We start from the raw sequence: 57,671 nt of genomic DNA, 5'->3' as shown, positions 1-57,671 counted from the left end.
CCTCGACGCCATACGCACCGCGATCACGTGCAGCGCGAGCGGCAACCGCCCGCACAGCCCGACGAGTTCGTGCCACTCCGCCTCGCTGGCGGGATCGGCGGCGCCCGAGACCGTCCGCACCAGCGCGACCGCGTCGGCCGGTTGCAGGGTGTCCAGGTGCAGATGCCGGGCGCCCGGCAGGCCCGTCAGCACGGTGCGCGAGGTGACGAGGCACGCAGAGCCGGCGCGGCTCGGCAGCAGTGGCCGCACCTGCTCCGAGCTGTGCGCGTTGTCGAGGAGGACGAGCAACTGCCGCTGCCGCACGAGTCGTTGGTAGTGCTCAAGGGCGGCCGTCGAGTCGGGCGGCACCGAGTCGGGTGGCTCGCCGAGGGCGCGCAGGAGTTGGCGTACCGCGTCGTCGGTGCCGAGCGGCGGGCTCTGCGGGTCGGCTCCTCGCAGGTCGACGTGGACCATGCCGTCGGGGAAGCGGTCGGCCGACTCGTGCGCGGAGCGCAGCGCGAGCGTGGACTTCCCGACGCCCCCCGGGCCGTCGATGAGGCACACGGCGGGCGCGGCCACGGCGCCCGTGAGCCACTCGCGGAGCCTGGCGATCTCCAGCCCGCGCGCGACGAACGTCGCGGGCGCTGCGGGGAACTCGGTGGGCACGGCCGCGCTCTCCGCCGGTTCGTGGGGCTCGGGTTCCGGCGCCCGCACGGGCTGCTGCGCGTCCCTTGCCGCAGGGGCGACAGCCTCCGTGCGGGTTCGGCGCGGCGCTTCCAGCGCGGCGTCCCCACGGAGGATCGCCTGCTCCAACTCCCGCAGCTCCGGGCCTGGTTCGATGGCCAGCTCGTCGACGAGCGCGCGGCGGGCCTCCCGGAAGACGCCGAGCGCCTCGGCGCTCCTGCCGCTGCGGTGGAGCGCGAGCATCAACTGGCGAGTGAGCCGTTCGCGCAGCGGGTGCTCCCTGACTGCGGCGAGGAGCTCCTCGACGAGCACCTCGTGCTCGCCCAGCGCGAGGCGGAGGTCGAACCGCTCCTCCGCGGTCGTGAGGCGCAGCTCCTCCAGGCGCGGCTGGTGGACGGTGCGGAGCGGGCAGTCCCCGATGCCGGTGAGCGGCTTGCCGCGCCACAACGCCAGTGCCTCGTCGAGGAGTTCGGCCGCGGCGGCCGGGTCGGTGGAAGCTATCTCGCGCGAGTGCGAGTGGAGCGCCTGGAACTGGCCGAGGTCCGTCTCCTCGCGCGATGCGAGGAGTTGGTAGCCGCCCGCGCTGGTGTTGATGCGCTCCTCGCGGAGCGCCTTGCGGAGCCGCATCACGTAGTTGCGGATCGCCGTCCTGATGGAGGCCGGCGGTTCCTCGCCCCATAGCTGGTGTGCCAGGTCCTCCACTGTCACCACGTGGCCGGTGCGCAGCACCAGCGTCGCCAGCAGCGCCCTCAACATCGGTGCGCTCACCGGCAGTTGCTCGCCCCGCTGGTCCCGGACCTCCAGCGGGCCGAGAACACGGAACTCCATCAGAGACCCTTCCCTCGGCATTCCCGACGCGGGCCGCGAAACCTCGCAGCAGGCCCGCGGAAACGTTTGCCATGGAGATCTGAAAACGTGTGTGACCAGCCTACGCGATCAGCGTGACGGCTGGTACACGCGCGTACGCGCTCCCGTGCGCCCACCCGGGGCGCCGGGCAGTGCGCGAGCACGGTACCCGGCCTCCGGCCAGCCGCGGTCGGGCGACCCCCGTGGCCGCCGCGGGTGCGGCCGAGCGGGGCGGTGTGCCTCCGCCGCGCCCTCTGCCGCACCGTGCGGACGGCTCCAACCGTTGCCGGGCGCACAGTAGTTGCGCAAGGGAATTCCAGGCGTCTGCAAACGTCGGTGCCAAGCGCGGACGCGGTTGATACGGATCTGATACGCCCTCTTCCTACGGTGCTGGAGCACGTGCTGGTGATCCGGCGCGATCGCAAACCGGGGAGCCGATCGGTGCGGGCCTGGGCCCGAGGAGGCAGATATGAGCGACGAGTACGACGTCAATGTCGGGACGGAGGCGTTGAAGGCGATCGAAGGCATCGTCGACGACGCCTTCGAACGGATGCAGGAGTCGTCCACGATCATCGGCGCCCAGGGCGACAACGTGACGACGGCCTTCTCCAGCAGCGGCACCGCCGTCGCGCAGGGCACCTACGCGGACCTCGCCTCGGTCGGCAGGGCGCTCGCCGAGGAGCTGGAGGGACTGCGCTCGGACCTCAACCTCACGGGCGAGCAGGGCCACAACACCGACGAGCAGGTCCAGCAGGTCCAGACGTCGGCGGCCGGCGGGGGCGCGGGAGGCGGGCAGGCCGGCGACATCCAGCTCGGCATGCGCGCCTGAGCCGCGGACGAGGGACGAGAGAGCGGAGACCAAGATGCAGGACGGGCACTACAGGTTCAGCGACGCCGCCATGGGCGACATCCAGCAGGCCGGCGCACGGCAGTTGACCGAGTGCAACGAGATCTGGTCGGACGTGATCCGCCGCATCGAGGGGCTCTTCCCCGAGGGCGAGATCGACTCCGGCCTCCAGTCGGTCCTCAGCGATCGCAACGACAACTACGTACGCAAGGTCGAGCAGTTCGGGGAGAACCTCGGCCTCCAGAACACCGCGATGGAACGCTCCCGCAACATCGCGCTGGAGGGCGGCGAGGCGATGCGCCGGGCCGCCGGCCGCTGAGACGGGGAGAGGACGCATGTCGGACGGGGAAGGCGAGCACCTCAACGCCGAAGCGGCGAGGGGTACGCAGGAGGGCGCAGCGGGGGCCACGGGGATCTCGCTGCGGGAGGGCTTCCTCCAGATCGCCGCGGCCCGCGGCATGTTCGGCTCGGTTCCCAGCGGCGGGGACGCGGCCGACGCGCTGGAGAGCGCGGCCCGCGCGATGCTCGAGCAGGCCGAGCGCCACGGCGTCTCCGTGGAGAACATCGTCGACCGGGCAGGGGAGGTGGCCGACCTGGCGAACATGACGGACGAGGAGGTCGCCCTCCAGAACAAGCTGGCGGCGGACCAGCGCCCCGGCGGTGGCCAAGAGATGCTCCCGGAGTGAGCCGATGAGCGACAGCTTCTACCAGACGGTCTCGCAGATCCTCAGCGTCAACGACTACGAGATGAAGGCCGCCGCCGGCGCCTGGATGGCGCTCGCGGGCGTCGCCACGCGCACCGGTGACGACCTGGGTCGAGTCGCGGGCGAGACCTCGGCAGAACCCGGTGTCGGCCTCGCCGAACTCGCCGACAGCCTCGGGGCGACGGGAGGTTGGGGCGGCCAGGCGTCCTCGCTGGCGATGGCGATCAGCCGCCAGCTCCAGGACGCGGGCGGCGCGGCGGCCGAGGCGGCGGAGCGGGCCGAGAGCCTCCGCATCGAGTACGAGAAGAACCAGGACGCGAAGAACAGCAAGGACGAGGACGCGGCCACGGCGTCCGGCTCCCTCCAGGTGCAGGCGGACAAAGGCAGCACCATGCACGTCCAGCGGATGAACGAACTCGCCCGCGAGGCGATCCAGGAGCTTTCCGCGCTGGACCATGTGATCGGCGGCGTCACGGGCGGCGACGCCCCCACGGCGCCGGAGGTCTCGCCCGCGCCGGGCGGGGGATTCCGCGGTGCGGGCGCGCTCTCCGCCGGGGGTGGAGAGCTCGGCCTCGGCGCGGGTGGGCACGGACCCGTCGTCGTCGCACCCAACGGGGCGACGGTGGGCGCCGGTTCGTACCCGTACTCGTCGATCGTCGGGCCCGACGGAGGGGACTTCGCGGGATGGGTGCAGAGCCCGGGCACCGGATTCCTCGTCGACCCGGCGACGGGGCGGGAGTTCGACCCGTCGTCGGGTCGCTGGATCGACCCGGTGACGGGACGGCCGTTCGGCGAGGTCACCCAGTACGCCACCCGCCTCTCCGGTCTCGACGGGGGTGTGACCGGGGCGGGCGGCGGAGTCGTCGCGGGGGGTGCGGCACTGGGCGCGGCCGGTGTGGCGGGGTTGTACGGCGGCGTCGCGCCGCCCAGCGTCGCGGGCGGCGGGCGTGCGCAGGCGCAGATCTCGCGGCAGGCGGGGCAGAACCTCGCGCACAAGGCGGAGTTGGCGAACCGGCTCGGGGCGCGCGAGGCGCGTCAGGGCGGCCGCCCGTTCACCCCGCCGCCGGGGGCCTCCTCGCAGCGCTCCGCCGGGGGAGCCGCGCGCGCGGCGCGGCAGCCCTCGCGCACCGTCACCGACAAGCCGGCCGGCCGGCGGTCGAGTGCGGCCGACGCCGCCGCACGGCACCGGCTCGGCGGCGGGCAGCCGTCCGCCGGCGCGACGCGCGGGGCGCCCGGAGCGGCACGGGGCGCTCCGGGGCCCGCGCCCGGGGCCGCGGGCGGGCAGAAGGCGCGCGGCGTCGAGCGGAAGCGCCGCGAGGGCAAGGGCACCGAGATGCGCGAGGACGCCGAGGTGTGGCGCCCCCAACGCAGGGCCGTTCCGGGCACGTTGGGCGAGTGAGCGAGGGAGGAACGATGAGCGAGGACGCAGGGCTGGACTACCTGCCCGAGGGGTTCAGGGAGGGCGGCCGCACCAGCAACCGTTCGGCCGACGCGGCGGAGGGCGCCCGGGGCCACCTCAGGGGCGTGGAGGCCGGTGGGGCGCAGTTCGGCGGCGCGGACGCGTACGTGAGCGCCCTCAACGGCAACAGCGAGCGGCAGGCGCGCGGCGCCGGCAAGGCGGCCGAGGACCGCGACGACATGAGCGGCGCCGACCACCGCGTCGCCGATCTCGGCGAAGACGTCGACACGGACACGCACACGCAGCTTCGGACGGCGGGGGACTCCGGCTCGGACGTGGCTCGCTCCGTCACCGACGGCATGTGAGCGCCGGAGAAGGGGAGTTGGGGAGATGGCCAGCGAGGTCGGCTTCACCAAGAGCGACGTCCTGGAGGGGACCAACGTCGACCCGTGGCAGCGCCGCGACGACTTCTCGGACGAGGTGAACGAGGACGAGATGGCGGACGTCGCCGCGCAGTACGCCCGCGCGGCGGGGGAGGCGGAGTCGGCGGGCGACCTCGCGCGCGTCGCGGGTGAGCAGGGCGCCGAGTCGGGCAGCGTCGACGGCCAGGACCTCATCGACAAGGAGCAGCGCGGTGAGTTGACCTCGAACGACCTCGGTGGGAACGGCGAGGACATGGACGCCGTCGTCGGCAACGTCGTGCGGGGGATCGGCCTCGCACAGGACTGCATCGACGAGAACGAGGAGATCATCGACGGCGGCGGCGACTACGGCGGCGGCCTCGACCAGGAGATCGAGGACCTCAACACGGACGCCGAGCGGGACCTCAGCAACGTACGCAGTGCGCTGGAGCGTACGGAGAGCGGCTCGATACTGCTCGACAGCATCAAGGACGCGCCGAAGGTCACCTACGGCGACATCACGTACACGGCCGTGCAGGGCGAGTCGGGGTGGGATGCGCCGTGGGACCTGAAGTTCCGCATCCGCCAGAAGCATCTGGAGGCCGCGATCGAGGCGGCGGAGACCGCCGACGGCAACATCGACGACGCCATCGAGCAGTACCGCTCGCGGATGGCCGAACTCGCCTACGAGCTGGAGCAGTCGGGCTTCGACACCTCCGAGGACCCGGGCGGCCTGTGGTCGAGCCCCGAGATGGCGGAGTACAACGGCGAGCGCCTCAACGAGGAGCTCCAGAAGGACGAGCCCGACCCGCACGCGCTCGGGGTGTACAGCGTCGGACTGGAGTCCGCGCTCGACGACATCTACGACGAAGACGGCAATATCCGCGAGGACTTCGACAGCGAGGACTCCGCGGCGGCGCGTTACGTCAACCTCTACGTCGGCGAGCTGGACGCCGAGGCGCTCTCGGCGCTCGGGCACCTGGAGCCCGACGACGCCGACGGGCCTGTCGGCGCGGCTCAGCAGGCGGTCGCCAACGGCATCAACACCGTGATGAACCCCGCGGCCGGGGGCAGCGCGCAGGCGATGCCTGCCGGCGTCGTCGAGTACATGGACGGCTACGACGAGCGGATCTCCGACCTCGGTATCCACGAGGGCGGCGGGCTGCGCAGCGCGGTCAACCAGTTCGACGGCTTCGCGGCTCTCATGGGGAACGCGACGGTCGCCTCCGGGGACGAGTTCAGCACCGCGATGGCCGACACGGCCGTCGACGTGCAGCAGGCGATCGACGACCAGAATGCGCGCATCGATCGCGCCAACACTTCCGCCACGCGGTCGATGGGTTCAGGGATCATCCCGAACGTCTCGGCCGAAGGCGTCGGCGGCCTGCTCTCGGCGGCGTCGCACAACGAGGGGGCCACGGCGGAGTGGCTCGGGGAGAAGGAGAACACGGACAACTTGCTCGGCGCGCACTGGGCCGATGCCTCCGGCGCGGGCGACTTCGTCACTGCGGGGACCACGTTGCCCGAAGGCATCTCCTACGACGACAAGGAGGCCGAGCGGTACTACGACGCGTCCTTCAACGTCCTCACCGGCGCGGTCGAGAACGCCGGCGTCCTCGCCGGCTACAACGCCGTCGCCGGCAACGAACTCCAGGAAGCCGTCGCCGACACCGCTGTGCGCAACATGGACTTCCTTTCGCAGATCTCTCCGGTGTCGGAATCGCAGACATTGGAGAACCTTGATGATCTGTACGGCAGGGACTATCCGTACGGATTCGAGCTTGCACAGGAGGATCAGGCCGAGCTGTTCACCCTGATGCAGAACTTCGATGATGACGTCACCGAGCAATTCGAAGCGGGTGTCGGTGCCTGGCAATACAGCAAGGCGTACGAAGCGTTCGAGCACGGAGACGGCGACGACGCTTGGATCGGCTCAATGGTCACCGGGGTCTCGACAGCGCAGGGGCTCGTGCACGGCGACGTCGAGGCGGCCGACACGTCTCTCCAGATGGATCCCAACAACGTCAAGACATCGGTACTGAGCGGTGTCGCCTTCGCGTCCGGTCTCGGAGGCCCCGCGATGGGTGCCGCAGGTACCGTCTTGGCCGAAGGGGCCAGAAACGTCGTGGACGTAGGGTCGAAGCCGCCCAACCCGTACGAATTCGAGCACCGTCACTGGGGTACGCACAGCGTTGAGTACATGCTTGCGACCGCGGCGCAGGACGCCGGTTACAAAATCGACGAAGACGCCGGGATCCCTGACGTTTTCGGCACGGAGTCCGAAGAGGAAGAGGGTGGCTCCAGGGAAACCACTCTCAGACGCCAATTCGACAACTTGGAAGACAACTTCGACTTCGCGAACCCCTTCTCTATCAATGAAGGCTACGACAGCGGCAGGAAACCCTTCGGATGACCCCCACCACCCTCTTCCGCCGCCCTGCCCGAGCCCCCCAACCCACCGCTCCCACGGGCGACTTGACCCTCAAGCCACCCCCCGAACTCCCGCAACCCGACCCCAACAACAACGTCTGGCTCACCGCGCTCCCCGCCCTCAGCGGCCTCGGCTCCGTGATGTACATGCTGACGATGGGCCGCGGCCCGATCGGCTACGTCGTCGGGACGATGTTCCTCGTCTCCTCGCTCGCGATGGTCGTCGGCTCGCTGCTGCGGCAGCGCGGCAGCACCAGGGGGCAGGCGCAGCAGGAGCGCAGGGAGTACCTGCGGTACCTGGAGCGGACCCGCGCCGAGGTGCGCAAGACCGCGGACGCGCAGGCGGACGCGCTGCGTTGGGCGGCGCCCGAGCCCGGCGCGCTGTGGGCTGTCGCGGCGAGCCGGCGGCTGTGGGAGCGTCGTTCGGCCGACGGCGACTTCGGGGTGGTGCGGATCGGCACAGGGCCGCGCTACCTGGCGACGCCGCTGGTACCGGGCGAGTCGGCGCCCGTCGAGGATCTCGACCCGCTGAGCGCCGTCGCGTTGAAGCGATTCGTCGACGCACACTCCGTGGTCCCTTCGCTGCCCGTCCAGTTGGCCCTGCGGAGGTTCGCCTCCGTCGCCGTGGAAGGCGAGGAGGCAGGGGCGCGCGGGCTGCTGCGCTCCGTCCTGGCGCAGGCCGCCGTCCTCCACGCGCCCCGCGACCTGCGGGTGCTGGTCTGCACGAGCGATCCGGACGGTGCGGAGTGGGCGTGGGTGAAGTGGCTGCCGCACGCGCACCATCCGGAGGAGGTGGACCACGCGGGCCCGGTGCGCCTCGTCCACGGCAGTCTCGCCGGCCTGGAGGACCTGCTCGGCGCCGAGTTGAGCAGGCGTACCCGGTTCAACAGGGACGCCGAGCCCGATCCGGACGTGCCGCACCTCCTCGTCGTCCTCGACGGCGGGCTCGTCTTCGGGTCCGAGGCGCTGCTAGACCCGGGCGGCATGCAGGGCGTGACCGTGCTCGACCTCGATGGCCGCGCCTCGGGGCTCACTGCCGCGCACGGCATCCGACTCGCCGTGGAGGGCGGCGAATTGAGCGTCCTCTCCGGTGAGTCCAGCGACGACCTGGGCGCGGCGGACCAGCTCTCGCATCCCCAAACAGCGGCACTCGCCCAGCAGTTGGCGCCGTACCGCCTCGACTCCTCGACCGCGCAGACCGAGGACCTCAGCACGGCCGACACGACGCTCCCCGGCCTGCTGGGGATAGCCGACCCCGGACGCCTCGACCTCGACGTGCTGTGGCGCTCCCGTCCGATGCGCGACCGGCTCAAGGTGCCGGTCGGGCTCTCGGCCGAGGGCGGCACCCTGGAGCTGGACATCAAGGAGTCGGCGCAGAACGGCATGGGGCCGCACGGCCTGCTCGTCGGCGCCACCGGCTCGGGCAAGTCGGAGCTGCTGCGGACGCTGGTCCTCGCGATGGCCTCCACGCACCCGGCCGAGCAACTCAACTTCGTCCTCGTCGACTTCAAGGGCGGCGCGACCTTCGCCGGTATGTCCGAGCTGCCGCACGTTGCCGCCGTCATCACCAACCTGGAGGACGACCTCACGCTCGTCGACCGCATGCGGGAGGCGATATCCGGCGAGATGAACCGCCGGCAGGAGGTGCTGCGCGACGCGGGGAACCTCGTCTCGGTGCGCGACTACGAGCGGGCGAGGCAGCGCGGCGCCGACCTGCCGCCGCTGCCGAGCCTCTTCATCGTCGTCGACGAGTTCTCCGAACTCCTCGCCCAGAAGCCCGACTTCGCCGACCTCTTCGTCCAGATCGGACGGCTCGGCCGCTCCCTCGGTCTCCATCTCCTCCTCGCCTCGCAGCGGTTGGACGAGGGAAGGCTCCGCGGGCTGGAGGCCCACCTCTCCTACCGGATCGGCCTCCGCACCTTCTCCGAGCAGGAGAGCCGCGCCGCGCTCGGCGTCACGGACGCACACCACCTGCCCAGCTCGCCCGGGCACGGCTACCTCCGCACCGACACCACGACGCTGCGCAGGTTCCGCGCCGCATACGTCTCCGGCGCCTACCGCACGGGCGACGACGACCACGGCAGCGCACTCAGCGGCCCGGTCGACGTACGTCCCTTCCCCGCCGGGTACCTCCCCGTCCCGGAGGAACTGCGGCTCCCCGAACCCGAACCCGCCCTGGCCGAGGACGAGTTCGGCGAGGACGAGGAGATGGGCAACACGATCCTCGACGTCATGGTGGAGCAGATGGCAGGGCAGGGGCCGCAGGCCCACCAGGTGTGGCTGCCGCCGCTGGACGAGCCCGAGACGCTCGACGCGCTCTACCCGGACGCGGCTCCCCGCGAGGGCCGCGGCCTCACCGCTGCGACGTCGCGCCCGCCGCTGGAGGCGGTCATCGGCACCGTGGACCGCCCCTACCACCAGCGCCGCGACCCCTTCACCCTCGACCTCTCCGGCGCCGGCGGGCACATGGCGGTCGTCGGCGGCCCCCACAGCGGGAAGTCGACCGCGTTGCGCAGCCTCATCGGCTCGCTCGCGCTGCGCCACACACCGCGCGAAGTCCAGTTCTACTGCCTCGACTTCAGCGGCACCCTCTTCGGCCTCTCCGGACTCCCGCACGTCGGCCAGGTGGCCGGGCGGCTCGACGCCGAACTCGTCACGCGGACGGTCGCCGAGGTCCTGGAGGTGCTGGAGGACCGCGAGTTGCGCTTCCGCGAACTGCACGTCGACTCCATGGCCGACTACCGCAGGCTCCGCGCCGAAGGGCGGGTTCCCCAGGACGCGTTCGGGGACGTCTTCCTCGTCGTCGACGGATGGCAGGTGCTGCGGCAGAACTTCCCGCAGTTGGAGGAGACGCTGATGGGCGTCGCCGGGCGGATGCTCACCTACGGGGTCCACCTCGTCGTCTCGGGGAACCGCTGGATGGACATGCGCATGGGGCTGCGCGATCTCATCGGCACCAAGGTGGAGTTGAAGCTCGGCGACGCCCTCGACTCGGAGGTCGACCGCAAGGCCCAGCGGACGGTGCCCTCGGGCCGTCCGGGACGCGGCATCACCTCCGAGCGGCTCCACTTCCTCACCGCCGTGCCCCGGTTCGACGGCGAGCGCAGCGACGCCCGGCTCGGCGACGGCCTCGCTGACTTCGTCCGCCGCGTCGACGAGGCGTGGACGGGCGACCCGGCGCCCCGCGTCAGGCTGCTCCCCGCGGACTTCCCGCTCGACGCCGTACCGCCGCAGCCGTCGGCGGAAGAGGGGGAGCGGGGCGTCGTCGTCGCGCTGGAAGGCAACCGGCTCGAACCGGTGCGGTTCGTGCCGGGGCGCGACAACGGCATGGTGGTGCTCGGCGACAGCGAGACCGGCAAGACCTCCGTCCTGCGCGGCGTGGCGCGGCAGGTGGTCGAGTGCTGGCGGCCTCGCGAGGCGAAGCTCGTCGTCCTCGACTACCGGATGACGATGTTCCAGGAGTTCTCCGGCGAAAGCCTGCTGGGCTACGCGAGCAACCACGACACCGCGACGCAGGTGGTGGCCGGGCTCGCCGCCGGGTTCAAGGAGCGGCTGCCCGGATCGGACGTCACACCGGAGCAACTGCGCGACTGCTCCTGGTGGACGGGCCCCGAAATCTACGTCCTCGTCGACGACTACGACCTCGTCGCCACCTCGGCCGGCAACCCGCTGCGCCAGTTGGTGGAGTTCCTGCCGCAGGCCAGGGGGATCGGGCTGCACCTCTTCGTCACCCGGCAGGCCGGGGGCGCGGCGCGGGCGAGCGGGGACCCGGTGATCAACCGCATGCGCGAACTCAACTTCCCCGGCGTGCTGTTGAGCATGCCCAAGGAGGAGCCACCCGTCTGGGGCCAGCGCCCGGCGAAACGCCAGGCGGGGCGCGGACTGATGCTCCACCGCAAGCTCGGCAACACGCCTGTGCAGATGGTGCGGTCCGACCCGCCGCCGCTGGATCGCTGAGCCCCGATCGTCCGAGAGCCACCCGCCGAGAGCACACCACTGTGAGCGTGACGAGATGACGACCGCCCCCCAGACGCGCGCACCCTCCACGGAACCCGCGGGCACCGAGCCCCGCACGCCGGCGCGGGCCGGCGCGGACGGAGGAGACTTCTGCCGCATCGCCGTAGCCGGCCCGAGCAGCCGGGTGGACCTCGCGGTCCCGCTCGGCGTCCCGCTCGCGCGCCTTTTGCCGTCGCTGCTCCAGCACGCCGGGGAGGAGCCCGGGCCGGACGGCGGTGCACTGCACGGCGGTTGGGCGCTGCGCACCTCCGACGGCACCCGCCTGGATGCGGCGCGCACCCTCGGCGCCCAGCAGGTCAGGGAGGGACACCTGCTCTTCCTCACGCACGGGACCGAGGAGCAGGCGCCGCCCCTCTACGACGACGTGGTGGAGGTGATCGGCAGCGAGAGCGTGCGCACCCCGTGGCCGGCCACCGCCACCCGCCGCAGCGCCGGTGCGTTCGCAGCCGTCGCCGTGCTCGGCGCCGCGGGAGCCCTTGCGGTGGCGCCCGGCGTCCTCGCCGGCTACCTCGGACTCGTCACGGGGCTGCTCGGGCTCGGCCTCGCCGGACTGCTGTCGCGCGCCTTCGCCGATCTCGTCGCCGGCACCTTCGCGGCGGTCCTCTCCGCGGTTCCCGGAGCGGTCGGGGCGATGCGGCTACTCGGCGGGGCCGAGCCCCTGTGGCCCGGTGAACTGGACGCCGCACACGTACTGTTGGGGTGCGCAGTCGTCGCGGTCTTCGGCGCGGCTGGTCCCCTCCTCGTGGGCGGGGGAGACGGCACCTTCGCCGCGCTCGTGATGGCGTCGGCCTTCGCCGCGCTGGGGGCGTTCATCGCCGTGGTGTGGGACGCGGGCGCCGCACCGGCCGCGGCAGTGGCCGCGCCGCTCGCGCTCGCCGCGGTACCGCTGCTGCCTGCGCTCGCGTTGCGCCTCGCGCACATACCGGGGCCACAACTCGCCTCCGATGCGGGCGGATTGGAGGAGCTGCCCGAGCAGATCGGGCACCGGGAGCTGCGGTTGCGCGTCGACCGCGCGCGGCGGTTGCTGACGGGGATGTTGGCCGGCTGCCAACTCGTCGTCCTCGTAGGCACGTTGACGCTGCTGGCCGCCGGTGGACTGTGGGCCGGGGTACTCGCCGGGGCCCTGTGGGCGCTGGCACTGCTGCGGGCCCGTCTCTTCCGTGAGGCGCCGCAGGCGGCCGTTTCGCTCGCCGCCGGGCTCGCCGTGCTGCTCGGCGCGGCGGTGCTCCTCGTCGCCGACTTCGCGGGGGAGGCGCTGCCGCTGCTCGCGGTCTCGGTACCGGTCTGCCTGGCTGTCGCGCTCGTCGCGTGCGCCGTCGGCCTCTACAGCGGGCGCCGCACCCTCAACCCGAGGTTCGCGAGGCTCCTCGACGCCGCGGAGACGACCCTGCTCCTCTCCGTCGTCCCGCTCGTCCTCGCCGTCTGGGGCGTCTACACCGCGCTGCTGGAGCTGAAGGCGTGAACCCCCGAACTCGCCGCCGTACGCGCGCACTCAAGGGCGGGGCCCGACGCTGCGTGCCCGTCCTCGTCGGGGTGGCCCTGCTCGTCCCGCTTGCGGAGGGGAGCGGACGGGACGACGGCCATGGGGCCGGCGCGTCGCCGCGCGAGGCGGCTCGGGGCGCGGACGCCGCGCTCGCGGGCGCTCGGGCGGACGCGGGCCGCGGGGGCTCGTCGGAAGCGGGGCAGCGTCCGGGGCGCGGCGGGGGCGCGTCGGCGACAGTGCACGCGGGCGCGTCCCTTGTGGCGGCGGGCCCGAACGCGGCTCCGTCCGCCGCTGGTTACACCCGCACGCAAGGACGTTCCGTCCCCGCACCGACCGCCCCGACGCCGCCGTCCCCCCACGCGCCCGCGCACGCCGCGAGCCTGTACGCCGGTTCCCCACCCGTCCCGCACGCCGCACCGGCGTACGCGGGCTCTGTGCACGCCTCCGTGAAGAAACCCGCACGTGTCGACACCTCCTGCCGCCAAGCCCCCGAGAAAGGCGCGGCGAAGCCGCCCGCGACGAAGGGCGCCGGCCTGGTCGAGCGGCTCGGCCTCGCGCAGGCCTGGGATCTGGCGCAGGGCGAGGGCGTCACCGTCGGCGTCGTCGACTCCGGGGTCGACGACCGCCACCCCGGCCTCGACGGCGTGGTGGGCACCGCGGCCGAAGTGGTGACCGTCCGCACGAAGGAGGGCTTCCGCATCCAGCAGCCGCGCTCTCCCGACCTCGACTGCGAGGGCCACGGAACCGCCGTGGCAGGGCTGATCGCGGCACAGCGCACGGCCGACAGCCCGCTCCCAGGGGTGGCGCCCGGCGCACGGGTCCGCTCGGTCCGCGTCGCCGACGGCGTGGAGAACGCCTCGGGCGAGGCGCTCGCCGCCGCAATCGACCGGGCTGCCGCGGGCGGCGCGAAGATCCTCAACCTCTCCTTCGCACTACCCGTCGACCGTGCCCCCGTCCGCGCGGCGGTGCGCCGCGCCGTGCAGGGCGATGTCCTCGTCGTCGCGGCCGCGGGCAACGAGGGCAGTGCCGAGGACGCAGCCGGGAGCGGCTCCGCCCCCAAGACCTACCCGGCTGCGTACAAGGGCGTGTTGGCGGTCGGCGCCGTAGCCGCGGACGGGCAGCCCATGCAGAAGTCGAACCGCGGCGACTGGGTCGACCTCGCCGCCTATGGCGAGGAAGAGGCGGTACTGGCATCGGGCGGACGCGGTTTCCGCAGCGAGAAGGGCACGAGCTTCGCCGCACCCCAGGTCGCCGCCGCAGCGGCACTCGTGCGCTCGCGCCACCCGGGACTCGACGCGGGCGAAGTCGCCGACCGCCTCGTCGCCTCGGCCGCCCCCGTCGGCGGCGGGCGCGACCCGCGCACCGGCGCGGGCGTGGTCGACCCGTTCGGCGCGCTCACCCAACTCGCCGGCGGCGAGGACCGATCCGACGCCGAGGAGCACGCTTCCGACCAGGCCGTCCTCCCCGTCCAGCCCGTTCCCGAGCCCCACCCGCTGCTGGAGGGCGGGGCGCGCACGGCCGTCGTCTGGAGCGCCGTGCTGCTCCTCGCCGTGGTCGTCTCGCTCCTCGGCGCCCCTGCGGTGCGCCGCGCCGCCCGCCGCGGCTGGCGTGCGGGCACGACGGCGGCCGGCCGCGACGAGCAGCACCGCCACGCGCGGCGGGAGCAGCCCGCGGCCCACGCGCTCGAACGCCTCACCGGACCGCCCGCGCCGCCCCCGGGAAGCCGGAGCACCCCGGCGACGCCCCTTGCGCAGACCGTGAACCGACGTACCCACCGGACGAGTTGATGGCGACCACCCGAGAAAAGGCAGAGGCCCACTCCTACGACAACCGCCGCCAGGTCACCAGCCTCCTGCGCGGCAGCGACGAGGCGATCCGCGACCCGCGCCGCCGCCTGAACCGCTCCCTGGCGGGCGGGGTCGCGCTCGGTGTCCTGGTGATGGCCGGGTTCGGCGTCGCCGGGTGGCTCGGCGGGGGAAGCGGCCCCGAACTCCCCGCCGACGGCGCGGTGGTGGTCAGCGGCAGCGGCGACCGGTACGTCGTCTCCGACGGCGTGCTCCACCCCGCACTCAACCTCAGCTCCGCCCTCCTCGTCGGCGGCGGCAAGCGCACCGAGGTCCGCTCCGACGCGCTGGAGGGCGTACGCCGCGGCCTCCCCGTCGGCATACCGTCGGCGCCCGACGTACTCCCCGGCAACTCGCAGCTCTCCGAGGAGGATTGGACGGTCTGCACGGTCCCGGGCGGCGACCCGGCTGAGAACCCGCGCACCCACCTGTACCTCGCCGTCCCCGAGGCCGCGCCCCGCGCGGGCGGCGGCCCCGCCGCCTCGGCGACGGTGCTCGCGTCGGCGCCGAACGGCGCCCTGTGGCTCCTCACCGACGGGCGGCGCTACGCGCTGACCAAGCCGGTCCGCGACGTCCTCGGCCTCCAGCGGGCCGAGCATCTCCCTCTCCCCGACGCGGTGTTGGCGACCGTCCCCGAGGGCCCTGCCATCAAGGCACCCGAGGCGCTGCCGGGGGAGGGCGGCGCACCCGAGGTGGGCCTGCCGGGCAAGGCGCGCGTCGGCGACCTCGCCAACAGCGACCTCGGCGGCGTCAACCCGCAGTACTACCAGGTGCGTTCGGACGGGCTCACCGCTGTCTCCGAGCTCGTCTACACGCTGCTGCGCACCACGGGAGCGACCGAGCACCGACTCACGCCCGCGCAGGCGGCCTCCGCACCCCGCTCCACGGCGCGCGCCCCCGGTGACCGCTCCTGGCCCGAGCGGTTGCCCGAGGTCGACCGCAGGGACCGCGGTCGCCCGGTCTGCGTCAGCGCTCCACCGGGCAGCGCCCCGGGCGACGCGCCCTGGGAGGCGACCGTCCACCTGCCGAAGCGGATGCCCGAGCCGGACGCGGCCGAACCGGTCTCCGCCTCCGGCAGCGGGTTCGGGTCCCTCGACGCGCTCTACGCGCCCCCCGGCGCCTCCGCCGTGGTCCGCGCCACGGCGTCAGCCGGCTCCGGCGGCACCTACACGCTCGTCACCGAGACCGGCACCGCCTACCCCTTCTCGTCCCGCGAGGCGGTGGAACGCCTCGAGTACAAGCCCGACGAGGCGCCGTCCGTACCCAAGGGGTTCGTGGCGCTCCTCCCCGCAGGCCCCGTCCTCGACCCCCAGGCGGCCTCGCGCCAGCACGCCGGCAGAACGGCCGGCGACGGGGCGGCCGCCTCGGAGTCCGCCGCAGAACAAGGGAAGGAGTCGCGATGAGCGTCGCGCAACCCCCGACGGCCGGCAGGCGCCACCTCAGCCGGGCGCGAATAGTCGCCTTGCAGGCGGCAGTTGGGCTCCTCGCGGCGGGGGCCGCCGTGGGCCCCGTCGCGCTCGCCGTGCTCGGCGCGACCGGCGTTGTCGTGCTGCTGCTTGCGCTGGTGCCTGTCGGCGGGCGCACCGCCACGGGGCATCTCGTGCGAGGGCTGCGGCGGGGCGCCCTGGACCCGGCGGTCCCTTCGCCCTCGCCGGCGCGGCAGCAGTACGGGCTGGCGGGGGCCCTCTTCCCGGCGCTCGGTGTCGTCGAGTGCGGCGACCGCAACGGGCGGCGGACGGGCGTCGTCGGAGACGGCCGCGGGTACGCCGTCGTCCTCGAACTCCCCGCGGGTGCCTACCCGGAGCTGCCCATCGGCCTCGTCGGCGAGTTGCTCGACGACGACGCCGCGCGGCCCGCCACGGTCCAACTCCTGCTGGAGCAGTACGGTCTGCCGCCCTGGGACTTCCACGGGCGGTTCGAACCGACGCTCGCGTACCGCCAACTCCCCGTGCCCGCCCGCCCGGTGGCGATCCGCTCGTGGCTCGTCCTGCGGTACGAGCCCTGGGAGGCGCCCGAGGTCGCCGAGGCGCGCGGTGGCGGCGCCGAAGGCGCACGGGCGGCGCTCGTCGCTGCGGCCGCGCGCGTATCGGCGCGCCTGGACACCCTCGGGGTCTCCGCCGTGCCGCTCGATGCGGAGGCCGCGACCCAGCTCCTCCGGCACCTCGGCGACGAGGACCCGAACGGGCAGGCAGAGGAGCGGAGTTGGGCCGGCGGATCGGCGACGCACTGCCTGCTCGGCGTGGATCTCCGCGAGCCCGACGACTGGTGGCGGCTGCTCGCCGCGGTCTCCGACGCCGCCGTCGACCGGGTCGTCCTCGGGGTCACCTTCGACCGCGCCGCAGGGACCGACCGGCAGGGAGGGTCGCCGTCCGGGGTCGAAGTGCGGTGCGCCGCACGGCTGGTGAGCACGTACGCGCAGCGTGCCGCGCAGGAGCGGGACCGCCTGGCGGCCGCGGACCGGGCGCGGCCGCTCGACGGGCTCCAGGCCGCGGGCCTCGCGGCGACCCTGCCGCTGGCCCACCCCGCCGCCTCCCTGGTGGCGGCGACCGGATTCGCAGTGGGAGCGGGAGAGCGATGAGAACGGCACACACCGGTGGGCGCACCAACTCCGGGAGCACGGACGCAAGTTCGCCCGGAGGGTCGGCGGGCGCGGGCGGCGTCGCGGCGTTGCCCGCCAGCTCGTGGGAGCGGCCGGCCGAGCACGGGCCGTTCCGCGTGCACGACGCGCTCGTCGGCCTCCACCTCGGCAGCGATCGCGCAGGCGCCCCGGTGACGCTGCCGGTGCTGGGGCGCAGGGCGACGCGGATCGGTGTGCTCGGCGAGTCGCTCTTCGGGCGCCTGATCGCCTCGCGCCTGGTGGCGGCGGGTTTCCTCGTGACGGGCGCGACCCGCGGCCCCAACCTGTGGGAGCCGCTCCGCGAGGCGGCGGGCGGGCGGCTCGTACTCGCGGAGAACCAGGGCACCTGGCCGTCCCGTGCCTGCGAGCCGCCCGGCGTGGGCCTCGGGCCGCAGGCGCTCGTCTCCGACGTGCGCCGACCGCCGCCCGTGCTGCTCGACGCGCGCTGGAGCACGGCGGTCCACGTCCGCAGGCAGGTGCCGCGCGGCGGCTTCTGGCAGAGCCTCAACGCCGTGCTGGCGCTGGGTTCCTCGTTCGCCGACGCGGTGGTCCCCGTCTGCGGCGCCGAGGCGGCGCGTGTCACGGAGTCGCTCACACCGGGCGAGGTGGCGCTCTTCAGGGACGGCCACTCCCGGGTGCTCCGGCTCGACATCGCGCCGGCGGAGACCGCGATGCTCACCCCGCCTTAGCGCGCCGCCCGCGCACCCGTCGAGTTGTGCGCCGGCGCGTGCCCAGGGGTCCGCTCAGGACGGCAGACGCGTGTCGTGGCCGTCGACGGAGCGACGTCCCGCGCCCCCGGTGCCGAGCCGGTCGGTGGTGCGGTCCGTCGCCGGAGGGGCGCCGGGTGACGCACCAGATGGCCAGTAAGGGCTCGACGGATGCTGTCGGCGTTCGCCCCGTGCCGAAGACCATGCATGGGCGCGGACTTGAGACGACGGCTCGTAAGCGTGACGACGTCGCGGGGCTCCGCTCCTTCGCGGGCGGCGTCGCCTCTGCGCCTGCGAGGCGGCTCGGCGGGAGCCGGGAAGATCCCTGTGCCGGGCTACAGGACGCTTCTCGTACGCGCGCGTGCGGATGCGAGAGGGGACGCGCGCGCCGACGGTTTCCCCGAAGCGACATCCTCCTGGTAGGGATAACCAACCAATTCGCGCATTCCTCCCGGAGCGGACGTGGATCAGGACTCCTACCCCCGTGGGTCTCGTCGGGCATCGGCCCCTGGCTCATCCCGATGCTGCACCGGCACGAGGCCGACCGGCACGGCGCACCACCCTCACCGGCTCCTCGCACGCCGACGACCGCCTCCCAAGGCGGCCTGTCACTCGACACGGCCCGCGCCACCTGCCTCGACCCCCGCACACCACCCCCGTGCAATCATCCACGACTTCGACCGATATCCCCGGCAGGCGCGGGATTTCAGGCCGGTCAACGCCGCGTCCGTTCACCGGACGCATCCCGGACGGCGGGGCCACGCTCGCCGACCCCGCACCCGCGGTCGACACCCCCGCACACGCCCCTCTGTGACCCCTACCGCAGTGGAAGGGAGCGCCACGTGCGCACCGCCATCGCAACCGTCAGCCTCAGCGGCTCCCTCACTGAGAAGCTCACCGCCGCCTCCACCGCCGGGTTCGACGGCGTGGAGATCTTCGAGAACGACCTGCTGGCCTCACCGCTCAGCCCGGAAGAGGTGCGCCAGCGCTGCGCCGACCTCGGTCTCCGTGTCGACCTGTACCAGCCGGTGCGCGACATCGAGGCGGTGCCGCCCGCGCAGTTCGCCCGCAACCTGCGCCGTGCCCGGCACAAGTTCCGCACGACGCAGCGCCTCGGCGCCGACACCGTCCTCGTCTCCTCCAGCCTCGACGGGCGCGCGGTCGACGACGACACGCTGGCCGCCGACCAGCTACGTCAACTCGCCCAATCAGCAGCGGAGTTCGGCCTCAAGGTCGCCTACGAGGCGCTCGCCTGGGGCCGCCACGTCAACACGTACGAGCACGCGTGGCGCCTCGTGCGGGACGCCGACCACCCCACGCTCGGCGTCTGCCTCGACAGCTTCAACATCCTCGCGCGCGGCTCGGACCCCGCGGGCATCGAGGAGATCCCCGCGGAGAAGCTCTTCTTCCTCCAGCTCGCCGACGCACCGCTCATGGCGACGGACGTCCTCCAGTGGAGCCGTCACTACCGTTGCTTCCCCGGTCAGGGGGGATTCGACCTGGCCCGACTGCTCCGGCACGTGCTGGCGGCCGGCTACCGAGGCCCGCTCTCGCTCGAAATCTTCAACGACGTCTTCCGACAGGCCGATCCGGGCCCCACGGCCGTCGACGCGCACCGTTCGCTGATCGCGCTCCAGGAGTCCGTCGGCCTCGCGGAGCTGCCGGCGCCGCCACCACCGACCGGGTTCGCCTTCGTCGAGCTCGCCACCCCCGACACGGAGGCGCCCTCCAGCCTGCTGACGGCGCTGGGTTTCGCGCGTACGGGGACGCACCGCACGAAGCCCGTCGCGCTGTGGGAGCGCGGCGACGCCCGCATCCTCCTCAACACCGGTGCAGGCAGCCGTCGGAAGGGGACCGTGCTCGGCGCCCTCGGGCTGGAGACCGAGGAGCCGGCCGAACTGGCGGCCCGCGCCGAAGCGCTCCTGGCGCCCGTACTGCCGCGCAGGAGCGACGGCGAGGATGCGCCGCCGGCCGCGCTCGCCGCGCCCGACGGCACCGAGCTGCTCCTCTGCGCGACGGACAGACCCGAACGCCCGCACTGGCGGCGGGACTTCGACCGCACGGGGCAGCCCGTCCCGGCCGCGCCCGACGTGCACATCGACCACGTCGCACTGATGCAGCCACGGCACCGGTTCGACGAGGCCGCTCTCTTCCACCGTTCCGTCCTCCGACTCGCCCAGCAGGGGAGTGCCGAAGTCGCGGACCCCGAGGGCTTGTTGTACGGCCGCGCGCTCACCAGCGGCGACGGCGGCGTCCGGATCGTGCTCACCATCGGCCCCGCGCCCTCCGACGAAGCTCCGCGCGTCCAGCACGTCGCCCTCGCGACCGACGACGTCCTCGCAGCCGCACGCGCCTTCCGAGAGGCAGGCGGCCGGCTCCTCGCCATCCCCGACAACTACTACGACGACCTGGCGGCCCGCTTCGAGCTGCCGGAGCAAACCCTCGCCGAATACCGGGAGTTGGGCATCCTCTACGACGAGGACGCGCACGGCACCTTCCGCCACTGCTGCACCGCGACGACCGGACGCCTCTTCTTCGAGCTGACGGAACGGCGCAACGGATACCGGGGCTACGGCGCCACCGACGCACCGGTACGCCTGGCCGCGCAGCGTGCGGCGGAGAGCAGGTTGTGAGCATCGCGGCCTCGTCAACGTGTCTCGACGAACGCGGAGTTGTGCGGGTGACGTTCTCGTGGCCTGCGATGCCGAGGCGGAGAAGGTGCGTGGCGGCGCCTGGTGGAGCGGGTCGCCGGTCTCGCGGTTGCAAGGGCGTCCCCTCGGGCGCCCGGCACTGTCGTCCCTCCCGGATCGGGCCCCGCGAGCCGCACCTGTGTGACGCGGACGTGGACGATCTTGTGCGCAGTGCAGTCGTGGAGCACTTGCACGCCCCTGCCCCACACGTCGGTCGTCTACAACTGCCGCAACACGGGGCATTTTCGGGAGCGGACGCGTTCTTGTCCCCACCCACTACGGCCGCAGCATCGCAGCCACTCGCCCCCGGTGTGCGACGAGCCCCGTCCGGCCTGTTGCCGCATGTGCCGTGCCCTACGGGACATCGGCGGCATCAAGGCCGCGTCGACGAGGGCGCCGACGGCCCGACGAACACGCGGAAGCCCGGGGGATGTGCCGTAGGCCCGGCCGGCACAGCACAGTCGGGCCGAGCCAGGTGCCCGTCACGCCGACAAGCACAATGCGTCCGCGCCGCATCCGCGAGCGTGGCAACTGCCGACGCACCCTGGTCGCGCAGACCGCACGGAGGCGGACGGCGGGCAGCACAGCGAACGTCGCGAGGGCAGGAGCACAGGGAGGCGGACCAGGCGGCGAGCCACGGGAGGGCGCCGCCGTCGACACCCACCTCCTGGGTGCGCCCAGAAACCGCTGCCTCGGCCGGTCCCGCACCTCGTGGGGACGAGCGTGGTGAAGGGCCGTGCGTGCGACGATCCGCACAGGATAGCTGCGGGAAGCCGTTCCCGAGCCCGGAGCCGTCGCCACGGTGTCCGCAGCTCGGGAGGCCGGTCCCCGGTCATGACGCTACGAAGAAGCCGCTGAGCCAAGGATTACCGCCAACGGCGTATGCCTAGCATGCAACCGGCGCCGCCCTACCGCCCACTGCCGGCCCCGCCGCCAACCGGCCTTCCTCACCTGGCGGTTGGGCAGCACGGGACACCACACCCGCCGCCGCGCGGCAGGAATCCTCTCGGCCCCGCACGGTCCCGGGGCGACGAGCACGGCGAGCTGACCACGGCGAACTACCCACTATCCGTGCCCACTTGGCTCCTTCCATGGGGCGGACGAGTAAAAGGCAGCCATCACCAGCCCCCGCGCCCCCCCGCGGCAAGAGCCCGATTACCCCTCGCCTTCCCGCTCGTTGAAGAGCCCGGACCGACCGCCCCGACCACCGAGGAGCCCGCCCGTGTCCGCGAGCCCGAGCCGCAAGGCCGTCCCCGTGTCAGCAGCACTCGTCACCGCGGCCCTCCTCGTCGGCGGGGCTGCGTTGGCCGAAGGCCGACAGGTGTCGGTCGGGCCGGAGACGCTCGGTCCCGTTGTGGAGGTTTCCGCCGACCGGCTCGCTGTCGCCGACCGCGCCGCCGCGGTCAAGTGGTACGAGTCGGGCCGGACCGACGACCCCGAGAGGGAGCGGCGGGTGCTGGAGGAGGCGCGGGGCGCGGGGATCAGGCCCGAGCCGGTTGCGCGGGTCTTCAGGGACCACATCGAGGCCGGCAAGAAGGTACAGCGCGGTCTCCACGAACGCTGGCAGGAGGGCGCCGGCCGTACGCCGGCGCGCCCCGAGGGAGGACTCGCCTCCGTACGCGAGGAGATCGACCGCGCCGACCAGAAGCTCGTCGACGCCCTCGCCGAGGCGGCGACCGCCCGTTCGGCACCGTACTGCCGCGCGCGTACCGAAGGCGCCGCCGCCCGCCTCGGCGAGGACAGGCGGTGGGACGCCCTCCACCGGGACGCGCTCGCCCGAGCAGTCGCCTCGGTCTGCAAGGTGTGACCGGTCCAACCCGCCCGCACGGCGGGGGATTTGCGGTCGCGTGAACCCCCGTGAACTCCGCGGACTCCGCCTTGACCTGCGTCGCCGGCCCTCGCGATGCTCGACGGCATGACCGCAGCGACCCGCCTCGCCGCCCGCCGCCCCGCTCCGGGCAGCCGCGTCCGGGCCACCTGTCGGCCCGGCCCCACCGCGGCCTGACCGGCGCCCCACCGACGCGCCCACCGTGCACGCCGCCGCACCCGCCATCCGTCCCGCCCGGCAGTTGACGCCCCTCGTCCGCGGTCCGCCTCCCGCGCCGTCCGTCTGGAAGGACGCACCCGTGCCCGTGAGCCAGCCGTCGCCCGCATCCGTGCCGGTACACACCGTCGGCGGCAACGCCGATGCCCTCGGCGAGGGGGTCCGCCTCGGCAGTGACCTCGACGAAGCCACCGTGGCCGAGCTCCCCGGCGCGCTCCTCGCGCGCAAGGTGCGACCACGGGCGCGGGCTCCGCCGCTCCACCGTCGACGGCGACGTTCCGGTCGCCCCGACGGGCGGTGCTGCCGCCCGAGCGCCCCCGTGGATCTATCGGAGCCGGAGTTCGGCGCCGCCTCCGGGGCGTCGACCCCCGCCTGAACCGGGGCGCACGCGCCCGCACTTCGCACGAGAGGAAACCATGGAACGGCACACTCCGTCGGCGCGGGAGCGCGCCTACGACACGGGAAGGCGCCGGCAGTGGCTCGCCGGCGAGGCGCGCGCCGAAGGGGTGAGTCGACGCCGTCTGCTCACGGTGCTCTCGGCGGCCGGCGTCCTGGCGCCGCTCCTCACGGCGCCGGGCGCGCACGCCGCGCCGGCGCGCAGGACGGCGGCACCGGGCATCGTCAAGCCGCTGCCCGAGCATCTCTTCACGGTGCGCGGCACCAACGCGGAGACGAGGTTCGAGGCGCTGCGCGGCACAGGACTGCACACCCCGGCCGACCGGTTCTTCGTGCGCAACCACACCGAGACACCGCAACTCGGCACCACCGACTGGTCGTTGCGTCTCTGGGGCAGCGGCCTGCGGGGCGGCCCGGTCGAGTTCGGTCTCGACGACCTCAAGTCCTTCCGCGCATACGAGCGTTCGGCGCTGATCGAGTGCGCGGGGAACGGACGCAGCCTCTTCACCGAGCAGCAGGGGCAGGAGGTGACGGGCACTGCCTGGCGCCTCGGGGCCGTGGGCAGCGGGCGCTGGCGCGGGGCCCGCCTCGCCGACGTGCTCCGCGCCGCGGGTGTCACGGAGCACGCCGTCGACGTGATGCCCCGCGGGCTCGACCCCGCCTACGTCGACGACGGTGTCGACCAGGGCCGGGTCCGCCGTCCGCTGCCGCTCGCCAAGGCGCTCGAAGACGTCCTCCTGGCCTACGAGTTGAACGGCGAGCCGCTCCCGTACGACCACGGCCACCCGGTCCGCGTCGTGGTCCCCGGCTGGGTGGGGATCTCCTCGGTGAAGTGGGTGGGCGACATCGAGGTCTCCGACGTTCCGCTCTACTCCCCGTGGAACACCGACACCTACCGCCTCTTCGGCCCGTCCTACCCGCCGGAGGGGAGCGCGCCGCTCGCCGAGCAGACCCTCAAGGCGGCCTTCGAACTGCCCTGGCAGGCCCGACTTCGCGGTGGCGCCGAGCAGATGCTCACCGGACGCGCGTGGTCGGGCAGGGGAGGCGTGGACCGGGTGGAGGTCTCGACCGACGGCGGGAAGCGGTGGCGCCCCGCGCGGCTCCACGATCGCGCGCGGAGCGCGCAGTGGGTGCGCTGGTCGCTGCCTTGGCGCCCCCAGCGCACCGGCGACGTCGAGCTGCTGGCCAGAGCGTATGACACGGCGGGACGCGTCCAGCCGGAACGGACGGTCTTCAACGAGCAGGGCTACCTCTTCTCCGCCGTCGCACGGCATCCGGTGCGCGTCGTCTGAAGGGGCTCCGCCGAACGGCTTCGGCCGACGTCAACCGGTACGCATATGTAACACGTATGTGTCCGCGGGATGTACGGTGCATGCCATCGGGCCGGCGCCCTGCGCGTACCGGCCCGTTGTCCTGGCTGCCCACGGCACAACGGAGGGGTACATGCGCAAGAGATCCCTGCTCGCCACGGTCGGCGCTGCGGCGGTCGCGGTGGTCACCGCGACCGCCCCCGCGACCGCGGCACCGGAGACGACCGACCACGCAAGCGGAGGCGGCGGGAGCGTCCACTGCCCGCAGCTCTCCAAGGAACTGGAGTGGCACGGCGACAATCGTGAGCGCCTCCAGCAGGTGATCGACGAGCGCGGGCGCTGCCACGACCACGGGCGATCCGGCCACGGCCAGCGACCCGTCGCGGCGTTCGACTGGGACAACACCATCACCAAGAACGACACCACCGACACCGTCCTCGCCTGGGCCCTCGAACACGACAAGATCCTCCGCCCGGCGAAGTGGACCGACATCAACAAGTGGCTGACGCCCGCGGCCGATCGAGCGCTCACCGAAGCCTGCGGTACCGACGTCCCCGTGGGCGCCCCGCTCCCGACGTCGACCAACATCGACTGCACCGACGAGATCTTCTCCCTCCGCACCGAGGCGAAGACGATGGCGGGCGACGAGGGCTTCGAGGGCGAGTGGAACCACCGCCGCACGGTGCCCGAGTACGCCTGGGTCGGGCAGCTCTTCGCCGGTCACACCGTGAGCGAGCTCCGCCACTACGCCTCGCAGGCGCGGGACGAGTGGCTCGCCGCCCCCGTCGGCGCCGAGCGCCAGGTCGGCAGCCACACGATGCACGGCTACGTCCGCTACTACGACCAGCAGCGCGACCTCATCAAGACCCTCCAACGTGCGGGCTTCGAGGTCTACATCGTCTCGGCAGGCGTCGAGCCGGTCACCGAGCAGTGGGCGGAAGGCGTCGGCATCGACCGCAAGCACACCATCGGCATCCGCAACATCACCGACCGCGGGCGACTGACGCCGTACAACGAGGGCTGCGGCGACGAGAAGCGGGTGGTCCACGGCGACTCCATCCCTTACATCGACGGCAAGCGCTGCTGGATCAACCAGGAGATCTACGGCGTCCACGGCGCCGACGCCTGGGAGCGGCAGGCGTGGCACAAGCGGATCGCCGTCGGTGGCGGCGACGCGGACACCGACGTCACCTTCGTCGACGACGCCACCGGCGCCCACCTCGTGCTCAACCGCAACAAGAACGAGATCAACTGCCGTGCGTACGACAACGAGGACGGCCGCTGGGTTCTCAACCCGATGTTCATCGACCCCGAGCCGCGGATGAAGGGCACCTACCCCTGCTCCACCGAGGGGTACACCAACCCCGACGGCTCCCTGGGCCCCGTCCTGCGCCACGACGGTTCCGTCATCCCCGACCAGCGGGACACCATCCACGGGTGATCCGGACGTCGGCGCCCGCTTCCCGTGGGAGCGGGCGCCTTCGCCGCGCCGACGACTCCGGTGCGCCGCACGGGAGTCGGGACGCCGGGCGGCGCCGTCAGCGTGGTGACGGCGCCGCCCGGCTCACGCCGTCGGGGCGCACGTCTTCTCACTCCGCGGCCCGGCCGCTCGGGGCGGCCGCTCGCCGTACCCCACGGAGCGCCGCCCCGTCGCCCGCGGTACCGCCCGTACCCTGTGCCGGATGAGACCCACCGCCTCCGCCTTTCGCCCCGGTGGCGCCCGGAGCACCGCACCGTGACCGCAGGGCCGCACCGCGCGCCCGTGCGACTGGAGTTCGCGCAGCCGCTCCGGTTCTTCCTGCGGGCACGCGAGCGGGCCACGGGCGAGGTCGCCTCGCCGTGGGACGGCACCTCGACGCTCGGGCACCATGTGCAGTCGGCCGGTGTCCCGCTCACCGAGGTCGGACGCCTGAGCACGGACACCGGCGCCGTCGGGCCGGGCGAGCAGCCGCCGCCGGGGGCGCGGGTCCACGTAGAGCCCGTCGCACGCCCGCAACGGCTCCCCGAGGGCGAGCGGTTCGTCCTCGACGTCCCTCTCGGTGCCCTCGCCCGCCGCCTCCGCCTGCTCGGCGTCGACACCGGCTACCGCAACGACGCCCCGGACGACGCGCTGCTCGCCGAGGCCGACGAGTCGGACGCCTTCCTCCTCACCCGGGACCGCGGACTGCTGCGGCGGCGCGCCCTCCGCCACGGCGCCTACGTCCGCGGCAGCCGCCCCGACGACCAACTCGCCGACGTGCTCGACCGGTTCGCGCCGACCCTCGCCCCGTGGACCCGCTGCCCCGTGTGCAACGGCGTCCTCGCCCCCGTCGAAAAAGCCGAGGTCGCCTCGCTGCTTCCCGCGGGCACCCGCCGTACCTACGACGTCTTCGCGCGGTGCTCCTCCTGCGCCCGCGTCTACTGGCGCGGCGCCCACGCCGCGCGCCTCGACGCGATCGTCGCGGCCGCCACGGAGGGCGACGGGCCCCCAAGCGGATGAGTCCGTGCGGCAGCCCACCGCACGGTCCCCAACTCCCGTGGCCTGACTCCCAGTCAGGTCGAGCCGGCCACCCCCTCGGAGATCGTTGCATCATGCATTTGATATACCGGAGGGCATGATCGAGCTCTTCCGAACAGCACGCGGCGGTCACACACCGCCCGGCCTCGGGCTCGTCATCCGGGACGCCCACCGTGGGGCTCCTGCCACGACCTCGCCGGCCAGCAACTGGCCCCTGTGCCGCGACAGCAGCTCGCACCGTGCCCCAGTCCACCGGATGCGCTGCCCCTCCCTGCCAATGCACGGAACGAAGACCTAGAACACGTCGAAGCGCTCCGCCCGGCGTCGGCCTGCGGGCCGTGCGCCCGGTCCTGCGCGCCCGCGCCTGCGTCCGTGAACTCCCGTGCCTTGCAGGGCGAGACGGGGCTCCGGACGCGCAACGCGCCGCTGCGAACCCTCCCGCGCCCCTGCCGTACACCCGCGCGCCTGCGGTCAACTGCGTGCTCGTTGATTCATCCGCGGGGAGGAGTCCGAGCGTGTCTCCCGAGCCAGGACGGCACGGCGCCGCGCGGTGGAGCCCCACGCTCGCCAGGATGCGGGGCGTCCCTCAGCCCCGACTACCGACGACCGTTCCTCATCCGCCCTAGGCACGCCCTCCGCGTGCCGCAACCATGGGTATGGGAAGCACAACCGATGCATCTTCTTGTCAAGGGAACCCGGCAGCAGCTCCGTGGCGAAGTCCAGGTGCCCCACTCCAAGTACCACGCGCACCGAGCGCTGATCCTCGCCTCGCTCGCCGAGGGGACCAGTGTCGTGCGCGGCCTCTCCGACGCGCGCCACGTCCACTACACCGTCCAACTGCTGCGCGGCCTCGGCACCCGGATCGAGAGGGACGGCGACGCGTTCGTCGTGCACGGTGGGCGCTACACCCCCCGGCGCTCCACCGTCTCGGCCGGGAGCTCGGGGAGCACCCTGTACTTCATGATCGGGCTCGCCTCGCTTGCGGAGAAGCCGGTCACCGTCACGGGGCAGAAGTACTTCAAACGGCGCCCGGTCGGCCCGCTCCTCGACGCGCTCGGCGCCATGGGCGTCCGCCTGACGTCGGCCGAGGGGTGCCCGCCCGTCCACGTCGAGGCGCGGCGGCCCACCGGCGGCCACGTCCGCATCCCCGGCACCCTCTCGCAGTGGGTCTCCGGGCTCATCCTGCTGGCGCCCTTCGCCGAGGGGCCCACCGTGATCGAGGTCGAGGGCGCGCTCAACGAGCGGCCCTACCTGGAGCTGACGGTGGCGATGATGCGCAGGTTCGGCCTCCGCGTCGACGTCGCGGACGACTGGCGCACCTTCACCGTGGAGGGCGAACAGCGGGCCGCCCCCACCGAGCTGACGCTCCCGCCGGACATCGGCTCGGCCGCCTTCGGCGTGGCGGCCGCGGCGCTCCACCCCTCCGACGTCCTCCTCCGCGGCATGACGCGCCTCTCCGGCGACGCCGACCACCCCGAGGCGCACTTCCTCGACCTCGCAGCCCGGATGGGCGTCCCGATGGAGCTCGACGAGACGGCCGGCGGCGTCCGCATCCGGCACGACGGCGTCGACCTCAAGGGGATCGACGTGGACTGCCGCGAGGTCCCCGACATGCTGCCGATCCTCTCGACCCTGGCGACCTTCGCGCAGGGCGAGTCGGTCTTCCGGCACGTCGCGCACACCCGCCTCAAGGAGTCGGACCGCGCCGCCGCGATGCTCCAGCTCAATGCCATGGGAGGGCAGTTGGAGCTTGCGGGGGAGACGCTGCGGATCGCGGGCGGCGCCCGGCGGCTCGTCGGAGCCAAGCTCTCCTCCTTCAACGACCACCGCGTGCTGATGTCCCTCGCGGTCGCCGCCTCCCGTGCGACGGGCAGCTCCACGCTCACGTACCCGCACGCCTACCGCATCTCGTACCCGACGTTCCTCGAGTCGATGAACACCCTCGGCATCCCCATGTCCGTCGAGGGCGGCCGTCCCGCGACGAAGTCGGCCCCCGACACCTCGCGCCCCGAAGAGGCCGCCCGCCTCACCCTCCCCGAGTGGGTCGAGCGCCGCGCCGCCGAGCGCCCCGACGAGACGGCCGTCGTCGACGTACGCGAAGCCGGCTCGCAGCGGCTGAGCTGGTCCGAACTCCGCGACCGCAGCGACCTGATCGCCCGGCTCCTGCTACGCCTCGGCGTCCAACCGGGCGAGGCCGTCGCCTTCCAGCTCCCGAACACCGCCGAGTTCACCGCCATCGCGCTCGCCTGCCTCCGAGTCCGCGCCACCTGCTGCCCGATCATGCCGATCTTCCGCGCGCGCGAGACGGCGTTCACCCTCCGCCGCTCCCGTGCGCGGGTGCTCCTCGTCCCCGACGAGTTCAAGGGGCGCCGCCACGCGGCAGAAGTTGCGTCCATGGTGGGCGAGTCGGCGGACACCGGCCGCCTCGGCCACGTCGTCGTACTGCCGCAGCACGGCGGTGAGGCGGAGCTGCCGCACGTCGCCGGCGCCGCGGCGGACGTCGAATGGCACGACTGGGAACGTGCCCTCGCCGCAACACCCGCCGACCGCACGGCACTCGACGCGATCACGCCGCGCCCCGACGACATCGGCCAGCTCCTCTTCACCTCGGGCACCACGGGCGAGCCCAAGGGCGTCCTCCAGCGCGGCGACGCCCTCACGCGGGCCGTGTCGATGGAGATCAAGCACCTCGGGCTCACCGGACAGGACACCGTCTGGGTGCCCTCGCCGCTCGCCCACCAGACGGGGTTCCTCTACGGGATGTGGCTCGCTCTCGTCCTCGGCGTACCGCAGATCGTGCAGGCCGAGTGGTCACCGCGGCTGGCGCTCGACTCGCTGCGCAGGCACCGCGCCACCTTCGTCCAGGCGGCGACGCCGTTCCTCATGGACCTCGTCCGCGCCGTCGAGGAAGGCGAGCGGTCCCCGCAGAGCCTTCGCCTCTTCGTCGCAACGGGTGCGACCGTCCCGCGCGGCCTCGCCGAGCGCGCGGGGCGCGTCCTCGGCACCACGGTCCTCGGCGCGTTCGGCTCCACCGAGACCTGCCTCGCCGCCCTCGCCGCACCCGGCGACGAGCCGGCGCAGCGCTGGGGCACCGACGGCCGCGCCCTCACCGGCGTACGCCTCCGCGTCACCGACGACCGCGGCTCCGAACTCCCCGCCGGCACCGAGGGGAACTTCGAGATCCTCTCGCCGACCGTCTTCGACGGCTACCTGGAGCGCCCCGACCTCACGGCCGAGGCATTCACCGACGACGGCTGGTACCGCACGGGCGACCTCGCCACGATCGACGCCGCCGGGTTCCTGCGCATCACAGGGCGGGTCAAGGACGTCGTCAACCGCGGCGGTGAGAAGATCCCGGTCGCCGAGGTGGAGCAGCTCCTCCACGACCACCCGTCCGTCCGCGACGTCGCGATCGTCGCCATGCCGGACGACAGGCTCGGCGAACGCGCCTGCGCCTTCGTGGTGCTGGAGGACGGCGCCGGGCTGGAGTTCGCGCAGATGCAGAAGTACCTCGACTCCCACCAGGTCGCCAAGCAGTACTGGCCGGAGCGACTGGAGCCGGTGGCCGGGGCGCTGCCGCGCAACGAGGTGGGGAAGATCCAGAAGTTCCTGCTGCGGGAGCGGGCACGCGCCCTGCGTCCGCAGCGCGAGGAGGGAAGCAAGTGACCGACACGACCCGAGGAGAACAGCCGGTGACCGAGGCGGAGTTCGCCGCACTCAAGGACCGGGTCGCCGCCTGGGTGACCGGGCCCGGGGAAGAGTGGGCCGAGCGGATCGAGGCGAGCGGCGAGGTACCGGAGGAGCTCTGGGCCGAGCTGCGCGGACACGGCTTCCTGCGGATGGCCGCGCCCGTCGAGTACGGCGGGTTCGGGCTCACCTTCCCGCAGTGGATGGAGCTGATGGAGGTCTTCTCCCGGTCGCACGGCTCGACGCGGATGATCGTGCACGTCGTCAACGGGATCTGGCGGGCCATGGACCCCTTCGCCGACGAGGAGCAGCGCAAGAAGTTCGTCCTGCCGGCGATCTCGGGCGACATCAAGATCGCGTTCACGCTCACCGAACCCGGCAACGGAACGGGCGCCGACATCACCTCAACGGTGGTCCGCGAGGGCGACACCTACTACCTCACCGGACACAAGCACCTCATCACCTTCGGCGTCCGCTGCGACTACTACCTGCTCGCCGCCCGCGTCGACGGCACCACGGGCCACGAGGGCACGGTCGCGCTGCTCGTCCCGCGGCACGCGGAGGGCGTCCACGCCGAGGACACCTCCCGGACGATGGGCGTCACCGGGACCGACCACGCCGAGATCCGCTTCGACCGCACCCCCGTGCCCGTCGCCCACCGGCTCGGCAGGGAGGGCGAGGGCCTCGACGTCGCGCTCGGCGGGTTCCTCACCCCCTCGCGCATCTCGGTCGGGATGAGCTGCGTCGGACTCGCCCAACGTGCACAGGAGTTGGCGCTCGACTACGCCGAGCGGCGCGTCTCCTTCGGCAAGGCGCTCAGCCGCCGCCAGGCCGTGCAGTTCATGCTCGCCGAGAACGCCGCGGACATCGAGGCGGCGAAGCACCTCGTCCTCCATGCGGCACACAGGTTCGAGGAGGGCGGCGACGACGCCTCGATGCTCTCCTCCATGGCGAAGATGACCGCCGTCTCCATGCTCACCCGGGTCACCGACAACGCCCTCCAGGTGCACGGTGGTCTGGGCTACTGGAAGACCAGCCCGATCGAGCGGGTCTACCGGGACGCACGCGCACAGCGCTTCGAAGAAGGCACCAACGAAATCCAGAAGACCGTCGTCTTCCGCGAGTTGACCCGCCTGCGCACGCAGTCGGCCGACGCGGCGACGGCGCAGGGAGGGGCGAAGTGACACCGACACCCGACAGCGGAGAGACCGCGGCGCCGACGAAGGTGGCGCTGATCACCGGCGCCTCGCGCGGCATCGGCAGGCAGCTCGCGCTCACCCTCGCCCGGCGGCACGGCGCGACGATCGCCGTCAACTACAAGAGGAACAACGACCTCGCCGAGAAGACCGTCTCCGACATCGAGGCGGCCGGCGGCAGCGGCTTCACCGTCCAGGCGGACGTCGAGACCGAGGAGGGCATCGAGGCGCTCTTCGACGAGGTCGCCCGCCGCTGCGGCCGCCTCGACTGGTACGTCAACAACGCGGCGGCGAGCGCCTTCAAGAACATCGTCGACCTCAAGCCCCACCACCTCGACCGCTCCTACGCGATGAACCTGCGCCCCTTCGTCCTCGGCGCGCAGCAGGCGCTGACGCTCATGGACGACGGCGGCCGCATCCTCGCGCTCTCCTCCTACGGCAGCGTCCGCGCCTACCCGACGTACGCGACGCTCGGCGCGATGAAGGCCGCGATCGAGGCGTGGGTCCGCTACATGGCCCTGGAGTTCGCGCCGTACGGCGTCAACGTCAACGCCGTCAACGGAGGGCTCATCGAGTCCGACTCGCTGGACTTCTTCTACGGAGTCCCCGGGATGCCCTCCATGGAGACCGTCCTCGACCGCATCCCCAAGCGCCGCGCCGGCACCGTCCAGGAGGTCGCCGACACGCTCGCGTTCCTGCTCGGCCCCGAGTCGGAGTACATCACGGGACAGACCCTCGTCGTCGACGGCGGCCTCAGCGCCGTCGCGCCGCCGTTCTTCGCCGACGCAGGGCCCGAGCTCCAGTTGCCGCCGAGGCCGCACCGCAGCGAGTGAAGGACCGCGCGGCCCCGCCGGACCGGGGCCGCGCGTCCCCGCAGGCAGGACAGACCGAGGAGTCTCCGTGTACCCACACGTCCTGCGCCCCGGCACGATCGGGACGCTCCCCCTCGCCAACCGCGTCGTGATGGGCGCGATGCACCTCAACCTGGAGGCCCTCGACGACGGCGGAGCCGCGCTCGCCGCCTTCTACGCCGAACGCGCCCGCGGCGGCGCCGGCCTCCTCGTGACGGGCGGCAGCGCCGTCAGCGAGACGGGCGCAGGAGGCCCCGGCTACAGCCTCGTCAACGACCCCGCGCACGGCGACGCGCTCGCCCGCGTCGCCGCCGCCGTCCACCGCGAGGGCGGCCGCATCGCGCTCCAGCTCTTCCACGCGGGCCGCTACGCGCTCCTCGACGACCGCACACCGCTCGCCCCCTCCGCCGTCCACAGCAGGTTCTCCGGCACCACCCCGCGCGCCATGACGCCGTCGGAACTCGCCTCCACAGCAGCCGACTTCGCCTCGGGCGCACGCCGGGCCAGGGAACTCGGCTTCGACGCCGTCGAACTCATGGGCTCCGAGGGATACCTCCTCAACCAGTTCCTCGCGCCGCTCACCAACCGCCGCACCGACGCCTGGGGCGGGGACGCCGAGCGCCGCCGCCGCTTCCCGCTGGAGGTCCTCGACGCCGTGCGCGACGCCGTCGGGGCCGACTTCCCCGTGCTGTACCGGACTTCGGGTGCCGACCTCGTCGAGGGCGGCACCCCGCCGGAGGAGGCGGAGGCGTTCTGCGTGGCGCTCGCCGAGCACGGGGCCGACGCCGTCGACGTGGGCGTCGGGTGGCACGAGTCGCGTGTGCCCACCGTGCAGGCGGTCGTCCCGCCCGGTGCCTGGGCGCGGTACGCCGAGTCGGTGCGCAAGGCGCTCCACGCCGCAGGGCACGGGCGGGTGCCGGTGATCGCCTCGAACCGCGTCAACCGCCTGGAGCAGGCCGAGGAGTTGGCGCGCGGCGGCCTCGACTTCGTCTCCATGGCCCGGCCTTTCCTCGCCGATCCGCAGATCGTCGCCAAGTCCCGTGCGGGCCGCACCGAACTCGTCGTCCCCTGCCTCGGCTGCAACGAGGCGTGCATCGACCGCTCTTTCGGCACCGAGCGCGTCTCCTGCCTCGTCAACCCGCGGGCCGGCCACGAACTCGACTTCCCCGAGCGCGTGTCCGCCGCTCCGCGCCGCTTCGCCGTCGTCGGCGCAGGCCCCGCCGGGCTGGAGGCGGCCCGCGCGCTCGCCGCGCTCGGCCACCGCGTCGAGGTCTTCGAGGCGGCGGCCGAGGCCGGGGGGCAGTTCACCCTCGCCCGACGCGTCCCGGGCAAGGAGGACTTCGGCACCGCGATCCGCACCTGGGAGGCGGAACTCGCCCGCCTCGGCGTCCGCCTCCACCTGCGTCGCCGTATCGGCCTCGGCGACGTGCCCCTGCTGCGCGGCTTCGACGGCGCCGTACTCGCCACCGGCGTCACCCCGCGCCTCCCTACGCTGCCCGGGTGGGCGCAGGCCCGACTCCTCACCTACGCCGAGGCGTTCGCGGCGCCCGAGGAGCTCGGTGAGCGGGTGCTCGTCCTCGGCGGCGGAGGCATCGCCGTCGACCTCGCCCACTGGCTCGTCTCCCCGCAGCGTCCGCGCACCGCCGAGGAGTTCCTCACCGAGCACGGGCTCGCCGACGGGCCGCGGCCGGAACCGGCGTCGCGGAGCGTCACCGTCGCCCGGCGCGGCAAAAGGATCGGCGCCGGCATGGGCCCGAGCACCCGCTGGGCCGTGGTGGGCGAACTCCGCTCCCGCGGCGTCGAGTTGCTCACCGGCGTCACGTACCACGAGGTGACCCCCGACGGGGTCCTGCTCACCGACGCGGAAGGCACCAGGCGGCTCGTCCCGGCCGACACTGTCGTCACCGCGCTCGGACAGGAGCGGGAGCGCAGCCCGCTCCCGGCGCTCCGGGCGGCCGGCGTCCCCTACGAAGTCGTCGGCGGCGCCGCCGACGCCGCGGGCCTCACGGCGGTGCGCGCCACCGCCGAGGCGCTGCGCGCAGCACACCGGCTCGCCGCCGCCGAGCCGGTGCCGTCCGGCTGAAGCCCGCCGGACCGTCCCACCCACGGCACCGCCGAGTGCCGGAACCACAAGGAGAAAGCAGCAAGTGTCCCGACAAGCAGTGGTGACCGGGATCGGCGCCGTGACGCCGGTCGGAAACGACCGGGAGAGCAGCTGGGAGGCGCTCCGCGAGGGCCGCTCCGGCGTCGCCCGGATCACGCGGTTCGACCCGACGGGGCTGCCCACCCGCATCGCGGCCGAGGTCAAAAACTTCGACCCCGCCGCCTACCTCGACCGCAAGCGGATGCGCCGCTCCGAGCGCTTCTCGCAGTACGCGGTGGCCGCGGCCCGCGAGGCCGCACAGGACGCGGGGCTCACGGACGTGGAAGACCCCGAGGGCCGGATCGGCGTGCAGATCAACAACGCCGTCGCCGGCTTCCCCGGCATCGAGGCCGCGACGGACACCATGCACACCGAACCCCGGCGGGTGAGCCCGTACTTCGTCTCCTCGGTGATCCCCAACATGCCGGCGTGCGAGGTGGCGATCGACCTCGGCGTGCACGGCCCCGTCAACGCTTCGGCGCTCGCCTGCGCCAGCGGCGTCCACGCCCTGCTGGAGGCGCGGCGCACGATCCTCGCCGGGGAGGCCGACGTCGTCATAGCGGGCGGCACCGACTCCGCCCTCACCCGGGTGATGTTCGCCGGGCTCAGCAACATGGGCGCCCTCTCCGCCAACAACGACGACCCCGAGCACGCCAGCAAGCCTTTCGACGCCGAGCGGGACGGCTTCGTCTTCGGCGAGGGCGCCGTCGTCCTCGTCGTGGAGTCGGCCGCACACGCGGAGGCCCGCGGCGCCGCCCCCTACATGGAAGTCGCGGGCGGCGCCCTCACCTCCGACGCCTTCCACGTCAGCGCCCCGGACCCGCAGGGCACCTTCGCCGAGGCGGCGATGCGAAGAGCCCTCGCCAACGCGCACGTCGCCCCTGCCGAGGTCGACTACATCTGCGCGCACGGCACGGCCACCCGGATCAACGACCGCCTGGAGACGCGCGCGATCCGCGCGGTCTACGGCGAGGCGGCCGACGGTCTCCTCGTCAGCGCGCCGAAGTCGATGGTCGGCCACATGATCGGCGCCTCGGGCGCCCTCTCCTCGATGGTCACGGCGCTCGCCATCCGCGACGGCGTGGTGCCGCCCACGGTCAACCTCGGCACGCCCGACCCCGAGTGCGACCTCGACTACGTCCCCAACACCGCGCGCAAGGCACACATCCGCACGGGCGTGGTCAACGCGTTCGGCTTCGGAGGCCAGAACGTCGTGGCGGTCTTCCGGCAGGTGTGAGGTCCCACGCTGGTCGGCCCGGTGACGCGACCCCGCACGGCGGAACGCGTCACCGGGCGGGCTCGTGTGCGCGTGCCGGGCAACGGCCGTCGTACGGCCTCACTTGAGGAGCCTGGACATCCGCCGGTCGGCGAGCGGCTTTCCGCCGGTCTGGCACGTCGGGCAGTACTGGAGCGAGGAGTCGGCGAACGAGACCTCGCGGATCGTGTCACCGCAGACCGGGCACCGCTCGCCGGTGCGGTCGTGCACCCGCATCCCCATACGCTTGCCTGCCTTGAGCTCGTCGGCGGGGAGCGCACGGGCGCGCTCCACGGCCTCCCGCAGGGTCTGCTGCGTCGCGTCGTGGAGCCGGCCGACCTCCTCCTCCGTGAGCTGCGAGGCGACCTTGAAGGGGGACGTTTTCGCCGCGTGCAGGATTTCGTCCGAGTACGCGTTCCCGATGCCGGCGATGACGGCCTGGTCGCGCAGGAGGCCCTTGATCCGGTGGCGTTGGCCGCGCAGTAGCGCCGCGAAGTCCTCCCGCGTGAAGTCGGGCGCGAGCGGATCGGGGCCGAGCCGTGCGACACCGGGGACCTCGGCCGGGTCCCCGACGACGTAGACGGCCAGCCGCTTCTGCGTCCCGGCCTCCGTGATGTCGAAACCGGGGCGCCCCTCCCCGTCGAGCTGCACGCGCAGCGCCAACGGCCCCTTGCCGGGACGCGGCGGCGCCTCGGGCAGTGTCTCGCGCCACCGGAGCCACCCGGCGCGCGCGAGGTGCACGACGAGGTGCAACTCCTCGCCCCCGCCCGGCTGCCGCATCCCCAGGTCGAGGAACTTGCCGTGCCGTGCCGCCCCTTCGACGACGCGTCCGCGCAGGGCGCTCGGCGGCGGGTCGTACGTCTTGAGCACGCTCACCGCCACGGGCAGCACGCGCTCCACGGTGTGCCCCGTCGCTCTCTCCTCCAGGAAGCCTCGCAGGGCCTCGATTTCGGGCAGTTCGGGCATGTCACGCTCCGGGTGCGAGGGTGCGGAGGTGTACCGAGCGTACGGCCGTCGCGCCCGGCGAGCCGGTTCCTGGGCGCCGCGTCGCCCGTGCGTCAGGGGAGAGCCGGCGTGTATCCGGCGGCGAGAAGCTGCGGCAGGTAGGCGGAGAGCGCGGATGCGCTTTGGGAACGGTCCCCGCCGCCGTCGTGGTTGAGAACGATCGTTCCAGGGGCGACATCCTTCATCACGGCGTTGATGATGTGCTCGCTCCCCGGCATCGACCAGTCCTGGGTGTCGAGGGACCAGCCGAGCGGCTCCATGCCGAGCTCGGCGCAGATCCGCAGCGTCGGCCCGTTCCAGTCGCCGTACGGTGCACGCGCCCAGGTGGGCGGGGTGCCGACCGTCCGCGCGATCAGCTCGCTAGTGCGCTCCAGTTCGCTGCGGGCCTCGGCGACCGGGATCGCGGTGAGCTGCCGGTGGTTCCAGGTGTGGTTGGCGATGAGGTGGCCCTCGCGGGCGACCGAGCGAAGCACGTCGGGGAACTGCTCCGCGGTCTCTCCGATCACGAAGAAGACCGCCCTCACCCCGTGGCGGCGCAGCGTCTCCAGGATCTCCGGGGTGTACCGCGGGTCGGGTCCGTCGTCGAAGGTGAGCGCCACCCGGCGGCCCTTGCCCGAGAGCGAGTACTGCGCGTGCGTGCGCACCTGGGGGTGGACGGAGGGCGCTCCGCGCGAGGTCTCGCCCTCGATGGGGCGCAGTCGGTACGGCGACCGGCCGCCGTCGGGCGAGGCGGTGCTCGGCGCCTTGGGGTCGGCGGGGGCGCCCGCCGCGTCGGGGGCGGCCGGGCCGCCTTGCGTCGATGTCTCGTCGGAGCCGAGGACCGCGCGTCCGACCGTGCTGCCGAGGGCCGCGGCGCCGAGGCCGATGCCGAGCACGCTCCGCACCAGACGCCGCCGGTCCACCGGATTCGTATGCTTATCAGACGTCATGTCTCCGTGCTGCCACGCCTCACGAGGCGGGCGGCGGCGGCGCGCCCGGCGCCTGCGCAAAGTACACCCGGCCGGTCCTCCGCACGCCGCGGGGGCGCCCGGAAACCGGACGCCCCCGCGGCTCGGTCGAGCCGGCCGACTCAGACCAGCTTTGCCGTGTGCGTGATCGTCGTCCCCGCCAGCGCCTGGCTCACCGGGCAGTTCGCCTTCGCCTCCTCGGCCGCCCGAAGAAAGGCGTCCTCGTCGATCCCCGGCACCTCGCCCTCGACGGAGAGATGGATGCCGGTGATGCCGGTGCCCGGCTTGAGGGTCACCGCCGCGTGGGTGGTCAGCTTCGTGGGCGGCGTGCCCGCGCTGTTGAGGCCGTTGGAGAGCGCCATGGAGAAGCAGGAGGAGTGCGCCGCCGCGATCATTTCCTCGGGGCTTGTCTTGCCGTTCGGCTCCTCGGCGCGCGAGGGCCAGGAGACCTGGTACTCGCCGAGTCCCGAGGAGTCGAGCGAGACGACACCGGAACCCTCCGTCAGGTTGCCGGTCCAGACGGTGTGCGCATTGCGCGTCGTCGCCATGGTGGACACCTTTCTCTCGCCCGCGCAGTCCGGGCGCGTGGATATACGGACTTGGTACCGCCGGGCGGCGCTTCGACCGCCCGACTGCCGACCGTACCGCCTCGCGTCACCACGGCACGCCGAGCTGCCGCCCTGCGCAGGGCTTTCAGCCGCGCAGGGCGGCGAGATGGTGGACGGCGGCCTGTGCGTAGGCGATGCGGTGGTCCAAGCGGTCGTCGTCCCAGCGGTAACTGGTCTGCTGATAACGGTAGATGAGTGCGGGGCGGCGTGCTGCGCCGTCACGGGTGCGCCAGACGATGCGGCTCGGCTGGCCCCAGACGCTGATGCCGAGACTGTCGTCGAACGTCAACAGGCCCACGAGGAGCGACAGCAGGAAGAGAAGCAGCCAGAACGGGGAGAGCAGCGCGAACGTGAACCAGCCGGGGAGGGTCCCCTTGTGGCCGGTGAGCGGGGGCCGTCCGTCGGGGAAGGCGATGCGCCAGTACGAGCGGTGCGGTCTGTGCGGTCTGTGGCGGCTGAGGGTGCACAGCACGGTGCCGTCCGGCTCCAAAACGGTGTAGCGGTCGGGTGCCCGGTCGGCGGAGGGCTGCTCGGGGCGGACGGAGCACAGTGGGGAGCCGTCGGGGGCGTCGAGCTCCAGGTGCGGAGGGAGGGTGCTGCTCTCGCTCAACCTCCGCATGCGGTCCTCGACTTCGGCGACGGTCACTTCCGAGGCGTGGGCCTCCGACACGGACTCGCTGCGGGGTGCGGCTGCCGAGTCGCCGTCGGGAAAGTGGAGGCGGATGCGCGCCGAGGTGTGCTCCGCGCGGTGCTCGCCCGCCGGCAGGACCATGAAACGGGCGCCGTCCGTCCAGGCGTCGGCGTGCGCCGCGGTCGCGCCGTCGATCTCTATCGTGAAGTCCCGGCGTGCCATGGTGCTCCCTGAGGTGACTCGACGGTTCCGTGTTCGAGGGTCGATTGTGCCGGGCAGCGCGAGGCGGCCGTTGCGCGGCTACCGGTTCCGGGGTCGAACGGCGGTTCCTGGACCCGATGTTCGGTTCCGGCGGGCGGTAGGGGGCCTTTCGCGGCGGGTATCCGACGGGGGCAAGGCGCACATGGCTACGGAAGGGGCCATCACATGATCAAGGGGATCGACGTCTCCTCGTACCAGTCGGAGAAGTACGACACCGAGGGCATGGACTTCGTCTTCATCAAGATCACGGAGGGTCGCAGCTACACCAACCCGAAATGGGTCGCTCAACGCAAGACGGCGAGGGACGCGGGGCTCGTCACGGGCTTCTACCACTTCGGTCGCGCGGGGAACGTCACCGAGCAGGCCGACTACTTCCTCTCGAAGATCAACCTCGTCGCCGGGGACATGCTCGTCCTCGACTGGGAGGACCCGGGCGTCAGCAACGCGAGCAAGGACAAGTGGATCAAGTACGTGCAGAAGAAGCGCCCCGACCACAAGGTGCTCCTGTACTGCAACACCGACTTCTGGCTCAACCGCGACACCACCTCCTTCGCCGGTGACGGCCTCTGGATCGCGCACTACAACGGCAAGCCGGGGAAGCCGGGGATCAAACACTCCTGGCGTTTCCACCAGTACACGGACAAGCCCGTCGACACCAACCTCGGGCATTTCGAGAGCCGTTCGTCTCTCCGCAAGTGGGCGGGCGGCAGCGCAGGGTGACCGCCGGGCAGATACGCTCCCGGGCATGCCCGAACCCAACTCGACAGCTCCCACGGACGGATCAGCGACGGCGAGCGACGACGTCGAACCCCTCGACGAGCCGGGCGGCGACCCGCCGGGCTCCGACGCCCCGCTGCGCCGGCTGACCCCGCGGCAGGCGCGCCGCGTACGGATACTCCTCTCCGCGGTGGTCATGCTCGCGGTCGCGATCGCGCTCGTCGTCCGGCTGGGGAGCGCGCCTTCCGTGCTGACCGTCGGCTTCTACGGCATCGCGCTCATACTCTCCGGGGCCGCGATCGGACTCAGCAGGCGCGGACGGACGCGGGTGGCGACGGGTGTGCTCGGGCTCGGATTCCTGCTCGTCCTCGGCGGTGAGTGGCTGTTGCGGGGATGAGGTGCAACTTCTCGACTTCGCGGCTGCGTTGAGGGCGCCGTGACGCCGCGTCGGGGGCGGGCTTCGCACGTAAGCTGAGTGCATGACAGAGGAGACGCCCGGCATGCGGGCCTCGGACGCCGAGCGGGAAGAGACCGCGGAAGTACTCCGGCAGGCGTTGGCCGAAGGGCGCCTGACCATGGAGGAGTTCGACGAGCGTCTCGACAGCGCCTACGGCGCGCGCACCGACCGGGAGCTCGAGCGGCTCGTCCGCGACCTCCCCGCGGGGGTCGCACGCGCGGGTCGCGACGTCGTGCCCGCGGACGCACACGGGGCGGGCACCGCGGAGAGAGCCGATACGCGCCGACGCTGGGCGAGCCGGATAGGCGGCGAGCCGAGTTCTCGATGGGGGCTCGGGCTCTTCGGGGGCTTCGTCCGCCGGCGGTCCTGGACGGTGCCCCGGCTCTTCACCGGCGTCGCGTTGCTGGGAGGCGGCCAACTCGACCTGCGTGAGGCCAGGTTCGAGGGCAGCGACGTCAAGATCCGCTGCTTCGCCTTCTGCGGCGGCATCCAGGTCACGGTCGGCCCGGACGTCGAGGTGGACGTCACGGGCATCGGTGTCATGGGCGGCTTCGAAGCCGGTGCCGTGGGCCCGGGCGAGCCGGGGGCGCCGCGGATCGTCGTCACCGGGCTCGCGGTGTGGGGAGGCGTCGGCGTGGAGCGGAAGCCGGTGCGACCTGATGACGGGGAGGCGGAGGGACGCAGGACCTCGTTGGAGAAAGGGCAACGGGGGGAACTGCCGGGAGCGGGAGGGCAGTAGGGGGCTTCACGGGGGAGTGCGCTCGGCTGGTCGGCTTGGGGATCGGAGCGGCGGTGACTTGCCGGCAGTCGCAGGCACTACTCAACTTGGCCCACGCACGGGGATGGAGTCCTGCGCGGCGTCTTCCGGGTTTGTCGTAGCGAAGATGTGGCCATCAACGCCCCATCAGCTTCCCCCGGTTCGTTTCTCGCCAGACGCTTGCCGCCCGCAGTGAGCACGACTCCGCACGAAGTTGCAGGGGCGTATCGGCCGGTCATGAGTCGGACGGCGGTCGAGCAGGCGAGATGTGGTGGTCGGCTCAGTGCTGGATCAGGCCGCCGACCGGGAGGGGTGCGACGTGGCCGGTTGCCGGCAGTGTCCGGGCCAGGGCGAGTCCGGTATCGACAAGCGATGACCTGCGTAGGCCGGCGACTTCCGCAAGCGGAGTCCAGACGGACTCGGCGATCCCGCCGTTCGGCTCGGGCCGGAGCTGGCCGCCCGTGATGCGTACCTGGTAGAAGATGCCGACGTTCTGGTGTTCCGGCCCGCCGGGGATGGCACGTTCGGCTGCCGGGATGGTCCTCGAATCCACGCCCAGCAGGCGTTCGACCACCGCGTCGTATCCGGTCTCCTCGGCGACCTCCCGGACCACCGTGTCGAAAGGATCTTCCGTGTGCTCGACCCTGCCGCCTGGAAGAGTCCAATTGGGTTCGCCTTTCGGCGATACGAGACAGGAAAGCAGCACCCGCCCGCCCTCGATGCACACCGCGTACGCCGCCAGTCGGAGACTCATCCTGCACACCTCCTCACCGGATGCTGTTCCGACGTCCACAATCCACGCATCGCTCGTCTTACTCGCCCGTCTGCCGCGACTCGGTCGGTCGCACCGGCCGCGACTTGGACTTGCTGGAGCAGACGTTGCCACGTCCCGTTCGCCGACCACAGCCGGTGGTTCGTAAACCGCCTTTACGGCCTGACCGTCCGCCCAAGTCGCGGTGATCGCCCCCGAGTCCTTACCCGACGCAGGGTCCGTCCCGCCGCTCATCCGCCCGTGCTCCCGCCACCTGCCACAATGCCCGTCCCAAGCGGTGGCAACGGCCCACCCGGGGTCCCACAGGTCTCCCCGTCCCGGGTTGTGCTCATCGACCAGCACACGGCACGGCCACGTGATCGGTCGGACAAGTTTTAGTCGGGGCGCCTCCATTCGCAGGCGTCGGCCCCGAAAAGGGAAGGAGGCCGGATCCAGTCCGTGATGGGCTCGGGAGGCTGCGGGCCCGGACAGTGCTGGGCGATCGGCGAGGGTACGTAGCGCAGGCGGCCGAGTGGGCTGTCGGTTTCGCGGAGGACCGGAGCGGCTTCGTCCTGAGGGCCGTCGCTCGGTTGTGGCTCGTGGGGGAGTTCGTCGGTGAGCCAGGCGGCGGTGCGGGCGAGTGAGAGGTGGAGCACTCTGGAGCCGGGCGTGCCGGTGCGCTGGTCGGTGAGTGAGCGCAGGACGGCTGCCGCGAGGAGATACCCGGTGGCGTGGTCGAGCGCTTGCACCGGCAGGGCACCAGGGGCACCGTCGGGGGCGGCCTCGAGGGAAGCGATGCCCGTCGCCGTCTGCACGAGGCTGTCGAAACCGCGCCTGTGTCGCCACGGGCCCGACTCGCCCCACGCGCAGAGGCGGCCGACGACCAGCCCCGGCCTGCGCGCGGCGAGGGCTTCCGGCGTGCACCCGAAGCGGTCGAGGGCTGCAGGGCGGTAAGCGGTCAGCACGACGTGAGCCTCGGCGAGCAGGCGCTCCAGAGCGTTTCGGCCTTCCCTGCCGGCGAGGTCCAAGGTGGCGGAACGCTTGCCGAACCCCGTGTCCGCCCAGGTGTCCGGGAGTTCGGGCAGGTGCGGCGGGTCCAGCCGCAGGACGTCGGCGCCGAGCGCGCCGAGGGTCCGAGTGGCGACGGGGCCGGCGACGACGCGGGTGAGGTCGAGGACTCGCAGACCGTCGAGGGGCCCCGCAACCGCGGCCCGCCCGAGCGCCGCCGGTGGCTCCTCGTCGAGGCGAGCGGTGCGCACCAGCGGGCGAGTCGACTCGGCGATCCGCTGCGGATGCTGCGACCACGCCTCCGGCGAGCGAAGAGCGAAGGCGAGGCCACCACCGGCGCAGACCGTCTCCTCGACCTCCGCCGCCGTCCGCCGGGCGATCTCGGTACCGAGCCGCTCGACCACGGCCTGCTCCTCGGAGTCCGTCCCGGGAGCCGGCTCGGATGAGAGCCCGAGTGCCCGGAGCAAACGTGCCCGGTGGTGCGGGTAGTTGGCGTGAGTGCGGACCCAACCGTCAGCCGTCGGCCAGAACCGTGAGAGGGCTGCGAAGGCCGACACCGCGCGGCCGTCGACACGGAGGTGCCTGTCGCTCGCGAACGCGGACGCCACGGCCGCGTCGTCCACCGTCGCGTAAGACGCGCCGGGCCCGGGCGAGCGCACCTCTGTGAACTCGGCCGCCGCCAGGGAACATGCGGCGACGGAGCAGGTAGCCAGCCCCTGCACCGGGAGCGCGGAGGGCAGCAGGCCGGAGCGTCGACGGTGTGCGAGGCGCGGAAGCATTTCCGGGTGTCCTCCGAGCGCGGACCACGCTTGTCGGACGCCTACCGGGACATCGTCCGTCGCAGCGGGCGTGGGACTGCGAGAGTCCGAGTGCGGGTGCATCGCCGGTCTCCTGATGCCTTCACGGCCCGGGCGGAAACACGGTGCAAGGACCGGTGCGTTGCGCCGGGGTCGGGAGGTGCGGGTTGGCTGTCGGTCGGGGCGGAGTCAATTGCGGGAGTGTGGGGCGCTGAGATCCACAAGGGTTGCCCAGGGGCACCCCGGATGCCCGCCCTCCCAAGCTCCTTGAACGTTCACGAACCGTATCGCCGAACTCCGCGTCCCGCAGAGACAATGCTGCCGAGCCCCGACTAGACGTGGCAGTGCGATGACAGAGGGCACTACCGCGCTGCGTCGTCGGTGCTCTTTCGTCAGGCATCGGTTTCGTCGTCGGCGCCGCACACGGTGACCGCCAACGACGAGCGGTCGAACTCCGCGACGGCCTCGGACGGGGAAGACGTGTCGGTGAGGAATCCGTCGAAGAGTTCGCTGCCGCCGATCCGTGCGAAGCACCGTGTGCCGATCTTGGAGGCGTCCGCCACGACGAACGCCCGTTGCGCACGGCGGGCCATGAGCGCATTGACGGATGCCTCCTCTTCGCTGTGCACGGTTGCGCCTTCGGCGGGGGTGATGCCGTTGACGCCGATGAACGCGATGTCCAAGTGCAGCCGGCCGAGAACTGTCTCGGCGAAGGTGCCGGAGAGCTCGAAGGAACGGGCATGGGCCACCCCTCCGGTGACGACGGTCTTGATCTGCGGCCGTATCGTCAACTCATTGGCGATGTTCAGGGCGTTGGTGACGACGGTCAGGCTCGGCTCCGGTCCTGTCTCCCCGAACTCGGGGCGACGGGCGAGCGCTCTCGCGATCTCCGTCGTCGTGGTGCCGCCACTGAGGCCGACGACCGAGCCGGGAGGGACCATGCCGGCCGCAGCACGTGCGACTGCGGCGCGTCCCACTGCGCGGGCCCCCTGCCGATACCGGATCGGCAGGTCGTAGTTGACGTGACCCGGTACGGCACCGCCCCGTGTGCGGATGAGCAGTTGCTGCTCCGCGAGGGCGTCCATGTCCCTCCGCGTCGTGGCGGCCGAGACACCGAGAGCCGCTGCGGCTTCCTCCACCTCCAGACCGCCCTTCTCGCCCAGGATGTCGAGCAGAGTGTTGAGTCGTTCGTGGCGCTTCACTCGGCGCCGCCTTCCGTCGCCCTCCTCTCGTGTGTCGCTGTTCCCCCGGATGGGGACTGGGGCGCGCTGAGCAAACGGAGCAGGCGCTCGGCCTCGTCGGCGACTGCGGTGCGTGCGGGTGCGACGTACTTTCGGGAGTCCACGAGCTCGGGCGAGGCGGTGAGTGTGTCGCGTACCGAGCGGGTGAAGACGGAGACCAGGTGGGTCGATATGTTGATCTTGGTTAGGCCGGCGGCTATCGCTGCTCGGAGTTCTTCGTCCGAAACCCCCGACGAGCCATGGAGTACCAGCGGGACTTCCAACTCACCCCGGAGGCGCTTTATCAGCGCTTTGTCGAGGACAGCGCTGCGCTCCAGCATCGCGTGGGAAGAGCCGACCGCTACGGCGAGCGTATCCACACCAGTGGCCTCGACGAAGTCGCGCGCCTCCGCCGGCTCCGTGCGCGCACCCGGGGCGTGTACGCCGTCTTTGCCGCCCACTTCCCCGAGTTCGGCTTCGACGTGCACGCCTCGCGAGTGGCACCACTGCGTGAGCGCGGCCGTCTGCGCGACGTTCTCCGCGTACGGCAGGGCCGAGGCGTCGACCATCGCCGAGACCGCCCCGGCCGCCACGCCCTGCCGCAGCAGTTCCGGGTCGGTGAGGTGGTCGAGATGGACGGACACCCGAGCGGTCGACTCCTCCGCGAGCGCGAGGCAGGCGAGAGTGAGCGGGCGCAGACTGCCGTGGTACCGGGCGCAGTTCTCACTGATCTGCAGGATCACGGGAAGCTCGCTGCGTTCGGCGGCGGTGACCAGCGCTTCCGCCGTCTCCAGGTGGAGGACGTTGAAGGCGAGGGCGCCGGCGTTCGCCGAGCGGGCGGCGTTGACGATGGAGGCGGTGGTGACGAGCGGCATGGTCCTCGGCTTCCCGTTGTGAAGGGCGGACGTTCGGGCGCGGTGTGCAGCGGTGGTCCGGGGTGAGAGCCCCACCCCGCAGGGAAACTCAGCCTTCTAGTTGGACGGAGCGTGTGAGGTTGCGCGGCAGGTCCGGGTCGAGCCCCCGGGCGCGGGCACGCTCCAGTGCGATCCGTTGGACCAGGACGAGCTCAGCGAGCGGGTCCCTGTCGTGCGCCACGAACTCCGCCCCGGTCTGCGCCACTTCGGTGGCAAGCCCGGACGGGGGCGGGCCGAACGTCCAGGTGACACGACCCTGAGCTGCTATGGAAATGGGACCGTGGCGGTACTCCATGGCAGGGTACGACTCCGTCCAACTCTGCGACGCTTCACGCATCTTGAGTGCCGCCTCATGGGCAAGGCCGACAGTCCAGCCCGTGCCGAGGAAGGTGAACTGCTCGGCCTCGACCCACTGCGCTTCCACCGATGCCTCGAGTGCGGCTTCTGCGTCGGATATCGCGCCGGTGAGGTCTTCGCCGAGGTGTGCTCTGAGAAGGGCGAGCGCCGTCGTCGCGAATCGTGTCTGGACGACGGAGCGTTCGTCGGCGAACGGCAGGGGGATGACGGTGTCGGAGTGTTCGACGGCGGGGGAGTGGGTGTCGCCGACGAGTGTCACCGTGCGCGTGCTGCGTTCGAGATCGGCCAGGAGGCGGAGCACCTCCGTCGTCGTGCCGGAACGCGTGAGGGCCACGACGGAGTCGTAACCGCGGGGAGGGGAGAGCAGCGCTTCGGACGCCGCGAACGCATCCGTGAGGCCCTGCCCGGAGCGTTCCCGGAGGGCGGCGTACGACTGCGCCATGAACCAGGAGGTGCCGCACCCGACGACGGCCACCCGCTCGCCGTTGCGCGGGAGGGAGTCCGTCTCGCTTGCGAGTGCGGCGGCACGGCGCCACAGCGCCGGCTGACTCGTCAACTCGTCCTGCATGTGCGCCGTTTCGGGCATCTGCGGCACCTTTTCTGATCGGTCGGCCTGGGTGTCGGTTCGGGCGCGGAGCGCTCGCAGGGCGGCGTTTCGTCGGGGACTTGCGCTGCCGGAGCGAAGGCCGCTCTCTGCGTGAAGCTGCGTGATTCTGCGTTGCCGAGAGCAACTCTACGCAGATCTTCGAATCCCGGTCCACACCACGAACGGGTGAACGGATCGGCGAGTAACGGATCTTGAGAACTGACTGAACCCCAGTTCTCCGCGGTGCAAGTGTGATTCCGGCTCCGGTGGCGTCAGTTGCAGCCGTCGGCCGGATGCGGTGCTCTTGGCCGCGTCGGCGTGAGCGGTACGGCGGCGACGCTCGCAAGGTCTTGTGAAACCGGGTCGCTGTTCATAGCATTCCCGGTGTTACATCAGTTGTGTCACACGCTTGTTCTCCGCTCTTCCCGCACCCGGGTCGAGTGCAGGCGTGACCGTCGAAGAGGCTTGTCAGCACGCGGAGTTGGAGAGGCGATGGCAAAAGCACAGCAGGGCGGCGGCCCGCTCTCCGGTGTCCGCGTCGTGGAGCTGGCGGGTATCGGTCCGGGCCCCTTCGCGGCCATGCTCCTCGCCGACCTCGGTGCGGACGTCGTGCGCATCGACCGCCCCGGTGGCGGCGCCCTCACGATCGACCCGCCGCACGACATCACCAACCGCGGCAAGCGCTCCGTCGTCGTCGACCTGAAGACCGCCGAAGGCCGGGAAGCAGCGCTGCAGTTGGTCGATCGCGCGCACGTCCTCATCGAGGGGTACCGTCCCGGCGTGGCCGAACGGCTGGGTGTGGGGCCCGAGGTGTGCATGGGGCGCAACCCCTCGTTGGTGTACGGCCGGATGACAGGTTGGGGGCAGGACGGCCCGTTGGCCGAGCGCGCGGGTCACGACATCGGATACATCGCCCTCACCGGTGCCCTGGGCATCAGCGGACCGGCGGACGGCCCGCCCGCCTTTCCCGCCAATCTGCTCGGTGACTTCGCCGGCGGCTCCCTCTACCTGGTCGTCGGCGTACTCGCCGCGCTCCGCCACGCGGAAGGAGGAGGCGGACCGGGCCAGGTGGTCGACGCAGCCATCGTCGACGGCGCCTCGCACCTCACCTCGATACTCCACGGCATGCTCGCGTCCGGAGTATGGCAGGACCGCCGTGAGGCGAACCTCCTCGACGGCGGCGCTCCGTTCTACGGCACCTACCGCACAGCCGACGGCGCCTACATGGCCGTCGGCGCCCTGGAGCCCGCGTTCTACGCCGAGTTCGTCCGCCTTCTCGGACTGGAGCACGAGGTGCCTCCCCGCGAGGACGTCGCCGGCTGGGGCGAGTTGAAGCGGGCCATCGCGGAGCGGTTCGCCGTGCGCACCCGCGAGGAGTGGACCGAGGTGTTCGCGGAGAGCGACGCCTGCGTCGCCCCCGTTCTCTCCCTCGCCGAAGCGCCGGAGCACCCGCACCTGAAGGCCCGCCGCACTTTTGTGGAACGCGCCGGCATGGTGCAGCCGGCGCCCGCCCCCCGATTCAGCGCGACGCCGACCGAGATCGACGGGCGTCCGGCCGAGCCGGGCGAGCACACCAGAGAAGTCGCCGCGGACTGGCAGATCCCGGCGCTCCTGAACGAGACCCTCTGACCGCCCCTTCGGCGCGCCCCGCCGAACCAGCCCCGAGAGGGGAAAAGATGCAGCGCCAGCTCTTCACCGAGGACCACGAGGCGTTCCGCCGTACCGTGCGCACCTTCCTGCAAAAGGAGGTCGAGCCGCACTACGCCGAGTGGGAGCGCGACGGCCAGGTCTCCAGGGAGGTCTGGAGGGCCGCGGGTCGGCAGGGCCTCCTCGGTATCGCCGTCCCGGAGGAGTTCGGCGGCGGAGGCGCATCCGACTTCCGCTACGCCGCAGTCCTCAGCGAGGAGTTCGCCCGCTCCGGCGCCGCCGGTCTTGCCGTCTCGCTCCACAACGACATCGTCGGCCCCTACCTGACCGCTCTCGGCACCGAGGAACAGAAGCGGCGATGGCTGCCCGGCTTCTGCAGCGGCGAGACGATCTCCGCCATCGCGATGACCGAACCCGGAGCCGGCTCCGACCTCCAGGGCATCCGCACCTCCGCCGAGGACCGTGGTGACCACTGGCTGCTCAACGGCTCCAAGACCTTCATCTCCAACGGCATCCTCGCCGACCTCGTCGTCGTGGTGGCCCGCACGACCCCCGAGGGCGGGGCGCACGGCCTCAGTCTGCTCGTCGTCGAACGTGGCATGGAGGGCTTCGAACGCGGACGCAACCTCGACAAGATCGGTCAGAAGGCCCAGGACACCGCCGAGCTCTTCTTCCAGGACGTCAAGGTCCCGAAGGAGAACCTGCTCGGCGAGGTCAACGGTGCCTTCGTCCATCTGATGACGCACCTCGCGCAGGAACGCATGGGGATCGCGATGGCCGGTGCGGCGGCGGCGGAGCATCTGCTGGAGACGACGCAGCAGTACGTCAAAGAGCGGGAGGCGTTCGGCAGGCCGCTCGCCAAGCTCCAGCACATACGCTTCGAGATAGCCGAGATGGCGACCGAGTGCGCGGTCACGAGGGCGTTCATCGACCGCTGCATTGTCGATCACGACAAGGGCGAACTCGACGCCGTCCACGCGTCGATGGCCAAGTGGTGGGCGACCGAGCTGCAGAAGAAGGTCACGGACCGCTGTCTGCAACTCCACGGCGGTTACGGCTACATGGCGGAGTACCCGGTGGCGAGAGCGTTCGTCGACGGTCGTATCCAGACCATCTACGGAGGCACAACCGAGATCATGAAGGAGATCATCGGGCGCTCGCTCCTGACGTAGCCGACCCGAGGCGCCGGCCGTCGGCGTCCCCCACCTCGACACCAGCCCACCCTCGAAAGGACACCACGTGAGCTCCGAAGCGTTCGTGTACGACGCGGTGCGCACGCCGCGCGGTCGTGGCAAGGCCAACGGCGCGCTGCACGGCACCAAGCCGATCGACCTCGTCACCGGCCTCATCCGCGCACTCAGGGACAGGTTCCCCGACCTCGACCCGGCGGCCATCGACGACCTCGTCCTCGGCGTCGTGAGCCCCGTCGGCGACCAGGGCTCGGACATCGCCAGGACAGCCGCGATCGCCGCCGGGCTCCCGGAGACCGTAGCCGGCGTACAGGAGAACCGCTTCTGTGCCTCCGGCCTCGAAGCGGTCAACCTTGCGGCGGCCAAGGTCGCCTCCGGATGGGAGGACCTGGTCCTCGCCGGCGGCGTCGAGTCGATGTCCCGCGTACCGATGGGGACGGACGGCGGGGCCTGGCACATGGACCCCATGACGAGCTTCCAGACGGGCTTCGTGCCGCAGGGCATCGGTGCCGACCTCATCGCCACGATCGAGGGCTTCGACCGCCGCGCGGTGGACGAGTACGCAGCTCGCTCGCAGGAGTTGGCCGCGCAGGCGTGGAAGGAGGGACGGTTCGACCGCTCCGTCGTACCCGTCCGCGACCGCAACGGTCTCGTCGTGCTCGACCGGGACGAGCACCTCCGCCCCGGTACGACGGCCGACTCCCTCGCCGCGCTCAAGCCGTCCTTCGCCGGGATCGGGGACATGGGCGGCTTCGACGCGGTGGCGCTTCAGAAGTACCACTGGGTCGAGGAGATCGACCACGTCCACCACGCGGGCAACTCCTCCGGGATCGTGGACGGTTCGGCCCTGGTCGCGGTGGGCAACCGCGAGGTCGGCGAGCGGTTCGGACTCACGCCGCGGGCGCGCATCCGCTCCGTCGCCGTCTCCGGGTCCGATCCGACGATCATGCTCACGGGTCCCGCTCCGGCCTCCCGCAAGGCGCTCGCCAAGGCCGGCCTGGAGATCGAGGACATCGACCTCGTCGAGATCAACGAGGCGTTCGCCGCTGTCGTGCTGCGGTTCGTCAAGGACATGGGCCTTCCGCTGGAGAAGGTCAACGTCAACGGCGGCGCGATCGCCCTCGGTCACCCGCTGGGCGCCACGGGCGCGATGATCCTCGGCACCCTCATCGACGAGCTCGAACGCCGCGACCAGCGCTTCGGCCTGGCCACGCTCTGCGTCGGTGGCGGCATGGGCGTCGCCACCGTCATCGAGCGCCTCTGACCACCGACCCGAACTCGCACTCCGGAGCGCCAACATGAGCAGCAGCACACCCAACCCGGCCGTGGGCGAGGCGTCCACCATCCGCTGGGAGCAGGACGACACGGGCGTCGTGACGCTCGTCCTCGACGATCCCGGGCAGTCGGCGAACACCATGAACGCCGCCTTCCGCACCTCGATCGGCGCCGTCGCCGACCGACTGGAAGAGGAGCGGGAGGCGATCCGCGGGGTCGTCTTCACCTCGGCGAAGAAGACCTTCTTCGCGGGAGGGGACCTCAACGACCTGATCCAGGCGACGCCCGAGCACGCTCAGCAGGTGTTCGAGTCGGGGATGCAGATCAAGAGCGCTCTGCGACGGATCGAGACACTGGGCGTCCCCGTCGTCGCCGCGATCAACGGTGCGGCGCTCGGCGGCGGTTTGGAGCTCGCCCTCGCGTGCCACCACCGGGTCGCGCTCGACGCGAAGGGCTCCAAGATCGGCTGTCCCGAGTCGAGTTTCGGACTGCTTCCCGGGGGCGGCGGCGTCGTCCGCACCGTGCGCCTCCTCGGAATCGCCGACGCGCTGCTCAACGTGCTTCTCCAAGGCCAGCAGTACTTTCCGGCGAAGGCCAAGGAGAAGGGCCTCGTGCACGAGGTCGTGGGCACGCAGGAGGAACTCCTCGCCGCGGCGCGGGCCTTCATCGACGCACACCCCGAGTCCCGGCAGCCGTGGGACGTCGAGGGGTACCGCATCCCCGGGGGCACGCCCGCGTCGCCCAAGTTCGCGGCCAATCTGCCCGCCTTCCCGGCGAACCTCGTCAAGCAGACGGCCGGGGCGCCCTATCCGGCGCAGCGGAACATCATGGCGGCGGCGATCGAGGGTTCGCAGGTCGACTTCGAGACGGCCCAGGTGATCGAGAGCCGCTACTTCACCGAGCTCGTCACCGGCCAGATCGCGAAGAACATGACGCAGGCGTTCTTCTTCGACCTCCAGGCCGTCAACTCCGGCGCGAGCCGCCCCGACGGGATCGAGGAGCGCACTGTCAGCAAGGCGGCAGTGCTCGGCGCCGGCATGATGGGCGCGGGCATCGCCTACGCCTGCGCCAAGGCCGGCATCGAGGTGGTGCTCAAGGACGTGTCCCAGGAGGCGGCGGAGAAGGGCAAGGAGTACTCCGCCGGCCTACTGGAGAAGGCGCTCAGCCGGGGCCGCACCACCGAGGCGAAGCGGGACGAACTGCTCTCCCGCATCACCCCCACCGCGGACCCGAAGGACCTGGCAGGCTGCGACGCGGTGATCGAGGCCGTCTTCGAGGATCCTTCGCTCAAGCACCGGGTCTTTCAGGAGATCGAGGATGTCGTGGAGCCGGACGCCCTGCTCTGCTCCAACACCTCGACGCTGCCGATCAGCATGCTCGCCGAAGGGGTCGAGAGGCAGAGCGACTTCGTCGGCCTGCACTTCTTCTCGCCCGTCGACAAGATGCCGCTCGTCGAGATCATCCGTGGGCGGCAGACCGGTGACGAGGCGCTCGCCCGTGCCTTCGACCTCGTCCGGCAGATCAGGAAGACGCCCATCGTGGTGCAGGACTCGCGCGGGTTCTTCACCTCCCGTGTCATCGGGCAGTTCCTCAACGAAGGCGTCGCGCTCCTCGCAGAAGGCGTGGAGCCGGCCACCGTCGAGCAGGCGGCGGCCCAGGCCGGGTATCCGGCGAAGGTGCTCTCCCTCATGGACGAGCTGACGCTCACCCTGCCGCGGAAGATCCGGAAGGAGACACAGGAGGCGCTCCGCGCCGAAGGCGTCGACTTCCCCGACCACCCGGCAGACGCCGTCATCGACCGCATGATCGACGAGTTCGGTCGCACCGGTCGCAGCGCCGGCGCAGGCTTCTACGAGTACGACGAGAACGGCAAGCGCACGCGTCTGTGGCCCGGTCTCCGCGAGCACTTCGGCCCGGCGGAGGGCGAACGGGCCGAGGTTCCCTTCGTCGACATGCAGGAGCGGATGCTCTTCTCCGAGGCGCTCGACACCGTCCGCCTCTTCGAGGAGGGGGTTCTCACGTCCGTTGCCGATGCCAACATCGGTTCCCTCATGGGGATCGGCTTCCCGCCGTGGAGCGGAGGGGTCATCCAGTACATCAACGGCTACGAGGGCGGCTTGCCCGGATTCGTCGCCAGAGCCCGTCAGTTGCAGGAACAGTACGGTGACCGGTTCGCCGTCCCGGAGCTGCTCGTGCAGAAGGCCGAGAAGGGGGAGCGCTTCTCGGACTGAGTCCTCGGAGTTCTGTGTACGGTCGTGCCCTGCCGGTGCGCAATCCCATGAGCGGGTTGTGCATCGGAGGGGACGGCCGGTAGAAGCAGTTACGAGAGAGTGACCGGGATCAACGTGCGGCCGCGGTTGCAACCTCTCGGCGTCTGCCCCGGCAACGTGCGTCCCCCTGAGTTCACGGGGGCTCCGGAGCCGCCGCCCCCGGCTGAGTGCATCGCGTCAGGCGTCGGGTAGTCCTCGGGCTGGGAGATCGCGGCCGCTTCCCGGCCTCACCTCCGGCCGCTCCGCTCGCCGCCCCCGCCGCGGCCCCCGCTCGTCCGCGGGGCCCGTTCGTCGGGAAAGACGCCACGGAGTTCCTCCTGCATGGAGCGTTGGAACGTCGTCACCAGGGCTTGGACGACCATCGGCTGCATGTGGGCCGAGAGGTACTTCATCTCCTCGACGCCCTCCGCGTCGGGCTGCCTGTCGCGGTAGGGCTCCCAGACCTCGTCCTTGAAGAGCCGGCTCAACTCCCGCGCCGCCGACCGGCTGTGCTCCAGCATCACCTCGCGCGCCGAGACGATCGCCTCGGTCGATATCGGCACGTCGAGAATGCGCACTCCGAGGTGGACGAGTCCGGGATCGACGAGGAAGACGTCCGGATCGCCCGTCCGTTCCAGTACCCGCATGGCGGCGAGCCGCTCCAGGTCCCTGTCGGTGAGCTTCCTCCCGACACGGCCCTCCAACTCCTCGCGCGAGGCCTCGTCGACGGTGTCGGGGAGCCAGGAGGCGACCACCGCGCGATGGATCGCCAACTCGTGCGGGGTGATGTCCTCGGGGAGCCGCTGGAGGTAGCGCTCGATCGCGGCGAGGGTCATCCCCTGGTGCTGGAGCTCCTCGATCAGGGCCAGCCGCGCGAGGTGGTCGGGGCCGTAACGCCCCACGCGACGGGGCCCGATGGTGGGCGGAGGGAGCAGTCCCCGGGTGCTGTAGAAGCGGACGGTGCGGACCGTGACGCCTGCACGCGCCGCGAGTTGGTCGACGGTGAGGACGTCCTGCGTGAGCGGCGCGGAGGGCGGCTCCTCGCGCGCGGAGGAGGTGGGCGCCGCGGCGTCGGCAAGGGCGCGCCCGTCCGTTTCGGGTGGGGGCGCTGGGGAGACCTGCGCCGCCCGTCCGCCGTGCCGCTCCATCTGCCGTGCTCCTCTCCGTGCTGCCGAACGGCGACGTGGCTCTGTCGCCCGCGCGGTCCCGACCCGGAACTGCCGAAGCGCTCCGGCCTGCTCGCCGCGGCCTGTGCCCGCGGTCGGAGGCCGACGGCGGCCGTGCCGGGCCGGAACGCCGCCGTGCGGTCGCGTCCTGGGACCGTACAGCGCGCCACCGAACCCTGTTCAACAGTATTGCTGTCGCACCGGTCCTGTGAAACTTCAGCAGTAACGGAAATCCCGTGCGGCAAACGCTTCTTGGCGCCTGTCGTCCGGGCAGCAGCGGAACCGACGTCCGACGCGAGCACGCACCGACTCCGCCCTCGTACCGAAGACGGAGCAACAGACGCAGCCCGAGCCGCCGTGTACGACGCCCACCCCACCCCGGGCCGCCCCTCGGAGCGGCGGCGTCCCAGCGAGTGGGAGACCGGGCGAGGCGGCTCATCCCGGTCGGGGCCTGCCACGGGTGGAGCGGCGTCGGAGCCTCACCTCCGAGCGGCCGTCCCCGCCTCGGGGCTCACGCCGTCGCGAGGCCCTCCTTCGCGCCGTGCAGCAGCACGGGCAGCGCCTGCAACTCGTTCTGTGTGACGGCCGGCTTGTTGCGCAGCTCGGACGCGGGGACGCCCAGCACCATGTCGGGGAAGCGGGCGAACAGCGCCGGCAGCGCCACGCGCGCCTCCAGCCGCGACAGCGGAGCCCCCGGGCAGACGTGCGGCCCGTACCCGAACGAGATGTGCCGGTTGGGACTGCGGGTGCTCACGAACTCCGCCGCGTCCGAACCGTGTTGGGCCTCGTCCCGCCCGATCGCACCGTAAGCGATGATCAAAGCGTCCCCCTCTCCGATCACGGTGTCGCCGACCTCGACGTCCTCGGTGGCGAACCTGATCAGCACGTGTGTGGTGGGCGCATCCCAGCGCAGCACCTCCTCGATCACCGAGTCCCAGCTCACGTCGCCCGCGAGCACGGCGGAGAGCTGCTCGGGATGGGTGAGGAGCGCCCGCACCGCGTTGACGATGAGGCTGATCGTCGTCTCGTGCCCGGCCGCGACGAGCACCTGGATCGTCGCCAGGACCTCCTCGTCGGTGAGGGTGTCGCCCTCCTCGGCCGCCTGGAGCAGCGCGGTGGTGAGGTCGTCGCCCGGGTTCCGCTTCTTCTCCTCGAGCACGCCCGTGAAGAACTCGGCGAGCTCCGTCATCACCTGCTGCACCTCTTCGGGCGGTGTGACGCTGCTGAAGAAGCCCTCGTAGAGTTTGCGCAGCCGTGGCTCGTCGTTGGTCGCCACACCGAGGAGTTCGGCGATGACGCTCATCGGCAGCTCGTAGGCGAACGTCGCCTTCAGGTCGGCGGCCCCGCGCTCGTCGGCGGACTCGGCGAGTTCGTCGAGGAGCCGCTGCGTTATCTCCTCGATCACCGGACGCATCGCCTCCACCCGCCGCGGCGTCAGCGCCTGGGCGGTGAGCGTCCGCAGTCTGCGGTGCTCGGCGCCGTCGTAGGTGAGCATGCTCGGGCCCGGTGCCGCGAGTCCGATCAGCGGCCAGGACGGTGAGATCTCGCCGCGCCGCCATGCGCCCCACTTGCCGATGTCCTTCACCAGCCGCGCGTCCGTGAGCAGTTGGCGCGCCTCGGCGTGGTGCGTCACCGCCCAGCAGGGAACGCCGCCGGGGAGCTCGACCCGGGCGACCGGGCCGGCCTCGCGCAGCCGTGCCCCCTCGCCGGCGAGGTCCTGGACGAGCGGATCGAGCACGACGGTCTCGGACGGCTGCGTACCGGCGCCGGTCACGGGGCATTGCGTCACGGTGTTCCTCCAACTGCGGTGGTGGGCGTGAACTGGACGGGAAGGGAGCCGAGGCCCCGCAGCCAGGGCGACGAGCGCCACTGCAACTCCTCGGCCCCCACGGCGAGATCGACGTCGGGCAGCCGGTCGAGCAGCACCTCGATACCGGTGCGCGCGATGCCCTCGGCGATGTCCTGCGCCGGGTAGGGGCACCGGTGGTCGCCGTGGCCGAAGGAGAAGTAGGCGTTGTTGCCGCCGGTGAACGAGTGCTGGTCGGGCCGCACTTGGGGGTCGCCGTTGGCCGCGGCGAAAGAGAGGATCAGCAGGTCGCCGCGGCGGATGCGGCGCTCGGCGAGGCTCGTGTCGCGCGTCGCCCAGCGGCCCGCGATGTTCTGGGTCGGGGTGTCCTCCCAGAGGACCTCGTTCATCGCCTCGCCGACGCTGTGCCGGCCGCCGCCGAGCGAGGCGGCGAACCGCTCGTCGGTGAGCATCAGCCGCAGCGAGTTGCCCATCCAGTCGGCGGTCGGCTGGTGGCCCGCGACGATGTTCACCATCATGTCCTCCAGGACCTCGGCCTCGGAGAACTCGTCGCTCAGCGGATGCCCGACCATGCGCGAGGAGACGTCGGCCCCCGGCGAGGCCCGCCGGGCCGAAAGGAGCCGCGCCACGGCACCGTGCACCCGGTCCCGCCCCTCGAGCGCGCCCGCGTCGCCGTCGACGAGCGCGTTGACGGAGGGGACGAGCTCGAAGCCGGCCGTGTCCTCGAAGCCGTAGAGCCGGGCGAGGACGAGCGCCGGCAGCACCTTGGCGTACTCCGCGACGAGGTCCGCGTCGCCCCGTCCGCAGAAACGGTCGATGAGCTGGTCGGCGAACCGCTCGGCGTGGCGGCGCAGTTCGAACGGGTCGACGGCGTCGAGCGCCTCGCCGAGCAGCCGCGCGCGGCGTGCATGGCGCTCCCCGATGGTGTAGAGGATCGACTCCTGCTTGCCCACCATCGGCAGCAGCGGCCAGTCCTCCGGTATGTCGTCCCACTGGTTCCACAGCGCGGAGTCCCGGCTGAAGAGCCCCGGGTCCTCCGTGATCCGGTGGAGCTCGCGGTACCCGAGGACGAGCCATGCGGGGACGCCGCCGGGGAGTTCGACGGGCGCGATCGGGCCGTGCACGCGCCGGAGTTCGCGGTAGAGCCCGGCGCGGTCGTCCTCCTGGAAGCGCGGGCCGCCGAGCTCGACGGGCTCCGAGTGCGCGGGGCAGCCGGCGGGCGCTTCCGGTCCGCCGTGTGCGGGGGCGTTGCTCACGTGCTGCTCCTCCTGGCTTCGGCCGCCGACGAGGCGAG

At 72.2% G+C, this 57,671-nt stretch carries 44 protein-coding genes (2 of these 44 cut by a window edge); 30 read left to right on the top strand and 14 right to left on the bottom strand.

Annotated features, from left to right (window positions below; all coding sequences use genetic code 11):
* Positions 1-1,491 carry the 5' portion of an AfsR/SARP family transcriptional regulator gene (locus F603_RS0114950; protein ID WP_019546819.1) on the bottom strand. It extends 1,416 nt beyond the left edge of the window, so the window shows 1,491 of its 2,907 coding nt (coding positions 1-1,491); it begins with the start codon at positions 1,489-1,491; the stop codon falls past the left edge of the window.
* 487 nt (positions 1,492-1,978) lie between these two features.
* Between F603_RS0114950 and F603_RS0114945 the strand changes: the two genes are divergently transcribed.
* From F603_RS0114945 to fabF, 23 genes are all read left to right on the top strand, one after another.
* On the top strand, positions 1,979-2,338 hold the full coding sequence (locus tag F603_RS0114945; protein ID WP_016907983.1) for a hypothetical protein: 360 nt from the start codon (positions 1,979-1,981) through the stop codon (positions 2,336-2,338).
* A gap of 34 nt (positions 2,339-2,372) precedes the next feature.
* The gene (locus F603_RS0114940) at positions 2,373-2,675 is read left to right on the top strand and encodes a hypothetical protein (protein ID WP_019546818.1); all 303 of its coding nucleotides are present in this window, start codon (positions 2,373-2,375) and stop codon (positions 2,673-2,675) included.
* Positions 2,676-2,691: 16 nt separating this feature from the next.
* A complete protein-coding gene (locus F603_RS0114935) occupies positions 2,692-3,042 on the top strand; it encodes a hypothetical protein (protein ID WP_019546817.1) in 351 nt (116 codons plus the stop codon).
* A gap of 4 nt (positions 3,043-3,046) precedes the next feature.
* Complete coding sequence (locus F603_RS36250) at positions 3,047-4,459, top strand: hypothetical protein (RefSeq protein WP_026328430.1); 1,413 nt, start codon at positions 3,047-3,049, stop codon at positions 4,457-4,459.
* Between the two features lie 14 nt (positions 4,460-4,473).
* On the top strand, positions 4,474-4,824 hold the full coding sequence (locus F603_RS0114925) for a hypothetical protein (RefSeq protein WP_016907978.1): 351 nt from the start codon (positions 4,474-4,476) through the stop codon (positions 4,822-4,824).
* Positions 4,825-4,849: 25 nt separating this feature from the next.
* A complete protein-coding gene (locus F603_RS0114920) occupies positions 4,850-7,273 on the top strand; it encodes a hypothetical protein (protein WP_019546816.1) in 2,424 nt (807 codons plus the stop codon).
* Positions 7,270-11,247, top strand: coding sequence for a type VII secretion protein EccC (locus F603_RS0114915; RefSeq protein ID WP_019546815.1), 3,978 nt, complete (start codon positions 7,270-7,272; stop codon positions 11,245-11,247). Before F603_RS0114920 ends, F603_RS0114915 begins: the two co-directional genes overlap by 4 nt.
* A gap of 55 nt (positions 11,248-11,302) precedes the next feature.
* Positions 11,303-12,769: a type VII secretion integral membrane protein EccD gene (gene eccD, locus F603_RS0114910; RefSeq protein ID WP_019546814.1), complete on the top strand. Its 1,467-nt coding sequence runs from the start codon at positions 11,303-11,305 to the stop codon at positions 12,767-12,769.
* A gap of 467 nt (positions 12,770-13,236) precedes the next feature.
* Complete coding sequence (locus tag F603_RS32215) at positions 13,237-14,577, top strand: S8 family serine peptidase (protein ID WP_245600778.1); 1,341 nt, start codon at positions 13,237-13,239, stop codon at positions 14,575-14,577.
* Positions 14,577-16,037 (top strand): type VII secretion protein EccB, encoded by a 1,461-nt coding sequence (gene eccB / locus F603_RS0114900; protein WP_019546812.1) that lies wholly within the window; start codon positions 14,577-14,579, stop codon positions 16,035-16,037. Before F603_RS32215 ends, eccB begins: the two co-directional genes overlap by 1 nt.
* Positions 16,034-17,212, top strand: a complete 1,179-nt coding sequence (locus F603_RS0114895) for a type VII secretion protein EccE (protein ID WP_019546811.1) — start codon at positions 16,034-16,036, stop codon at positions 17,210-17,212. The genes eccB and F603_RS0114895 overlap by 4 nt, the downstream gene beginning before the upstream one ends.
* Positions 17,209-17,940 (top strand): hypothetical protein, encoded by a 732-nt coding sequence (locus F603_RS0114890; RefSeq protein WP_019546810.1) that lies wholly within the window; start codon positions 17,209-17,211, stop codon positions 17,938-17,940. Before F603_RS0114895 ends, F603_RS0114890 begins: the two co-directional genes overlap by 4 nt.
* Before the next feature lie 860 nt (positions 17,941-18,800).
* On the top strand, positions 18,801-20,591 hold the full coding sequence (locus F603_RS0114885; protein WP_019546809.1) for a sugar phosphate isomerase/epimerase and 4-hydroxyphenylpyruvate domain-containing protein: 1,791 nt from the start codon (positions 18,801-18,803) through the stop codon (positions 20,589-20,591).
* A gap of 1,279 nt (positions 20,592-21,870) precedes the next feature.
* Entirely contained in the window at positions 21,871-22,455 is a 585-nt protein-coding gene (locus F603_RS0114880; protein ID WP_019546808.1) for a chorismate mutase family protein, read from the top strand.
* A 319-nt stretch (positions 22,456-22,774) separates the two neighbouring features.
* Positions 22,775-23,068 (top strand): hypothetical protein, encoded by a 294-nt coding sequence (locus F603_RS0114875; RefSeq protein WP_158678645.1) that lies wholly within the window; start codon positions 22,775-22,777, stop codon positions 23,066-23,068.
* Between the two features lie 40 nt (positions 23,069-23,108).
* Positions 23,109-24,380 carry a sulfite oxidase gene (locus F603_RS0114870; protein WP_019546806.1) on the top strand — a complete coding sequence of 424 codons (1,272 nt, stop codon included), beginning with the start codon at positions 23,109-23,111 and terminating at the stop codon, positions 24,378-24,380.
* Positions 24,381-24,531: 151 nt separating this feature from the next.
* A complete protein-coding gene (locus tag F603_RS0114865; protein WP_019546805.1) occupies positions 24,532-25,839 on the top strand; it encodes an HAD family hydrolase in 1,308 nt (435 codons plus the stop codon).
* Between the two features lie 294 nt (positions 25,840-26,133).
* Positions 26,134-26,877: a Mut7-C RNAse domain-containing protein gene (locus F603_RS0114860; protein WP_019546804.1), complete on the top strand. Its 744-nt coding sequence runs from the start codon at positions 26,134-26,136 to the stop codon at positions 26,875-26,877.
* A 690-nt stretch (positions 26,878-27,567) separates the two neighbouring features.
* Positions 27,568-30,561, top strand: coding sequence for a 3-phosphoshikimate 1-carboxyvinyltransferase (gene aroA / locus F603_RS0114855; RefSeq protein ID WP_019546803.1), 2,994 nt, complete (start codon positions 27,568-27,570; stop codon positions 30,559-30,561).
* Entirely contained in the window at positions 30,558-31,766 is a 1,209-nt protein-coding gene (locus F603_RS0114850) for an acyl-CoA dehydrogenase family protein (protein WP_019546802.1), read from the top strand. The genes aroA and F603_RS0114850 overlap by 4 nt, the downstream gene beginning before the upstream one ends.
* Positions 31,763-32,611 carry a 1-cyclohexenylcarbonyl-CoA reductase gene (gene chcA, locus F603_RS0114845; protein WP_019546801.1) on the top strand — a complete coding sequence of 283 codons (849 nt, stop codon included), beginning with the start codon at positions 31,763-31,765 and terminating at the stop codon, positions 32,609-32,611. Before F603_RS0114850 ends, chcA begins: the two co-directional genes overlap by 4 nt.
* A 67-nt stretch (positions 32,612-32,678) precedes the next feature.
* Complete coding sequence (locus tag F603_RS0114840) at positions 32,679-34,712, top strand: oxidoreductase (protein ID WP_019546800.1); 2,034 nt, start codon at positions 32,679-32,681, stop codon at positions 34,710-34,712.
* A gap of 79 nt (positions 34,713-34,791) precedes the next feature.
* The gene (gene fabF, locus F603_RS0114835) at positions 34,792-36,009 is read left to right on the top strand and encodes a beta-ketoacyl-ACP synthase II (RefSeq protein ID WP_019546799.1); all 1,218 of its coding nucleotides are present in this window, start codon (positions 34,792-34,794) and stop codon (positions 36,007-36,009) included.
* A gap of 99 nt (positions 36,010-36,108) precedes the next feature.
* Here fabF and F603_RS0114830 read toward each other — a convergent pair whose 3' ends face one another.
* The 4 genes from F603_RS0114830 to F603_RS0114815 form a co-directional block, all read right to left on the bottom strand.
* Positions 36,109-36,993 carry an Fpg/Nei family DNA glycosylase gene (locus tag F603_RS0114830; RefSeq protein WP_019546798.1) on the bottom strand — a complete coding sequence of 295 codons (885 nt, stop codon included), beginning with the start codon at positions 36,991-36,993 and terminating at the stop codon, positions 36,109-36,111.
* A 92-nt stretch (positions 36,994-37,085) separates the two neighbouring features.
* Complete coding sequence (locus F603_RS0114825; protein ID WP_019546797.1) at positions 37,086-37,934, bottom strand: polysaccharide deacetylase family protein; 849 nt, start codon at positions 37,932-37,934, stop codon at positions 37,086-37,088.
* 167 nt (positions 37,935-38,101) lie between these two features.
* A complete protein-coding gene (locus F603_RS0114820) occupies positions 38,102-38,527 on the bottom strand; it encodes an OsmC family protein (RefSeq protein WP_019546796.1) in 426 nt (141 codons plus the stop codon).
* A 145-nt stretch (positions 38,528-38,672) separates the two neighbouring features.
* The gene (locus F603_RS0114815) at positions 38,673-39,440 is read right to left on the bottom strand and encodes a hypothetical protein (RefSeq protein ID WP_019546795.1); all 768 of its coding nucleotides are present in this window, start codon (positions 39,438-39,440) and stop codon (positions 38,673-38,675) included.
* 204 nt (positions 39,441-39,644) lie between these two features.
* Between F603_RS0114815 and F603_RS0114810 the strand changes: the two genes are divergently transcribed.
* The 3 genes from F603_RS0114810 (at position 39,645) to F603_RS0114800 (ending at position 41,392) form a co-directional block, all read left to right on the top strand.
* The gene (locus tag F603_RS0114810; RefSeq protein WP_019546794.1) at positions 39,645-40,199 is read left to right on the top strand and encodes a glycoside hydrolase family 25 protein; all 555 of its coding nucleotides are present in this window, start codon (positions 39,645-39,647) and stop codon (positions 40,197-40,199) included.
* A gap of 25 nt (positions 40,200-40,224) precedes the next feature.
* Entirely contained in the window at positions 40,225-40,593 is a 369-nt protein-coding gene (locus F603_RS0114805) for a hypothetical protein (protein ID WP_019546793.1), read from the top strand.
* A gap of 82 nt (positions 40,594-40,675) precedes the next feature.
* Complete coding sequence (locus F603_RS0114800; RefSeq protein ID WP_051096225.1) at positions 40,676-41,392, top strand: DUF1707 SHOCT-like domain-containing protein; 717 nt, start codon at positions 40,676-40,678, stop codon at positions 41,390-41,392.
* A gap of 298 nt (positions 41,393-41,690) precedes the next feature.
* On the opposite strand, the gene F603_RS0114795 is transcribed toward F603_RS0114800, so the two are convergent.
* The 5 genes from F603_RS0114795 to F603_RS0114775 all read right to left on the bottom strand — a co-directional run bounded on the left by F603_RS0114795 (position 41,691) and on the right by F603_RS0114775 (position 47,043).
* Positions 41,691-42,164, bottom strand: coding sequence for an NUDIX hydrolase (locus F603_RS0114795; protein WP_026328426.1), 474 nt, complete (start codon positions 42,162-42,164; stop codon positions 41,691-41,693).
* Between the two features lie 392 nt (positions 42,165-42,556).
* Complete coding sequence (locus F603_RS36245; protein WP_019546789.1) at positions 42,557-43,948, bottom strand: CoA transferase; 1,392 nt, start codon at positions 43,946-43,948, stop codon at positions 42,557-42,559.
* A gap of 410 nt (positions 43,949-44,358) precedes the next feature.
* Entirely contained in the window at positions 44,359-45,168 is an 810-nt protein-coding gene (locus F603_RS0114785) for a DeoR/GlpR family DNA-binding transcription regulator (protein WP_019546788.1), read from the bottom strand.
* Positions 45,165-46,061 (bottom strand): class II fructose-bisphosphate aldolase, encoded by an 897-nt coding sequence (locus tag F603_RS0114780; protein ID WP_019546787.1) that lies wholly within the window; start codon positions 46,059-46,061, stop codon positions 45,165-45,167. The genes F603_RS0114785 and F603_RS0114780 overlap by 4 nt, the downstream gene beginning before the upstream one ends.
* An 88-nt stretch (positions 46,062-46,149) precedes the next feature.
* Positions 46,150-47,043, bottom strand: coding sequence for an SIS domain-containing protein (locus F603_RS0114775; RefSeq protein WP_019546786.1), 894 nt, complete (start codon positions 47,041-47,043; stop codon positions 46,150-46,152).
* A gap of 492 nt (positions 47,044-47,535) precedes the next feature.
* Here F603_RS0114775 and F603_RS0114770 point away from each other — a divergent pair, with 492 nt between their 5' ends.
* From F603_RS0114770 to F603_RS0114755, 4 genes are all read left to right on the top strand, one after another.
* On the top strand, positions 47,536-48,672 hold the full coding sequence (locus F603_RS0114770) for a CaiB/BaiF CoA transferase family protein (RefSeq protein ID WP_019546785.1): 1,137 nt from the start codon (positions 47,536-47,538) through the stop codon (positions 48,670-48,672).
* Positions 48,673-48,719: 47 nt separating this feature from the next.
* Entirely contained in the window at positions 48,720-49,862 is a 1,143-nt protein-coding gene (locus F603_RS0114765) for an acyl-CoA dehydrogenase family protein (RefSeq protein WP_019546784.1), read from the top strand.
* A 67-nt stretch (positions 49,863-49,929) separates the two neighbouring features.
* Positions 49,930-51,144, top strand: a complete 1,215-nt coding sequence (locus F603_RS0114760; protein ID WP_019546783.1) for an acetyl-CoA C-acetyltransferase — start codon at positions 49,930-49,932, stop codon at positions 51,142-51,144.
* Between the two features lie 61 nt (positions 51,145-51,205).
* On the top strand, positions 51,206-53,386 hold the full coding sequence (locus F603_RS0114755; protein WP_026328425.1) for a 3-hydroxyacyl-CoA dehydrogenase NAD-binding domain-containing protein: 2,181 nt from the start codon (positions 51,206-51,208) through the stop codon (positions 53,384-53,386).
* Between the two features lie 266 nt (positions 53,387-53,652).
* On the opposite strand, the gene F603_RS0114750 is transcribed toward F603_RS0114755, so the two are convergent.
* From F603_RS0114750 to F603_RS0114735, 4 genes are all read right to left on the bottom strand, one after another.
* Positions 53,653-54,552, bottom strand: a complete 900-nt coding sequence (locus F603_RS0114750) for a MerR family transcriptional regulator (RefSeq protein ID WP_019546781.1) — start codon at positions 54,550-54,552, stop codon at positions 53,653-53,655.
* A 529-nt stretch (positions 54,553-55,081) separates the two neighbouring features.
* A complete protein-coding gene (locus F603_RS0114745; protein ID WP_245600777.1) occupies positions 55,082-56,359 on the bottom strand; it encodes a cytochrome P450 family protein in 1,278 nt (425 codons plus the stop codon).
* A complete protein-coding gene (locus tag F603_RS0114740; protein WP_019546779.1) occupies positions 56,356-57,633 on the bottom strand; it encodes a cytochrome P450 in 1,278 nt (425 codons plus the stop codon). The genes F603_RS0114745 and F603_RS0114740 overlap by 4 nt, the downstream gene beginning before the upstream one ends.
* Positions 57,630-57,671 carry the final stretch of a GTP-binding protein gene (locus F603_RS0114735; protein WP_019546778.1) on the bottom strand. The gene runs 591 nt beyond the window's last position, so 42 of the gene's 633 nt are visible here — the last part of the coding sequence; the start codon falls outside the window, past its right edge; the stop codon is at positions 57,630-57,632. The genes F603_RS0114740 and F603_RS0114735 overlap by 4 nt, the downstream gene beginning before the upstream one ends.

This window comes from Streptomyces sulphureus DSM 40104 (assembly GCF_000381025.1).
Classification (GTDB): domain Bacteria; phylum Actinomycetota; class Actinomycetes; order Streptomycetales; family Streptomycetaceae; genus Streptomyces; species Streptomyces sulphureus.
Note: the sequence above shows the minus strand (reverse complement) of the source record. Positions and strands in the feature narration are given on the sequence as shown.

Coding starts and splice junctions, on each gene's coding strand:
- F603_RS0114945 (WP_016907983.1), top strand. CDS start 1,979: ATGAGCGACGAGTACGACGTCAATGTCGGGACGGAGGCGTTGAAGGCG.
- F603_RS0114940 (WP_019546818.1), top strand. CDS start 2,373: ATGCAGGACGGGCACTACAGGTTCAGCGACGCCGCCATGGGCGACATC.
- F603_RS0114935 (WP_019546817.1), top strand. CDS start 2,692: ATGTCGGACGGGGAAGGCGAGCACCTCAACGCCGAAGCGGCGAGGGGT.
- F603_RS36250 (WP_026328430.1), top strand. CDS start 3,047: ATGAGCGACAGCTTCTACCAGACGGTCTCGCAGATCCTCAGCGTCAAC.
- F603_RS0114925 (WP_016907978.1), top strand. CDS start 4,474: ATGAGCGAGGACGCAGGGCTGGACTACCTGCCCGAGGGGTTCAGGGAG.
- F603_RS0114920 (WP_019546816.1), top strand. CDS start 4,850: ATGGCCAGCGAGGTCGGCTTCACCAAGAGCGACGTCCTGGAGGGGACC.
- F603_RS0114915 (WP_019546815.1), top strand. CDS start 7,270: ATGACCCCCACCACCCTCTTCCGCCGCCCTGCCCGAGCCCCCCAACCC.
- eccD (WP_019546814.1), top strand. CDS start 11,303: ATGACGACCGCCCCCCAGACGCGCGCACCCTCCACGGAACCCGCGGGC.
- eccB (WP_019546812.1), top strand. CDS start 14,577: ATGGCGACCACCCGAGAAAAGGCAGAGGCCCACTCCTACGACAACCGC.
- F603_RS0114895 (WP_019546811.1), top strand. CDS start 16,034: ATGAGCGTCGCGCAACCCCCGACGGCCGGCAGGCGCCACCTCAGCCGG.
- F603_RS0114890 (WP_019546810.1), top strand. CDS start 17,209: ATGAGAACGGCACACACCGGTGGGCGCACCAACTCCGGGAGCACGGAC.
- F603_RS0114870 (WP_019546806.1), top strand. CDS start 23,109: ATGGAACGGCACACTCCGTCGGCGCGGGAGCGCGCCTACGACACGGGA.
- F603_RS0114865 (WP_019546805.1), top strand. CDS start 24,532: ATGCGCAAGAGATCCCTGCTCGCCACGGTCGGCGCTGCGGCGGTCGCG.
- aroA (WP_019546803.1), top strand. CDS start 27,568: ATGCATCTTCTTGTCAAGGGAACCCGGCAGCAGCTCCGTGGCGAAGTC.
- F603_RS0114830 (WP_019546798.1), bottom strand. CDS start 36,993: ATGCCCGAACTGCCCGAAATCGAGGCCCTGCGAGGCTTCCTGGAGGAG.
- F603_RS0114820 (WP_019546796.1), bottom strand. CDS start 38,527: ATGGCGACGACGCGCAATGCGCACACCGTCTGGACCGGCAACCTGACG.
- F603_RS0114815 (WP_019546795.1), bottom strand. CDS start 39,440: ATGGCACGCCGGGACTTCACGATAGAGATCGACGGCGCGACCGCGGCG.
- F603_RS0114810 (WP_019546794.1), top strand. CDS start 39,645: ATGATCAAGGGGATCGACGTCTCCTCGTACCAGTCGGAGAAGTACGAC.
- F603_RS0114805 (WP_019546793.1), top strand. CDS start 40,225: ATGCCCGAACCCAACTCGACAGCTCCCACGGACGGATCAGCGACGGCG.
- F603_RS0114800 (WP_051096225.1), top strand. CDS start 40,676: ATGACAGAGGAGACGCCCGGCATGCGGGCCTCGGACGCCGAGCGGGAA.
- F603_RS0114795 (WP_026328426.1), bottom strand. CDS start 42,164: ATGAGTCTCCGACTGGCGGCGTACGCGGTGTGCATCGAGGGCGGGCGG.
- F603_RS36245 (WP_019546789.1), bottom strand. CDS start 43,948: ATGCTTCCGCGCCTCGCACACCGTCGACGCTCCGGCCTGCTGCCCTCC.
- F603_RS0114780 (WP_019546787.1), bottom strand. CDS start 46,061: ATGCCGCTCGTCACCACCGCCTCCATCGTCAACGCCGCCCGCTCGGCG.
- F603_RS0114775 (WP_019546786.1), bottom strand. CDS start 47,043: ATGCCCGAAACGGCGCACATGCAGGACGAGTTGACGAGTCAGCCGGCG.
- F603_RS0114770 (WP_019546785.1), top strand. CDS start 47,536: ATGGCAAAAGCACAGCAGGGCGGCGGCCCGCTCTCCGGTGTCCGCGTC.
- F603_RS0114765 (WP_019546784.1), top strand. CDS start 48,720: ATGCAGCGCCAGCTCTTCACCGAGGACCACGAGGCGTTCCGCCGTACC.
- F603_RS0114750 (WP_019546781.1), bottom strand. CDS start 54,552: ATGGAGCGGCACGGCGGACGGGCGGCGCAGGTCTCCCCAGCGCCCCCA.